Genomic DNA, 55,892 nt, shown 5'->3' on the forward strand with positions numbered 1-55,892 from the left:
CCGTGAAGAGGATCTGATCCTTTTTCTGGAGGCAGCCAAGGTGGAGAGTCCGGACTCTCCTGAAGCCACACCGATGCATGCACTGATTCCAGCCTTTGTTATCAGCGAGTTGCGAACTGCTTTCCAGATCGGATTTTTGATCTATATCCCCTTCGTTGTCCTTGATCTGGTCGTGGCCTCTGTGTTGATGAGTATGGGTATGATGATGCTGCCTCCGGTGATGATCTCACTGCCCCTTAAAATCATCCTCTTTGTGCTTGTAGATGGCTGGCACCTGATCACAGCCTCACTACTGCAAAGCTTCAAGCTTTCCGGTTAAGTGCCTCCAGCCCTTAATCAATTGTTCCTGCACAGGCCAGACGCTTCAGGTTGATTTATTGGCAGCTGTTCACCGGATAGCCCAACGATTTGCACCAGGCGGTGGCTTGTTTCTTGCTGCCTATAACCTGGATGTACATGACATGATTATTGAAGAACCCGCTTACTTTCAGGAGATATTATGGATAGCAGAATAAGACTATTACTCTTATGCAGCCTGCCTTTGTTGCTGAACGCATGCGCCAGCTTGCAGGCATCACAGGATAGTGCAAATGAAGAACTTCTCTGGAAAGAGCAGGTAGAACAACGACTGGACTCAGTGGCAGATAAAAATGAAGAACTGGCCAAACTTCGAGCAAGGGTATCCCTCCTTGAAGCGGAAAATAAGAGGGAGTTTACGCATGCGCAAAATGAACTTGCTGCCATGAACAGCCAGCTGGAGACCCTCAAGCAGGAGCTGGAAAGCCTGAAGTCAAGACGTTCAAAGCCGAAAGGCAAAGCAGTCAAGAAAGCGAAGAATAAAGCTGTAGAGAAAGCAGCCGATGCCGCAAGCATCGAGAACAGCGCGCCAAAGCCCATTGCAAAGCAGGATAACCAAGGGCAAAGCGAAAGAGCCAAAAGGGCATATTATGATGCCTACTTCGCACTAAAGAATGGGGATTATTTTGAGTCCAGCCTCGCCTTTAGAAATTTCCTTCGAGACTTTCCCGGGGATAAACTGGCTGGTGAGGCAAAATATTGGTATGGAGAATCACTGCTGGCACAAGGTGAAGCCGGCAAGGCATTGCTGGTGTTCCAGGATATCATAAATGGGAAGTCATTCACGCCAAGGCATGCGGCAGCCATGCTGAAAGCCGGGTTTATACATGAAAAGCAGCAGCAGCAAGATGCAGCAATATCCCTCTACAGTCAGTTAATCAGGCAGCATCCTGCCAGTTCAGAAGCTGAAACTGCCCGCAGCAGGCTTAAGCAGCAAAACGGACAAGGCTAAGTAGAGGATTAAACAGATGCCATAGGTTGGCATGAAGAAAACTCCGCTAACCCCCTCGTAGCTCACAGAAAGAGGTTGGGGGGCTGACCGGTGGCTGTCCCTGAATTTATTCTCAGACTTAGACTTTCTGGGTGGTTAAACGGGAAGGAAGAGACCTATCCCCTGTTCGACCCTAAATTCCGGATCCCATCTCTTGTTTGCTATTATTCCCGGATAGCGCTTTGCGCGCGTCTTTGGCACGAAGCTTTTCCCGCTGCCGTTTGAAAAGGTACTTCACAATGATTTCCTCGTCCTCTTTACAGCGGTGCAGGAATGAAACGCCGATCCAGGTTTCGCTTCTACTTTTCCCTCTGGATGAAATGGCAACGACCTCGCCAATCAACTCCAGCTTGACCGGTGGAAACATGGGTAGGTTCATCTTGATCTTCAGATGATCCCCTTTTTTGAAGCGTTCCTGTGTCGAAAAGCCAATGCCGGTTGAGCTCAAGCTAACGAGTCGCTGGTCGTGCTCGGCATCATCACTCTTCTCCATTTGCAGGCTGATGAGGAAGTTTAACTTCAGGTCCAGAGCCTCCAGTGCTCCAGCCACTTCAGGGGAAAGATTCTCCTGACTATCGTGGTTTAAAAGCTCTTGTGCCAACCTGCTATTTTGCGAAACAGTTCCGACTTTGTTCATTTCCAGGCTGAACTGCTCAGGGGTTAGAAGCTCCTCCTTAATGGCGAGCACTTCATCCTGACGGAATGTCTCTCGGTGGTTACGCCTCCCATTTTTGGACATGCGATTCTCCTTTGCAACAGGCATTAATGGGGTGGCGGAAAAGCTGGTTTATTTGCTAATCTGTTCCATCTGAGATGTGGCCTGAGTTTCAATCAGGCCCTCTTCAATGGCTTCAATCGCGACCTCTACTACTGCACTATCAAATTGTGTGCCAGAGTTGAGGCGAAGTTGTTCAATACAGAATGAAAGAGGCTGTGCTGTTCGGTATACCCGATGCGATGTCATAGCATCAATAGCGTCTGCTACGCAGACTATTCTTGCGGCAAGTGGAATCTCTTCGCCCTTGAGCTTGTCCGGATACCCGGAGCCATCCATGCGTTCATGGTGATGGCGGACCATTTGACGCTCCCGTCCCAGGCCATCCAGGTTTTTCAAAATCGTATCACCAATCGCCGGATGCGCTTTCATGCGGGCAAATTCCTGATCGGTAAACCTACCTTCTTTCAGCAGGATGCTATCGGGAATCCCTACCTTTCCAAGGTCGTGCAGCAAGCCGCCTGTCTGGATGAGGTCAATAGCCTCCTGGTCCAGCCCCAGTTTCGCGGCAAATATGACACTCATTTTACTCACTCTGGATGAGTGGTCTTTGGTGTAGCGATCCCGGGCTTCCAGCAGGCTAGCCAACGTGATCAGGGTCTCCTTCATGCTGTCTTGCAGGGCGGCATGTACTGCCCGGTTATCCAGCAGTGTGTCCAGGTGAGCCACAAGTAGCCCCAGCGTATTTTTATGCTGTTCACTTAATGAGGCTTCACGATAATCCATCAGGCAAATAACGCCCATTGCCCTTTGCTCAAGTCGAATCGGAATGGCGATGTAACTATGAGCATCTACGCCCGGCCAGCAGCTGTAAGAAAGCCCTGAGTCCACAACCGACTGGATGTAGTCTTCACGCCCCTCCAGCAGTGGTTCAAATGGAGTACTGTCCAGCTTGCAGTTCACAGCGATGTTCCACGGCATGCCCGCTTCTTCCAGTCCGTTGTGTGTGGCCAGAACAAGTTTTTTCGCGTCCCGCTGATATAACGCCAGGAAGCCGCTATGTGCACGCACTATATCCATAGCCAGAGTCAGCGAACTACTGCAAATCTTGGCTACCTCTTTATGCTTGGGGATATCATTTAACAAGCGGAACAGCAGTCCCAGGTGCCTGTCCATCGCAAACAGCTCAGGTAGCAGGTGGCCATGCATAGGATGCGGCGCTTCTACTGTTTCTTCTTGAGTTGGCGATTTAGGCTGGGGCACATGTGGAACAGCACCCGAACTTAGAAAGGCCTTTTCAACACAATCCAGCAGTGCAGCCGGATGGAAGGGTTTGTGCAATATGTGCCCAATCCCAAGTTTTTCTGCCTCCTGCAGTTTCTCAGGCGAGAGAAAGCCGCTGGCCAGGATGATTGGAATGTCGATGTTTCGTTCCCGCAGTTCTGAGATCAGCTCCAGAGACTCTCCATCACCAAGCGTAAGGTCTGCAATCATTCCATCCCAGGGTTGGCTCTCAAAAAGCTCGCGACCAGCCTTGACGCTGTCAGCACATGTAATGTGGATCCGGTCCGAGAAATCATCGATGGTTTCAACTATTACGTTGCGAACCATGGCCTGGTCTTCAAGTAAGATAATATTCTGCATCTCGCCCCCTACCGGCCACTGGCCTGCAGTGAACTGTATATCTTCACTGCTTTGGCTTGTTCAGCTTTATTGTCGGGGTGATCGGATCGATCAGAAGGGCTTGTTCCCTGCGTTTGTCGCAGCAGCCTCTGGTACGCGGCTGCGTTATCCAGCCGAACCCTCATTTCAGGCAACTGGAAAGGCTTGCTAACAAAATCATATGCGCCCTGTTTGACGGCTGACAAGGCATCTTCAATGCCTGAATAGCCAGTCATCAAAACAACAATAATGCGGGCAAAGTCGCCTCCCGCTTTCTTCAAAACCTCAATCCCGCTAGCTCCGGGCAGCATGATGTCGCTTAACACCACGTCAAAGTGTTGACGATCCAGGAGCTCGATGGCTGAACTCCCGTCATTGACTACCTGTATGTCGTAATTGGATGCGCTTAAGTACTCTTCGAGCAAGGCAGCCAAGGCTGTATCATCTTCAACGATCAACAGCCGACATTTATTTTGGCTGCTGTTAGCCACCACGAGGACCATATAATTTAATCAGATCTGGTTCATGTTTGGATGAGGATTCGCCGGCTGCTTCACCGGCAGCTGCGTTTCTGGCCTGCTCAGATATAGAAACTTTTTCCGATGGGCCGGAACCCTCTCTCTGTTGCGGGCTAGCTTTTTGGCTTAAGGAGCTTCCCTGCTGCTGTAACAACCGATGAATCAGCGCGTCTGCTGGGTGAAAGTTGATAGCCATTTTTAACCTCCTTAAACAAAAAACCTCTTGGAATATAAACTATCGGCAGCAGATCAATATACTTTAGGGTCAATATCATAAAACTCTAAAGTGTGACTTCTGATAAGCAGATTTTTGCACAAAGGGCACAATAGAAGGTGCACCTTGTATCAGGGTGATCCTGACCTCTACAAGGAAAAGCCAGGAAGCCTGTCACTCCTTATCAACACAACTTATTCAAACTTAAACTTGGCCACATGCATCTGTAGCTCAGCAGCCATGCGGGAGAGCTCAGCGGACGCCTGCAAAGTATCATTGGCACCTGTTGAAGTGCTCTGTGCGGCCTCTGCCACGCCGGCGATGTTCTGGGTGATCTGGCCGCTTCCCTGAGCTACATCGGCCACGTTTCTGGAGATCTCCCCGGCTGTCGCACTCTGCTCTTCCACTGCGCTGGCAATGGTGCTCTGGAATTCGTTGATCTGTGCAATGACCTCATTGATCTTGCTGATCGCCTCCACAGCCTCTGTGGTATCAGACTGGATCACCTCGATCTTCTTGGCGATGTCATCGGAGGCCTTGCCTGTCTCCATGGCTAAGTCCTTCACCTCGTTGGCTACCACGGCGAAGCCCTTGCCTGCCTCTCCGGCGCGCGCTGCCTCAATGGTAGCATTGAGTGCCAGCAGCTTCGTCTGTTGTGCAATAGAGTTGATTGCATTGATGATTTCACCAATTTCACTGCTGCTTACATTGAGTTTGCTCACGGTCGCATTGGCTGAATCTGCTGTCTCCACAGCAGAGAGTGCAATCTGTGCAGCCTCTGAGGCATTGCTGGCAATCTCTCGCGTTGTCGCACTCAACTCCTCAATGCCACTGGCCACGGTCTGAACATTGCTGCTGATGGTCTCAGAAGCTCCGGCAACCACGCCCGCCTGAGCGGATGTCTCCTCTGCATTGGCTCCCATCTGCTGGCTCACCGATGTCAGCTCTTCAGCTGCGCCACTCAAGGTCTGGGAGTTGCCGGATATAGTTCTGATGGAGTCATTAATTCCTTCTGCGAAGGCATTGAGTGAAAGTCCAAGCTGGCCGATTTCATCTTGACTGGTCACCTCCACGCGCTGAGTCAGATCGCCTTCGGCAATACAACTCAAACTGTCCTTAAACCTTTTGATAGGAGCAATTATGATACGATTCAATATCAGGTTAATAAGGATCAGGCCTATGACCAATAGACTTAGGCTAGTGCCAAGCGCTTTCCACATGCTGTTCTCTATGTGGCTGTCGGTTTCTGCCAGAGAGTAGGAGATTCGAACAGCGCCGATCGTAGTGCCGGAAGGTACCTCATGGCAGCTCAGGCAATTCACCCCCCGTGTATTGTCGGTGGCGATAAAAGGTGAGATGACCGTTATAACGCGACCCTCATCTCCCTCCTCTATCTGTGAGACAGTATCTCCCTTTAGGGCCTGGCGATCCAGATCATCATGAGCCTTCTCAGCATCCAGACCATCCCCGTATTGTTTATTGATTGCCTCTCCACGAATCACCTGGGCATCCAGCACATGGGGCATGTTGCGCACTTTTTCTTGCAGAGTTCCACGTTCATCCATGCCGCCGGTCAACATCAACATATTAATACTGTCAAAATAAGAGGCAGCCATGTTTGTGACATTTTCCTCAACCTGGGCAATGGCCTGCTCTTTCTCACCCGAAATGGTGAGGCTGATCTCCACGCTAATATTTATAAGAATAATAATGGCAATAGTCGCGTTGATCTTCGTTCTGATGGAAAGGTTGTTGCCACCTTTCAATAGGTTATCAAAAAAAGCCATACAAATTCCTCTCTCTCAGTCTGAAGCAATCCATGAGCGGGTGCCAGTTCATCACCGTTATTTTTCTTGCGGCCACCTTGAACCAACGGGCCTATCTAATATTCCCTGCTATTTTTGGACGTTAATAGATAGTGTATCGGCAGTACCTATTAAAACTTTAGGGGCATAGAGCCGCGTTTTTCACTAATCCTGGTTTTTAGAGATCATTTGACTGCCGAGTCAAAGCCTGGGTGATGCCAACTGCTTTTTCCGGCGATAAATAGGAGAGGATTTTACCTACCTTCTTATCATCCATGCGGGCAAACATCTTAACGACAGTCTCAAGTTCCATTCTGGTGACGACCAGTGCTGCTTTTTCCGGTTTCATGCTTGAGTAAACTGCAGCAAGTTTTTTTATTTTCTTGCTCTTGAAGTTCTGTTCCTGCTGTAACTGATCCTGCATCTTGGCTACCAGGCTCTCCAGCTCCTTAATCCGGGCTGCCATCCCCTCCTCTGCTTTCTCAATCGAACTCTGACGTTCATCCAGTGCTTTGGAACGCAAGTCCAGATTCTCCTTGGTGGTGCGCAGATTAAGCAGTACTTCTGCCTCTTCCTGGCTGACATTGCCGGCCATTGAGCCGGAAAATACAGACGCCTCAGCAGCAGGGATGATGACAGAGGCATCGCGCTCGGCTTCAGCCATTTCACCCGGGCTGGCCTGAGACCGGGTTTTAGCGATCTCTCCCGCCTGTGCCACGGGTGTCGATGAGATCTCGCTGATAGCAGTCGAATAATCCTCACTATCCGGCCACCATGTCATACCGATATTAAACAGTGAAAAAGCACTCAAGATCACGAGAAAACTTATTATATTGTAGCGTTTCATTTTATTCCCCCCGTGTGCGGCGGTGCGCCATCAGGTCATCAATAGATTGCTGCTCAACACGCGAAGCATGTTTCTGCTGTAGCTTTTCTTCATTTTCCATCAGTTTTGTATAGGCCTTTGACTTGTTCATGGAGGTAAAGATATCCACCCTTATCGCTTTTTCCTCAGCAGAGAGGGACTCCAGTTCCGCCATTAACCTGTTTTTTCGACCCAGTTCCTCCTGGCGTACGGCCTCTAGCATGGAGAGCTGCAGTGCTGTTGTCATATTCAGACTTGAAGTTTCGCGCTGTTTTCCGATGTCGGCCAACTGTAAATCCACCGCCTCAATCTCCCGGTTAAGCATATCGCGCCTGCTGTGCAGGGCTGCCAGCTTGAGCGTTAACTCATTGCACTTGTGATCCTCAAGCTGTGATAAAACCTTTTGAGGCTGCAGCGCATTGCTCATGAGTTCACCAGCTCCATCAGGGCATCCTGTGATTCTTGCAGCGAGTCTGAGATATCCACATGCTGCCGGCGGAACCTTTCGATCTCTGGCATGCGCTTGATGACCCTGTCGAGGTTCGGGTTGCTGCCCTTTTCATATGCACCCATATTCACCATGTCCTCCATACGTTCGAACAATGCAAGATCTTCACGCAAGGAACGTGCCGCATTCTGTACGGAGGGGGTAGTCAATTTATTGGCAAGGCGACTGACGCTGCCCAGAATGTTGATGGCAGGAAAGAGCCCTTTCTCGGCAAGTTTCCTGTCCAGCAGAATGTGACCATCGAGCATGGATATGGCTGCATCAGCAACTGGATCGGATAGGTCGTCTCCTTCGACCAGTACGGTATACAGAGCACTGATGCTTCCCTGACCACTGGTGCCAGGGCCGGCTCTTTCAAGCAGTTCGGCGAGCATGGAGAAGCAGGAGGGTGTGTAGCCTTTGCTGGTTGGCGGCTCTCCCAGCATTAAGCCGATTTCCCTCTGTGCCTGTAGAAAGCGGGTCAGGCTGTCCGCAAGCAATAAAACTCGCTTGCCCTGATCCCTGAATACCTCGGCAATTGTTGTGGCTGTCAGGGCTGCACGTACCCGTAGAAGGGGAGGAGCATCCGATGTTTCAACCACAACAACACACTTCGACAGTGCCTCCGGGCCCAGTGCATCATCGAGGAACTCTCGCAGTTCCCTGCCACGCTCTCCAACCAGAGCGATTACAATAACATCCGCATCTGAATCTTTGGCCAGCATGCCAAGCAAGGTGCTTTTGCCGACACCCGCTCCGGCGAATAGCCCCATACGTTGTCCCCACCCCATGGTCGTACAGGCATCAATAACACGCACGCCGAGTTGCATCGGAGTGTCAATAACATGACGGAGCATGGGGTTTGGCGGCCTGCGATGGATGGGGAAGACGGTCTTGATTTCCGCCAGCGGCTGACCGTCCAGCGGCTGGGCTCGTGAATCCAGAACGCGCCCAAGCAGAGCCTCAGAAACAGGGATGGTAGGAGGTGTGGACAAAGGCTGCACTACACTGCCAGGGGCAATGCCCCGCGTGGAGCCAACGGGCATGATCAGGCTGCGACCGTTGCGAAAGCCGACGATTTCAGCCTCCAGGCGCACGTTTGCGGCAGTATGCAGATAACATGCCCGGCCAACCTCCGCCTTAATGCCGCTGGCTTCCAGCATCGGCCCCACGACTTTTTGTACCAATCCCCTGGGCGGAAATGCGACCTCTCTTACAACCTTTGAGAGGACCTGCTGCCTGGATTTTTTATGACATAATTTAGGAGATGGCAACGCTCTCTCCAGAGAGGAGCTCTTGCTTCAGTTGTGCCACGGCCTCCGCAATGGGAGCGCGGGGGTCAATTAAAATATCCTGTGCTTCGCTGGCAACACGCATGCAGCCCGGCTTGACTGAATTGTCAGTCAATAAATGGATCTTGAAATCGGAGTCGGTGAGTAGCCTTTCAAACTGGGAAAAGTCATCCTGATGTACAACCAGAACCATTCTGTCTGTTTCAGGGAAACTCCGCGCAGCCTTTTTCGCTATGGTCAGCAAGCGTGCCCGGTCATCGGCAGTAATCTCTCCAACCAGCCATTCAGCAAGCATGCCACCGATGTCGATAACCGCCTCACTCATGGTGTTTCTTATCTCATCAAGCTGCTGCTGCGTTTGCTCCTGGAGCTGCTGCATCTTTTCCAGGATCTGCTCAGCACGCTTTTGTCCCAGAGCCAGCCCCGCCTTCTCTCCCGAGAGGTAGGCTTTGTCGTAGGATTCACGCTCCAGATTTGCATCAAAGGAGTGCTTTTCCGTCAGCATGGCTTCAAGCTGCTTAATCCTACTCTCAGCGGAGATTTCAGGCGCTCTTTCGATGATCTCTTGCGGCTTGGAGGGGGAGAAGTCCTTGTAAGGAAAAGGTGATTTCTCCTCTTTTCTGGAAACCTGTTTTAACGCCAGGGGGTCAAGTGAGTTATTAAACACCTCTAATAAACCATATCTTCCTGAGTCCCGAGGCTGATTACACCCTCGCTATCAAGCGTTCTGGCCACTTCCAGTATGGCACGCTGTGACTTCTCTACATCCGAAAGCTTCAGCCCGCCCATCGCATCAATATCCTCTCGCATAATATCAGCAGCACGCTTGGACATATTGTCGAAGAAATGCTCGCGAAGCTCATCAGACGAGCCCTTAAGTGCACGCATCAAGTCCTCAGTCTGAACGTTCTTTAATACCGCCTGAATATCGCGACCGCTAAGTTCGGTAAAGTCTTCAAATACAAGCAGCTGGCTGTCCACCTGTTCATACAGGCCTTGGTCATGCTCTTTAAGGTAATCGAGGATGTTTTTGGAACTTTTGCTGTCTAGGGTTTTCAGGATTTCCACGACGTGATCCATGCCGTTCATGGCGAGTCCGGACCCGCCGCCTTGAAGGCGGTTGACCTGCTGCTCCAGCGCCTCTTCGATATCCTTGGTTACATCACTCTTGATGCTTTCAATTCTGGCCATGCGCACGACCACGGCCATCTGCTTCTCTTTCGGAAATAGCGCAATCACTGTGCTGGCCAGTTCAGGCTCAAGGCGACCGAGAATCACCGCCGTAGTTTGGGCGTTTTCGTCCTTGATCAGGTTGAAAATCGACGTTGGCCCCATGCGCGCGAGCTTATCCCAAACCGGCATACGGATGGGGCCACCATCCTCAAGGCTCTCCAAAATCCTCTGCAGCCTATCTGGCTCTACTACATCCCTTAGCAACTCATGGATCTCGATTGCAGAGGATGGAACAAATGCATCCCCTGAGCGGTGCATTTGAATAAATTCCGTATAGATCCCCTCTATGTCTTTTGGACTAACTTCCTTTATTTGCGGCATGCGCTTGGCAAGATTTACCAATCCCTGATCGTCCAGAAGCCCCAATACTTGTGAAGCGACCTCAGGGCCTACTGAAAGTAAAAAAATGGCGGCCCTGTCGAGCCCTGTTAGAGTTTTGTTCGCGTTACCTTTATTCATGACTGTTGTGTCCATTGCTGAATGATGCGGGCCGCCATCTTGGCGTCCTTGCTGATCATATCTTTTGCAGCACCTTGCAGGGCCTGCTGTTCCAAATTATCTGCGCCAATGGACTGTAAATTCATGGATTCCAGGGCTGCCTCAACGGCACCTGTTGCCGACGAGTCCTGGATGGCCAGATCTTTTTTTCCGGCACTCTCTTTTCCAGTCGCCTCTGATTCCTGAGAAACAAAGCGCTTACCCAGTGGACGCAGGACAAACCAGGCGAGCAGTATCAGAGCGAGTCCGGCAACGCCGTAACGGGCCAACTCCAAGTAGTAGGCCTTTGCTTCTACCTCTTGCATTGCTGCAGCATCTTCGGTGCTGGAAATATCCAAAAGCGGCATGCTCTGCACTTCCAGAGAGTCGCCACGGTCTTCATTAAAACCCATGGCTCGCTCAACCAGCCCGCGTATTGATTTCAGCTCCTCCGCTGTTCTGGGAACAAAGGTGGAGATGTCGTTTTCTTTACTGACGCTGCCTCCAATCAGAACTGCGACGGAGAGTTTCTCCAGCTCACCGAAGGGGATAATACGTTTTTCATTCGTGGAGCTTATTTCAAAGCTGCTGATATGCTCCTTGCGCCCTGCCTCTTCCCTTGGCTGTGCTGAGCCTGCCTGCATATTGCCGCTCTTGTCAGGGCTGTTGGAGGAAACGCCAGGCACACCCATAGCCCTGCTGTCCGATGCCTTTCTATTCTCCTCGATGACACGCTCACTGCGCAGCACTGCTTCATCAGGGTTGAATCTCTGGTTGTTCTGCTCCACGTGTTCGCGGTTGATCTGCGCCGTAACCCTGACGACAGCCTGTCCGGCGCCAACAATTTGCTCCAGCATCATCGTCAGGCGCTCTTCCAGCCTTCTTTCAAAATTCACCTGATATTCCTGATGTGTCTGCACGGCACTTGTCGTCGAGCTGGATTCACCTTTTGAAGTTAGCAGGTTGCCTGCTGAATCAACCACTGTGACATCTTCCCGATCCAGTTCTGGTACGCCGGCAGCAATCAGGTTTTGAATTGCCAGTATGGACTGCTTGGAGAGCCGGCTTGAGCCGGCCAGCTGCAGCATGACTGATGCGGATGCATCTCGCTTGCGATTAATAAAGGCGGACTCTTTCGGTAGAACAAGATGAACTCTGGCAGAAGATACCTGAGGCAGAATCTCAATCGTCCGGGCCAGCTCGCCCTGCAGAGCCCGCTGAAGATTAATATTCTGGACAAAATCGCTGATGCCGAGCTGGTTTTCGCTATCAAATAACTCATAGCCTGTTTTGTTCCCCGGCAGCATATCCTGCCCTGCAAGCTTCAGTCTCAATGCATAAACCTGATCCGATGGGACCATTACAGTGCCTCTTCCCTCAAGGCGGTAAGGCACCTTCTCTTTCTGAAGCAATTCAATAATTGAAGCTGCTTCTTTTTCATCGATGTTCGCAAACAGAGGCCTGTATGGCGCATCTGCTGACCAGAAAAGAAGACTGATAAAGCCAGCCAGCATCAGCACGCTGGCAATGACCAGCAGCAGGCGACGGTTCTTTAACAGCAAGCCCTGAATATTGGAGACGCCAGCCTGCAGTGACTGTTCATTTTGCGAAAAAGAACCAGTCGCTGATGAATTGGCGGCAACGGCTTGCGTCTGTGAAGGTGCGATTTCATTGGCCATGGTTCAATTCCTTAGCGGGAGCTTTTTATTATTGTAAATCGTTGTTGCAAAAACATTCGGGTCTCCATTGATGCTGTTCCGGCCCTGACGAGCGATAACCCTCAAAGGCCACAATGAACTGTTATATATTTACTAAACCTGCATGCGCATGACTTCCCGGTATGCGTCGACCAGTTTATTTCTGACACCCACCATCAAGTCGAACGAGAGGCTGGCTTTCTGCATGGCCAGCAGGGTTTCAGAAACATTGTTACTTTTACCCATAGCAAGCTCCACGCCCGCCGCATTTGCACTCTTGGTATCCTGATTTGCCTGCTGCACATAATGCTGCATAAGTGCAGCAAAATTATCCGGCTTTTTAGCTACAGGCTGTGATGACGGAATCTGTGCGTTGATACTGCTTACTGAGTTAATGTTCATCGTTGACCTCTTGATCTGCAAATATTGTTATCATTATGTTGGAAAATTGACGGTTGTGATATCCGGCAGGGATACCAGCAATCGCTATCTCAACAGTTCGAGTGTTTTCAGGAACATCCGCTTGGATGCCTGCATCACTGTGACATTTGATTCAAACCCTCTGGATGCAGAGTTCAAATCCACCATCTCTTCAACCGTATTTACATTGGGGAACTTAACCATGCCTGTGCTATCAGCATCGGGGTGAGACGGGTCATACAGCTCCTGTGGTGGCCGGCTGTCCTTGATTACCTCCGCCACTTTCACAGTTTGGGAGTTCTGCCCTTGCAGCGATGATGAAAACACACTGGAAAAGCTGTTCTGTGGTGAAATGGTTTCGAAAATAACCTGGCGACGCTGATACGGGCCGCCATCGTCTGTGCGGGTGGACTCTGCATTGGCAATATTCTCTGCCACAATATCCATGCGCGATCTCTGCGCGGACATACCTGCCGCACTAATGTGCATCGAGCCTACAAGCGAATCAGACATTACCTACCTTCCTTGATGGCATTTCTCAGGCTGCTGATCTTGCCCTTAACCATACGCATCGTAAGTTCATGCATCAGCTGGTTTTCAGCCATTCGGGCCATCTCTTTTTGTGTGTCTACAGTGTTCCCATCCAGGCGATGGGTGGAACTTGCAGAATCAAGACGGGAATCCTTCATGATAGTGCTGTTGGATTCAGAAAAATGACCGCTCTCTAACCGGCTCCGTCTGGCCTGCTCAGTCGCAAACATGTCGGCAAAGGTGCGCGTGTCAGCTTTATAGTGGGGGGTATCGGCATTGGCGATATTGGATGCATGGGTGGTTTGCAGCTTCTCGCGTGCAACCAATGCAGTCTCAAGGTTGAGAAATCCACTGCTGAATAATCCACTCATGACATACCCCTCTTTAACGGCGTTCATCTGCCGTAAAAAAGCGTCAGGCAGATGACACCATGTTTTCAGCAAGTACCATGCCAGCATCCATCTCCTTCAACTTGTTCCTTAATGTACGGATGCTGATGCCGAGCAGTTTTGCTGCCTCAGTACGGTTTCCTTTCACATGCTTGATCGTCTGCTTTATCAGAGCCTGCTCCATATCCCGGATACTGATACCAGCCTTGATTTCACCCTCCCCGGCGACAGGTGGCTTCGAAGCCCCGTCGAGACTCAAGTATTCAACCTGGAGCTGATCTCCCGCACAGGTCAGAAATGCACGGTGCATGCAGTTTTCAATTTCACGCGCATTGCCAGGCCAGTTGTACTGCTGCAAATAATCCATGCAGGCCTCGCTGATGCGTGGTGCGGGTTTGCCATACATTTCACTGAAACGCCCGAGGAAGTGCTCGGCCAGCGGTATGATGTCATCGGGACGGTTGCGCAGGGGAGGCAGTGACACCGTCACCACATTCAGGCGGTAATAGAGATCCTGGCGAAACACGCCTTCACTGATGGCTTCCTCGATATTCCGGTTGCTGGTGGCAATAATGCGCACATCCACCTTGATGGGGCTTCTTCCACCCAGGCGGTCAACCTCCCCCTCCTGAATCACGCGGAGCAATTTCGCCTGCATATGCATCGGCATCTCGGTGATCTCATCGAGCAGCAGCGTGCCGCCATGCGCAAGCTCGAACTTGCCCGGCCGGGAGCCTGTGGCGCCGGTAAATGCCCCCTTTTCATAACCGAACAGTTCAGCCTCAATCATCCCTTCGGGAATAGCCGCACAGTTGACGGCAACAAAGGTGCAGTCATGTCGATTCGAACACTGGTGAACATACTGGGAAAGACGCTCCTTGCCCGTTCCTGATTCGCCAAGCACAAGAATGGAGGCGCGACTGGGCGCAACTAGGGCTACCTGGTCCAGCAAACGCCTGGTTTCAATGTCCCTGGTGACAAATATGTTGGTGCCTTTACGTTGCTTGTTGGCCTGTGATGAGAGGTCCGCCTGATGTTGTGCCTTACGGATATAGATACTGAGAATCTCATCAGCGCACGGCAGTGCACGGTAGTCTGTAGCTCCGGCAATCATGAGCTGCGAGGCGCGATCAGCATTCATCTGATCCGCCAGCACAACCAGGGTGGCCATCGGCGCATGTTGAAAAATCTGTTTCGCCTGCATATTGGCAAGGTGTGAGTCCATCAGGAAAAACAGCGTCTCGGAATCCGCCTGCAAACAGTCGGCCTGAAACTGTTCCTGTGCTTCAACAGGAAGGTCCGGCGCTACGCGCCCAAGCTGAACACACAACTCTGGTGAAATAGCCTCTGGAAAGCCCAATAAATATATCTTCTTCATTGATATTTCCTCTTCGCCTGGTCTGCCTGCTCCTGAGCTAGCAGCAGGCGTGCCCTTAACTGATAGTCCGGGTCAGAATCAGACGTACTTAATGGAATGAGATGTTCCCTGGCCTTGCTCCAGCGCCCTGTATTAAGAGCGCATAGTGCCATCGCATAGTGCCATGCTGCTTTCTGCTCAGATTCCGGCAGTTGCAGTAAAGCTGTCTCTGCCTCTATGTATCCCTTGCTCTGGATCAGGGCATCGGCCTGCTCCAGGAGATACTGCCATCTGTTATCGCCCTCGCTTGCATCAGCCAGCTGTTTCCATGCTTCAGCAGCGGTGTGCCAGCGTTTCAAGTTCAGGTTGATGCGAGCTTTGGTGAGCCAGTATGTTTTACGCAGCTCGGGCGTCAAATCACCCGCATTGATATTTGCCAAGGTCTGGCTGGCTGCCGAAGCATCTTCCTGGCTGTTCTGTATGCTCGCTGCGATCAGCAGAAAGTCCTGGCGATAAAGTGTCTTCTCATGCTTGGCCAGCCATTGCATGATTTTAATGACACCATCGGGATCATTGCGGTCGGCCCAGAGGCGGGCTTTTTCAAGCATAATGCGCTGCGACCAGACTGAATTGGCAGCCTCAGTATATAAACGCTCCAGCATCTCCTCGGCGTGTACGAAGTCCAGTAAACGGATGTAGGCCTGTGCAATCCCGAAAGCCAGTTTTTGCGACTTTTCAGGCCTGATCTGTGGGTATCGTTTCCACAGCACAACAGCCTGAAGCCACTGTTTCTGCTCAAGCGTGCTCTGGATATGCCTGCCCAGCAGCTCCTTTCCCTCGCTACGGGCAGCATCAACAAATCTGGAGGGGGATTCCGAGGATGCCGCAATGGCATAGGATGCGGTGGCCCTGGAGAGGTATGCGGGGTCATTGGCACCAAGGCGTACCAGAGTGCGCGCCTGATATAGCGTTGCCTCGATTTCAATTTCAGAAAGCTGGTTGTTCGCCACTATCCGCGAGAGCTTATCCAGCAGCTCCTTCAGCTTTTCAGTGTCGGTGAGATCCCTGTTCTGCTGCATCAGGTGGCGTATATAGGCTCGTTTGCCGACCGCCGACTCCCTGTAGCGGCTTGCCAAAATGCCGTAAATGGTATCTGCGCCGCGGATATCCCCCTGCTCAGCCAGAATATCAGCTTGCAGCAGACGTACATCCAAAGCCTCTGGTTTAGCAGCATATTTCTTCAGAAAACGAACGATATGAGCAGATTGAACCTGGCGGGTTTCGTACTGGGATAAAAGGCGGATGTATGCAGCATAAAGAAACGGATCCTTCTCAATGACCCCTGGGTGATGGTTGTAGGCATCGGCCATATTCCTGAAGGCCTGTTTACTGTTGCCATCAGCATCATCGATAATGGCCAGCCAGACAAACCCCTCTGCCTCCTCCAGATCAGAGACATCCGTACCCAGGCCGAAATACCTGAACAGGACTCCCCGAGCGTTTTGGAACTTGCTCCGCTGAATGAGGTAGCGCGCATGTAGCAGGGCCGCTTTTTTCGCCTCTGGAGCGTGAGGATACTCCTGTAAAATAGCCTGCAGGGCAGAATCCGCTTGATCATACTTGCGCTGGTTCCAGCTTAGCCATGCCACTTTCCAGTGCATTTTCACAGCTTCGAATCGCTGCGGATACTCTTTATGCAAATCCTGATATGCCCGGATGCTCAGTTCTGCACCGTCATAATTCCTCGCTGTTGTGAGTTTTTCCTCCGACTCAGCCAGCAAAAGCAGCAGTTCATAACGCTGGTTGTTACTCAGGCTGGTGTCGGCCAGAAGCGTGCGGGCCAGGCTGATGGCGCGATGTGTTTCGCCCTGCATCACGAAAGAGCGCACATTATTAACGTCACTCTGATCCGCCGCATGGCAGATGCCCGTGTTGAGGATCAGGATCGTCAAAATAGTCGTAATAAGAACTGAGGCAGAATGCATAATAGTGGGTATAAGCAAAACCCATGCCGCACTCGATTAAATAGCTACTTCCGGCCAAGCCCGGACATTCAAAATTAATGATACCTCAGCTGGCAGTTTTATGGGGGTGTGCTATTAATTTAAAATTAAAGGAGGAGATCATGCCGATTGAGTATTGCATCAATAGTCGACTAAATACGGTCTTCTTGCGCGCATGGGGGCATGTGTCTGTCGAAGAGGTCTTCGATGTTACTGAAACGCTACGGGATGACCCAGACTTCCATCCTGATGGTAAGGGAGTTTACGATCTGTCTGGAGTAACATCGACTAACTATTATTATAAGCAGATGAAAGAAATAATGCTCATTGAGCCTTGGGGAGGAAATTCCAAACGAGCTGTTATTGTCAAAAGCGCTTTGGTTTTCGGCCTGACTAGAACCTTCATCCTTCTGGCCAAAAAGTCTCACGGCAAGATTGCGATTTTTAATGACATGGGACATGCCGCCAAGAACTTGGATATCCAGGCATCGGATGTACCTTGGTGTGCAGAAATACCCCCTCCGATCATTAGTCCCTTTAAGCGTATGGTGGATGTATTTAAGTTCAAAAGAAAAGCGTTATAGTTTAGTTCAATGAACGACTGCTCCTTTAGGGGAGGAGCACCTGATGCCTTTAATCGTTCAGATGGAAGGTGCAGCCAGGCCATCAGGCTCCATATTGCTGATTGCTGCAGAGACACCTTGTTGCACTGCTTCAATCAGGCGCTCTGTATTAGGGGTGATGTTTGCGACCTGTAAACTTTCGCCGCCAGCAAGTGTCTGGGTTCCCAGGCTGCTCTGTTCGAAACCATATCCGAGTTGATGCAGAATCTCGCCGCCGGCAATGATTTCATCGCCACTCCCCAGCAAGGCCAGATGCTCTGCCAGTGATACCGGTGCGCCAACAGCCCTGAACTCCCTATGTTTGCCACTCCCCAGGTAGCCGGTAAGCACCTCGCCCTGAGCAAGGCCGACGTTGAAGGCAACAGCGGTTCCGTCGGATTGCTGCAGCGATAGATTTTTAGAGGCCTCAATGATTTCCAGGGAGGCCATTGCTGCCCGCTCCTGATAGTTCTTCAGGTTTAATGGGTGATTAAATACGGCAACCATGCGGCTGCCTGAAATCGAATCGACATGGCCTCCATTGGCCGAAACGATGTTGTCCAATACGCTGAAAAACCGGTTAAGCCCAGAGAGCCCTCCGGACTCACGAATTGAGGAGGAATAGGCTCCGAAATCGACCATTTCGACGGCCATGACGGCAACCGTTCTAGCCGGCTGGTCTGAATTGACCAATGTTCTGTCGAAGCTGTCAGAGACCTGTTGGGGGTTTTGATAGCGGCCGAACAGTCCAAGGGTCATCTGCCGACTGGAGAGCTGAGAAACCATTTGATTAAAATCACCCACACTCTTCCCCATCTCACCGCTGCCATAACCGGGAATGTGAACGGAGAAGTCGCCTGTCCCAACCTTCCTTGATGCCGCTGAAAGCCTGTGCATCAATTGCGTGATAGCAGCAGAGAAACGATAGGCCAGAGCACCAGCCAGCATGGCAAGCAGCAGCGCTAGCATGGCGAGAAACAGTTTCATTTCGCCGCTATAAATATCATCTTCCGGAGCCGGGAGATGCAGTGCAATTGTCCCCAGATTTGAGTTGTTGAAATCAATGCCCTGGGCATACCAGCGCTCCTGCCTTTCAACAGACGCCCCTTTCACATGAAGGGAGGAGGTTACGTCGCTGGGGATCCTCCCTTCACCAAACGTTTCGCTTTCGCCATTGGCCCAGCGAAGATAAATCATCGCGCCAGGTGAGGTTTCAATAAACTTCTCCAGCAGCCGGTCAACTTCAGCCCTGCTGTCGGCCATCATCGGCATGCTCAGGGCTTCTGACAGTATGGAGGCTGTTAATCGAAGCTGATTTTCCTGCCCGGCTCGCAGCGCATCACGCTCAACAGTAATCATGCTAAGCGCTATGACAGCAGAGCTGACGAGCGTCAGCAAAACTGAAAATAAACTCCAGGACCAACGTAAAGACATCCGATCTCCCTTGTACATTTCAAGCAACTGAGCCGCTGTGTTTGCAAATCAGTGAATCAGCATAAGCAAAATATCAGCCAGCTCGAGGGGGTTGGCAGTAAAATTGCTCAACCTCTCCGCAAACGCTTTATTCAATTCAACATGACCGTTATAAAACAAGGAGAGGGTTAAATGGATTTTTCAACCATTGCCGGCATTTTGGCAGGATTCGGGCTGATCGTGCTCTCCATTTTCCTCTCAGCTGTAGAGCCGGGGATATACGTCAACCTGACAGGTTTGATTATTGTAATTGGCGGCACTATGGCCGCGACACTGGTCAGCTATCCAACCCACGAGCTGAAGAAAATCAGTAGAGCCCTAGCTAATGTTTTCCATCGCACCGAATATTCTATCCGTGATGACATTTATGAGATCGCCCAAGCTGCTCGCTTTCGCAGGCATGGAAACCTGGCGGGAATAGAAGAGCGGCTCGCAAAAATTGAAAATCCATTTCTGCGCACCTCCATCCAACTGGTGGTCGACAACACGCCAGCCGATGAGATTGTAAATATGCTGCAATGGCGCATTAAACGCTTGAGGGAAAAGGAGCGGGCAGAGGCACAGATATTTCACACCATGGCCGCTTATGCACCTGCCTTTGGCATGTTCGGCACGCTCGTAGGCATGGTCAATATGCTCTATGGCGTGAATGGTCCTGACGCATTGAATATGGGTCATAATATGGCGGTGGCGCTGATGACAACGCTCTACGGCGTATTGCTGGCCAATCTTATTTTTAAGCCCGTTGCGATCAAACTTGAACGGCGCACTGAGAAACGCACCATGATCATGCGTATGATTGTCGAGGGTGCGATTATGCTTGCGAGTGACCGAGGCCCTATATTTATCCGGGAAACATTGAAATCATTTTCAGCACAATATGAGGATGAACTGCGGGGCAGTAGTGATTCACACGACGATGAGCTGCGCACATCATCCGGAAAGCGTTCCCTGCGCGCCAGCCCGGATGATAATTTCTAATGCTGGAGACAGTGAACAAAGAACAGTCAGGTGATAGCCCTGCAGCCCTTTCATTGCTTCGCACACATGGGTTGGATGAGCCGGAACCCATCGATGACTCACCTGAGATAACGCAAGATACCTGGATGGTCTCCTATCTGGATTTGGTGACCCTGCTGTTGAGCCTTTTTATTGTCATGGGGACACTTAATGCACCAAAAGCCGGCGTACAAGTGCAGGAGACCTCTGATGGAATGAAAGCAGAGAATCAGAAGACACCAGTCACAATGGATGCGACGATCAAACGGCAGGGCCAGCGCCAGGGGCTGGAGGAGGAACTCAACCGTATCATCGGCAGCAACTCACTGGGCGGGGTCATGGACGTCAAGGTTTCCCCCGGTCAGATACGCCTGCAGATGCATGCCAGCATGCTTTTCGGGGCTGGTGAGGCTACTCTCAACGAATCAGCCGGCACCCCGCTAAAGGATCTGGCAAAGCTCTTACAGGGTTACCCCGGCAGGGTCGAGGTCGCTGGCCATAGTGATAACATCCCTATCTCCGGAGGGCGCTACCGCTCTAACTGGGAGCTCTCTTCAGCGAGGGCCGCTTCAGTGGTTGAGTCACTGATTGAAGTCGGCATCTCCCCCGACAGGCTGCATGCAACAGGTTATGCCGATACGCGACCGATCACCTCCAATGCCACCCCTGAGGGCAGAGCGAAAAATCGCCGCGTTGAATTTATTGTTGAAATGGGCTCAGAACTGCTGCATCAACGCTAACGCACAGATAGGCGGGCAGGCGCGACATGCGTATTACTCTGAAGGCTGGGAGATGCCTTTCTTTTTGATTTTCTCAACCAGTGTTGTCCGGTTCATGGAGAGAAAGTTAGCCGCACGATTTTTGTTCCAGTTGAAGCGCTCCAGCGCAGATTGAATAAGGTGGTTCTCAAACTCATCCACAGTGGCTTTTAGATCGATATGATCCACCTCATTGATATCGATCTGGAAATTCTGAGCCATACGAGCCTGCTCACTAATCATGCGTGATGGCAGGTCACTTGTTTCGACTACGCCCTCGCGCTTCAGTGTGCAGACCCTCTCCACCAGGTTGCGTAATTCGCGGACATTGCCCGGCCACTCATAGGAGAGTAGTGCCTGTTTGGCATCATTGGAGAGTCCTGTGATATTTGAACCTTTTTCGGAATTGAAATAGTTCAGGAAGTGGTTAACCAGCAGCAGGATATCGTCACCTCGCTCCCGCAGCGGAGGCAGATGCAGTGGAATCACATTAAGCCGATAGTAGAGATCTTCCCGGAAGCGTCCAGCTGCAACCTCCTCTTCCAAATCCCGGTGCGTTGCTGCTATGACGCGCACATCCACCTCAATACTCTGCTGGCTGCCGACTGGTTCAAAACTTCTCTCCTGCAAAACGCGCAGGAGTTTCACCTGAAGTTTTGGGCTCATATCTCCGATTTCATCAAGGAATATGGCGCCCCCATTGGCCAGTTCAAAGCGTCCAGGACGCGACTTGATGGCGCCGGTAAAGGCTCCTTTGACGTGGCCAAACAGCTCCGATTCCAGTAGCTCCTCCGGAATCGCGCCGCAATTAATTGAAACCAAAGGTTTGTTTGAGCGGCTGCCTGTGCGGTGCAGCGCCTTGGCCAGCACCTCCTTGCCACTGCCGGATTCGCCAGAGATCAAAATGGTGCTGTCAGAGCTGCCAAGAAGATTCACCGTCTCCTGCAGATGGCGCATCGCGGCACATTGACCAGTGAACCCAGTCAGGTTTTCTGTTGAACGAACCTGCTCCCGTAGTGAGGTATTGTCCTTACGCAGCTGCCGCGTTTTCATCAATTCGGTAACGCGTACCAGCATTTCATCAAGAGCAAACGGCTTCTTCAGGAAGTCGTTGGCACCTAAACGTACAGCGTCGATGGCGGTGTCTATTTCTGCATAGCCAGTCATGATAATGATGCCCATGTCCGGATCACCCTTACGGAATTCACGCATCAGCTCTATGCCATTGCCATCTGGCAGGCGCACATCAAGTATGCACATATCAAACTTTCCCAGGTCGAGTGCTTCACGAGCTCTGGTAGCATTGGGCGCAGCAGTGACATGATATCCTGATGTTTCCAGCAACTCTTTCAGGATTTGACGGAACTCATCATTGTCTTCAACCAGTAAAATAAACGCGGACTGTTCCATTCGGGACTCCTCTGCAGTCTAGGCATCTCTTATGCCAGTCAAAATAATGACGCATGAAATTCAAAAGGCAAGCATATAAATAAACAGATGCTGGTGGAAACGTCAAAATCAAGGCTGTTGTCCATCTGTCTGACGAAAGCCTGCAGCTGTTAATGCAGGCACATGAATGAATATGGCCTCTAATTTGCTCATTGGTCGCATGGGCATTGACGGCGTTATAAATCTGGGCACTGAAGCCCTCTACATGGTACTCAAGCTTTCTCTACCGACACTAGCTGTCGCTCTGATCGTGGGTGTGGCTATTTCCTTGTTTCAGGCGGTTACACAAATACAGGAAATGACACTTACCTTTGTTCCAAAGATTGTTGCCGTCTTTCTCTGTCTCGCCCTGATCTCCCCCTGGCTGGTTGAAGTTTTGGTGGATTATACCAGGCATATTTTTGAATTGATTCCAACCATTACCAATTAGCATGGAACTTCCTCTGCTGAATATTGAAGAAGTCGTCGGTGCTATGCTGGTGCTGTTGCGGGTAAGCGCTCTGCTAATACTACTGCCCGTAATCGGACACCGTCTGGTTCCTAGTCAGGTTAAAATCGGGTTGAGCGCCCTGCTTGCCATTCTTCTGTACCCAGTCGTGGCAACTTCACTGCCTCAGATGCCTGCATCTCCAGTGGCTCTGATGCTCATAGCCATTCAGGAGATATTGATTGCCGCCATGCTAGCCATGGTAGCACAGCTTATATTCGCTGCTGCTCAGCTTGCCGGGCAGCTTATGGGTTACCAGATGGGTCTGGCTATTGCTAATGTATTTGACCCTACTACCAGCTCGTCGATTTCCGTAGTTGGTCAATTTGCAAGTGTGTTGTCCATGCTGGTCTGGGTCTCAGTAGGTGCCCATAACGCCTTTTTATTTGCGCTGACAGATTCATTCCATGTATTGCCCATTGGTCAGCCTCTGGATCTCTCCGGGTTTATGGCACTCAATGATATGGCAAGCAATATGTTTGCCCTTGGCCTCCGCCTAGTTGCACCCATGCTTTTGCTGCTATTTTTCCTTTATGTCGCATTAGGTTTGGTTGCCCGCGCAGTGCCTCAGATTCAGGTGTTTTTTGTCAGCCAGCCGCTGGGCATTGGGCTCGGGTTCTTGGCCTTTGCGCTTGCCCTGCCCGGTATCGTTTCGCTGATGTATGACAGCTATTCCGGGATCTCAAAGAGCCTCCCCTCGCTGTTGCAATCCCTGGCCGGTGTATAATAAGCTATGAAACCAGGCTGGTTTAGCTAATGGCGGAAGATCAGAGCCAAAAAACGGAAGAAGCCACCCCCAAGCGGCTAGAAGATTCCCGAAAAAAAGGTCAGGTCCCATCGAGTAAAGAGCCCTCAACAGCATTTGCTTTTCTGGTGTTGGCATCGATTGGTTTTACTGGCGCGGGCGAGTTTATGATTGAGCGTTTCGCCGCACTGATGCGCGACTGCTTTTCAGGGCGCTTGGTTGTCGATCTCAGTCCGGGCGGCATGCAAGACCTGATAATAAAAATATTCTCTGATGTTGCTGCCATTGTCCTTCCCATCGCTATTCCTATTTTGCTTATAGGCGTGCTTGCTACGGTAATGGTTACCGGCCCGGTATTCTCCTTTGAGACACTCAAGCCCAAGTTTGAAAAAATAAGCCCGATGAAAGGAATCAAGCGGCTATTTTCGACCCGCGCATTGTCAGAATTCGTCAAATCTTTGGTCAAGTTAAGTGTCATTAGTTTGGCGTGCTGGTTTAGCATAGTTGACCTTCTGCCCCTAGCAATTGCCTCAGTGAGGCAAGATGCACTCTCCATTGCCAGGATTGCAGTGGAGGGGAGTTTGACGTTGGTCGGCCTGGTGGCGTTTATCTTTTTCTTTATAGCCTTGATGGATGTGATCTACCAGCGGTGGGAGCATGCCAAATCACAACGTATGGCGCAAAAAGAGATTCGCGACGAGCACAAGGAGTCAGAAGGCGACCCGCACCTTAAAGGAAAAATAAGGCAAATTCAGATGGAGCAGTCCAGAAACCGTATGATGTCAGATGTTCCCAAGGCAGATGTCATCATTACCAACCCTACCCACATCGCCATTGCCCTATCCTACCCTCTTGGCAGCGCAGGCGCCCCCAAGGTTCTGGCAAAAGGCAGGGGCAAGGTTGCTGAAAAAATAAGGGAAATTGCCCGGGAAAATGAGATTCCCATCAGGGAAAACAAACCTTTGGCGCGATCCTTGTTTAAGAGCGTAAAGATCGGAGATGAAATTCCCGAACATCTGTATGAGGCGGTCGCCGTTATCATTGCAGAAATTTATAGAATCAAGGCGGAAGGTAATGCCAGAGCTTAGGGATAACAGGCAAAATACAAGCTTCTCTGTACTGTCGCCTATGGCGCTTCAGCAAACGGAAGGTTTGTTCATGTCTGCGCCATTCTATCACCGTTCCGTAGATGATCAGAAAGCTATGGGGGGGCTGTAACATGCAGGCAATAGCCTCTAGGGCCTTCAAAAGCATGGGCGGTAACTCTGATGTCATGCTGGCAGTCGGTGTCCTTGCTGTCCTGATGATCATGGTCGTGCCTTTGCCGACTGTGCTTATGGATATGTTCCTGGCTATAAATATATCTGTAGGCATATTGATATTGCTGACGTCCCTTTACGTACTCAAGCCGCTTGATTTTTCCATTTTCCCCTCCCTGCTGCTGCTGACCACCCTGTTCCGCCTGGCGCTGAATGTGGCCACTACCCGCCTGATCCTGCTCAATGGGCAGGAGGGGCCTTCTGCTGCCGGGCATGTCATCGAAGGTTTCGGCGAGTTTGTGGTCGGCGGCAACACCGTCGTTGGCTTAATTATCTTCCTTATTCTCGTGCTGATTAACTTTATCGTTATCACCAAGGGCTCCACCCGTATTGCTGAAGTCTCTGCCCGCTTCACACTTGATGCCATGCCCGGTAAACAGATGGCCATTGATGCCGATCTGAATGCAGGTCTGATTGATGATAACCAAGCCAGGCAGCGACGCGAATCCGTTGCCCGTGAAGCGGAATTTTATGGCTCCATGGACGGCGCTTCGAAGTTTGTTCGAGGAGATGCTGTCGCAGGCTTGATTATTACCGCCATCAATATTTTTGCTGGCCTTATTATCGGCACAATGCAGCAGGGAATGCCGCTGGCAGAAGCCATGTCGATATACAGTATTCTGACGGTTGGAGACGGGCTTGTGTCGCAAATCCCTGCGCTCGTTATTTCAACAGCAGCAGGTATTATTATCACCCGAGCGGGAGGCGACAAATCCCTTTCGGTAGAGCTTACTGACCAGTTCACCCAGTTCCCTCGTCTGTTTATCGTGGGTTCCGGCGCAATGTTAATGCTCGGCTTTATGCCAGGCCTTCCCTTTATTCCGTTTGCCGTATTATCTGCCGGAGCGGCTATAGTCTGGTGGTACCTTAAAACGGAGGCTGAAAGCCGTGCTATGCAGGCCGAAGCGATTCAACCAGCACAGCAGGAAGCAGGGGAGCAGCAGGAAGCGCCTCTGACTGACTTGCTGGTGGTGGATCCTATCAGATTGGAAGTGGGTTACGGGCTGATTGACCTGGTTGAATCGAGCAATGATGGCAATCTTCTGGATCGCCTGAAAAGCGTGCGTAAGCAAATCGCACAGGAAATTGGTTTCATCCTGCCATTCGTCCATATCAAGGATAACCTTCAGCTCGGGGTGGGTGAGTATAAAGTATTGATCCGTGGTGCAGAGGTTGGTCGCGGAGAGATGAAGCCCCGCAGTCTGCTGGCACTTGAAAGCCAGGTTACAGGCCCCAGTATCCAAGGCGAACCAACGCTTGAGCCTGCTTTCGGTCTTCCTGCAATCTGGATTTCCAATGAGCAGCGCCAGAAGGCAGAGCTATCAGGTTATACGGTGGTAGAGCCGGCAACTGTAATCGCGACACATGTGACCGAAATTCTGCGTAAATATTCACATGAAATACTCGACCGAGCCCAAGTGCGTAAGATGGTAGACACACTCTCTGAGCAGCATGGCAAAATCATCGATGAGATTATCCCCGCACAGGTCTCTATAGGTCTGCTGCAGAATGTATTGCATCAGCTGCTTGCCGAGTGGGTGCCGATCCGCGACCTGCTCATGATCGTTGAATCACTTGCCGACAACAGCGGGCAGAACCTTAGTGTCGCTGAATTGACGGCAAGGGTTCGGGTTCGACTGGGGCGGAATATTGTTCAGCAGCATCTTAACCCAACAGGTGAGTTAGGCGTGTTTACCATTAAGTCTGACATCGAACAGGAGATGCTGGAGAGGCTTGGAGAGTATACGGAGTGGGCACTGCCTCTGAATATCAACCGTTGGCAGAGCTTCCTGATGCGTTTGAATGATGCTGTTTCAGAACATGATCTGAGCACCACCATTATCCTGACTACACCAGAATTAAGGGCACCACTGTCAGCCTCCCTTAGTAAGGCCATGGCTCGTATTGCGGTACTTTCCATCGCCGAAATACCTTCCTATATAAGGGTTCAAACCTTGGGAAGTATTGGACTACAAGATGCAAATTAAGATATTTTCAGCTCCCAAACTGCATGAAGCACTGGCCAAGGTGCGTCAGGGATATGGCCCGGATGCGATCATTATGGATCGCCACAAAAGCGTTGATGAGAATGGGGATCCCGTTTGGCACGTGCATGCGGCGCGTGACGTTGGCAGCAGCATGCAGGCGACCACGGCACCTGTAGAGAAGCGGCCTGTTGTCCCCCCGAGGATGCACATAAAAAGCTGCTGACTGCCATGAGCCAGTTAGAGCGCATCGTCGATGGACTGGGCAGGCAAGAGCTTGAGGGGCTGCGTGCTTCGCTGCCAAATCCAAGAACCCAACAGGGTTTTGATGCCTTGATTAAGCTGGGTGTAGCTCCGCATTTTGCATCAGATATAGCTGAAGATTTTGTCAATAATGCGCCGGTGGCTGAAGAGCTGCTGACATGGGGCTCGATATTAAACCCGAAGAAAAAGCGGGAAATCATTCTTCTGACCGGCCCAAGCGGTTGCGGCAAGACCACGCTGGCAGCCAAGCTTGCCGCACATTTTTTGCTCAATGACATCAGTGTAGCGTTTCTTAGCACTGATACCGAACGGATCGGCGGCCTGAATGGTCTTCAGACCTACGCCACCAGTCTTGGTGTTCCCCTTATCCCTGTTGCAAGGGAGTCAGATATTGAGCCAGCGCTACGTAAGGTTAAATCGGCACAGTTAGTGCTAGTAGATACTGAGAGTTGCTCAAGGAACCAGCCTGTCAAACTGCAGAAGCAGTTCGCATTGTGGAACGGGATCCCATGCAGCCGGAGGTTTATTGTGCTTCCAGCCAATATGGATGAAGCCGATGGCATGGAGACGCTTCTTAAGGCGCAGGAGATGGGTGTCAATGAAATGGCATTCAGCAAGCTGGATGAAACATCCTATCCCGGAAAGCTGATCAACTGGGCTGCAACGGGGCTTGCCATTTCATACTGCAGTTTTGGCCCGGAGATTCCGGATCAGATGGGATGGCTTTCAGCCAAGGCGATAACAGCACTGCTCGACAGTCATACAAAAACCAAGGAGTCATCATGAACAATCGTCCTGACGAGATTACCTCCCGCCGCTCACCGCAAGTTATTGCTGTCTCCAGTGGCAAGGGTGGTGTTGGCAAAACATTTATATCTGTTCATCTGGCCGCACGGGCTGCACAGCAGGGTAAACGTGTGCTGCTGATTGATGCGGATCTGGGGATGGCCAATGTGGATATCATGCTTGGCCTGACAGCCAAAGGCTCCGTTCTACAGGTCATTGAAGGTCAGTCAGAACTTAATGATATCCTGGTGCAAGGTGGCGAGCGCCTTGATGTGCTGCCGGGCGGCAGCGGCCTGCATGAACTGTCGCATCTATCGGCTGCCCACCAGCACATCCTGCTCGATGCGCTGGATAATCTAACCCAGAATTATGATCTTGTACTGGTTGATACAGGTGCAGGGATAGGGGAGAACGTGATGTTCTACGCCTCCAGCTCCGAAACCGTCCTGATCGTTTTGACGCCTGATCCCACATCGCTGACAGATGCCTATGCGCTTATCAAGGTGCTTTCAACCCAGCACAACACAACCCGTTTCATGGTTGCTGTAAATCAGGCTGATGAAGTGGCAGCACAAACGGTATTCCGCCGCCTGCTCTCTGTATCGGATCGCTATCTGGATGTAGTCCTTGATTATGTGGGGCAGATGTCCGAATGCCCATCGGTCAGAAAAGCTATCCAGTCACAAAAGTTGCTATACTCATGTGGCAGCCAGAAAGATATCGACAACCTGAACAGGCTGGCCGACACCGTACTGGCTCGTCCAAGGCGAGGCTCGGGCGGCGGCCTGCAGTTTTCCTGGCAAAGCACGCTGGCTGAAGGCCTGTATGCCGGCAATGTCCGCGAAGACGAAGTCATATAGCCATGAAAGTACGTGACATTAGCACCTACGGTGGCATCGCAGGCTTTCTTCTTGGAACTGTGATCACGCTCGTTTACGACATGCCGCTTGGCGATGCCGCCTTCCGGCTTCTGGCCTTGAGCGTATGCGGAGCATGGATGGGAGCTATCATCTGCTGGCTGGACCATCTTCTTCCTAAAAGCGAAGAACAAGATTCAGCCGAAACTGAGAATTAACAGTCATGACCACACCGTACGATAAACAGGCATCCCCGCAGTTCCAGAGTCCCGATCAATTGCTCGAGACGCACCTGCCGCTGATTCGCTACCATGCCAACCAGCTGATCCGGCGTGTTCCCGACTCCATTGAAATGGATGACCTGATTGATGCTGGCGTACTCGGCCTTCTCGATGGTGCCGGTCGTTTCGATCCGACAAAGAATGCCCAGTTCAAAACCTTTATCTCCTATCGTATACGAGGCTCCATGATCGACTACCTGCGGGCTTTTGACTGGATGCCGAGAAGCCTGCGTGACTCTTCGAAAGAGCTCCAGCAGGCGATGTCTGTTCTGGAGCAGCAGTATGACCGTCCTGTCGAGGAGGAGGATGTTGCTGTTCACCTCGGCATCAGCTTGGATGAATACCGGAACCGCTTGATGCATGTGCGTAGTCTTTCCATCATCTATTTCGATGACCTGCCTCAATTTGGCAATGATGATGATGTATCAAGTGTTATTGATTCCATTTCCGGGGATTCGGACCAAATGCCCGACTCTCAGTTGGAGTTGTCTGATTTTACTCAAATGCTAGCCAGAGCCATTACGAGCCTGCCGACACGCGAAAAGGTGCTTATTTCCCTCTATTACTATGAAGAGCTGAATATGAAAGAGATCGCGCTGGTTATGGATATAACGGAATCACGGGTGTCTCAGCTGCACAGCCAGATGGTATTGCGACTCAGGACCAGGCTTGGGCTGGACTTCCCCAATGGGTAGTTCAGACAGTATCGCGCCTGTTACCGCCATTCCAGCCGTCGTGCCGGTCACCCCGCGAAACCCCAGGCAGCAGCAAGCTGACAATGAAAATGATGATTCATCAAAAGGCAAGCCGTTGTCTGAAGAGAAACCCCAGGCCACTGACGATAACAAGAAGCCGGGGGGCTTGGACTGCTATGCCTGAAACCCTCCCTTATGGCGTCATGCTGGATCTGCTGATTATCGTAGCGGTTGCAGGTTTATGGATGGCCTGGTGGCGGAACCTGAACCGGTTGAAAAAAACCGAATGCCTTCTTGCCGGCAGCATCCAGCAGTTGGATCAGGCAACTGTGCAGTTAAAGCAGGCGATGGATCACATTCGGGCATTTGAGAAAGAGAGGTGCGTTGAGGAGCGGCCTCGCAAAAAAAACGCGTCAGGAAAACGCCCGCTCCCGGCCGAAAACCTTTCAGATGATACTGTTCTCGTACGCACGCTGCTCCTGCAGCGTAAGGGGAAATCAGATGAAGAGATTGCAGATAGTCTGAGTATCCCGATCAATCAGGTCCGCCTGATGTTGAAAATGCATTCGACAAGAGACAGTTAACAGATGTACTCCATTATCATCCCAAATCTTCTTAGTTTGCCAGAGGCTGGTTCTCCTAAGCAGCAGGCAAGCCAACAGCGACTTCCCTGGTCAAACGGCAGCCTGATGGCTGCAAAATTAACGCCAACAGAGACAGCAGGCGTGGTCCAGTTGATTATCGGCGGCCACCGCCTGAGTGCTAAAGTGCCACCATCCACACCGATGGGTGATATGTGGCTGCAGCTGATCAATCGTGAGATGCCCGCGCAGTTCCGTTTGCTTAGCAGTGCTCAGGCCGAAACATTGCTCGCCAAAATGCTGCAAAAATCAGCGGCCAACTCAACAGAGTCCCAGACAACAAAACAAACCACCGAGCAGGGCTGGGGCAAGCTGGATACAGCTTCGCTACCATTTAATGCCGAAGTCGCAGTCCACGGGCAGCACCTGACAATTCAGGATCGCGAAAGCGGTCATCGCGATGTATTGCTGAGCAGTACCATTGAAGGCGATAAGTTCTGCCTGGTAGGACGCGTTGATCTTGAGCGTCTTGGCCCGGTGGCATTCAACCTTCACGGTGGTGATGACTGCGATTGGTCATTAAGGGTTTTTTCCACCAACCCGCAGCTACTCTCCTACCTTCGAGCCCATTTCAATGTATGGTTGAAAGAGGAGCAGGAGAAACATCAGAATCTGGATGGCGAGGTGCTATACGGCATGCCGGAGAGTATGACGGCACTTGCAGGCGAGGCGAAGGCATGAGTGAGCGAGAAGTCGCCATTGCCTTGGGCTATGATTCCGAGCTTGGTGATGCCCCCAAGGTTCTGGCAGCCGGGTATGGCCATATTGCCAGACAGATTATGGCCATCGCAAGCAAGGAGGGCATCCATATCCACCAGGATGAGAACCTGGCCCAGGTTCTGGCTCAGGTTCCAGTGGGTTATGAAATTCCGGAAACGGCTTATCAACTGGTGGCGGAAATTCTTGCCTTTCTTTACCAGACAGATCGAACACTGCAGGAAAAGATTTCCAGGTAGGCAGGAAAAATATGCCGTCTGTCCACCTTCGTTCTAAAGTGGAGATGAAAAAAACCATTAAACAGTGCGCTTCAGGGAACTTCGAGTTTGGCATGATAGATGCGTAAGGTTTAACAGCCCTCAACGATAAGGAGAGAAGATGCAATCAGGTTTTTATTTATCAGGTGTTGCCAGCCAGATGACCCAGCACAAACTAAACGACATCAACCATAATCTAGCCAACGTCAATACTGTCGGCTTTATGGCCAGCCGTTCGTCATTCTCTTCTACGCTGGCTGAGCAGATGACTGGCCAAACAGATCCGGCCTCAGCTTCATATGCCAGTTATGAAAATTCATTTGTCGACATGAAAGAGGGGGCTATCAAGCCGACAGGCAATGATCTCGACTTTGCTATTCAGGGGGGGGGCTTCTTCAAGGTTCGCCTCGACGATGGCCAGGAAGCGTATACAAGGGCTGGGAACTTCATGCTGGGTGCCAATGGCAGCTTGCTTACCCGAGGTGGCCATCCGGTGCTGAATGCCGGTGGGTCTGAAATTCAGCTGCCACAGGGCAAGGTCAGCGTCAGCCAGGATGGTACCCTTTCGGTAAATAACATTCCGGTTACTGCATTCGGCATGGTAACGATCAAGGATGCATCGCAACTTACCAGGCTTGGCAATGCGCTGATGGCTACTCCCCTAGACAATACCGCCCCAGCAGAAAGTGATGCGATTGTTCGTCAGGGCGCGGTGGCGGGATCGAATGTCAACTCCATACTGGAGATGACGGAAATGGTTTCTACAACACGAAATTTTGAAGCAACAATGAAAGTAATTGAACAATATAGTCAACAGGCAAGCCAGCTCAATGACCGAGTTGGAATGGTCCAAGGTTAACAGGAGAAAATTATGATACGCGCTTTATGGACAGCAGCTACAGGCATGTCGGCACAAAACCTCAACGTAGATGTGATCGCCAACAACCTTGCAAACGTTAACACAACAGGATTCAAACGCGGTCGGGCAAACTTCCAGGATCTGATGTACCAGCAGGTTAAATCTCCAGGTGCCGATGCAAGCTCGGCCGGCACACAGGTTCCGACCGGTATTCAGGTTGGTCTTGGTGTCAAGGCTGCCGGTGTGGAGAACATCTTCCTGGAAGGCAGCCTGAAGCCTACCGGAAACCCACTGGATTTTGCCATTGAAGGACGTGGATTCTTCCAGATTCAGATGCCTGATGGCGAGCTTGCATATTCGCGGTCTGGCTCTTTCAGCCTCGACAGCCAGGGTCAGATTGTTACGTCTGATGGCAACATCCTGCAGCCAGCGATCAATATCCCAGCCGATGCCCTCACTGTCTCAGTGGGAGCGGATGGAACTGTTTCAGTACTGCAGCCGGGCGGCACCAGTTCGGTTATCGGTCAAATTCAGCTTGCTGATTTCAGCAATCCTGCCGGCCTTGAACTTCTCGGAAGCTCCCTGTTCAGGCCAAGCAACGCATCCGGAGAGGCCATTCTGGGCACACCCGGCAGTAACGGAATTGGTAGTATTGGCCAGAACATGCTGGAGATGTCCAACGTCAATATCGTAGAAGAGATGGTGAATCTGATCGCCGGACAGCGTGCTTACGAAATGAACTCAAAGGCCATTAAGGCATCTGATGAGATGCTGCAGACAGCCAACAACATCAGGGCTTAATATGCTGCTGCGTAACTTCCTGTCCGCTCTTGTGCTCCTGTTCATGCTTCCTGCTGTTGCAGGTGCTGGAACGGAGGGTGCTATGCGGGACTCCATCAAGCAGTTTTTTGCTCAGGGTGTCTATTTGCATGGCGCAAGGGCGGAGCTTGTTGAAGTTTTGCGCTGGCCGGATGCGACAGAAAAACTGCGCTGGAGAATGCCTGAGCTTAAAAACCACCCCGGCCAGCTCTCCCTGATTGCGGAAAGGGGGCAGGGGCAGTCACTGAAGCGCTGGTATGTTCCTGTGCGCCTGAACTGGTGGGCGAAAGCCGTTGTTGCCAGAAAAGACCTGCCAGTGCGTTCTCATCTGACGGCAGAGATGCTCAATATCGCCCGCATTAATGTTGCCGGCCATTCGGGATCCTGGTGGAGAAAAACTGAAGGGCTGATGGGTACACGCCTTACCCGCCCACTGAAAGCCGGGGATGCCATATTCGCATCCTATGTACACCGGCCCAAATTGATCAGCCGTGGTGATCAGGTCACAATGATTGCCAGCTATGGCGGTCTCAAGGTGACAGCGGTCGGCAAGGCTCTTCGTTCAGCAGGGCTTGGTGATCGCCTGTCTGTGCGGAACCTTAAAAGCAAACAGGTTGTTCAGGGTGTAGTTGCAAGTGCATCCACAGTCCACATTCTCACCGGAGAAACGCTATGAAACTAATATGGATTCTTGGATTGATCACTCTCCTTTCCGGCTGCATGCCTTCAGCAAAATCGGTCTCCACCGATGTTAACAAGGATAAGGTTGAGGCTGCCCTGCAGGCTCCTCTGCCCGACCCCTCACAAACCGGTTCGCTGTGGACAGGGAACAGCTCACAGCTGTTTACCGATGCCAAGGCGCGCAATGTCGGTGATCTGGTGACCGTGTTGGTTCTTGAGGAGGCCTCTGCAACCCGCAAGCTCGGAACAAAAAAGAGCAAGAAGTCGAGCCGGAAAACAGAGCTGAATGCTGCTTTCGGTGTTTTAGATGGCATTAATGCAGTAATTGCCAAAAATAAGCAGATATCCCCTCTTGATCCAAGAATTGGCATGGATATCAATGATGCATCAAGTTTCGATGGCAACGGCTCTACAAACAATTCGGATACACTGACAGCAAGTGTGACTGCCGTGGTCACCAAGGTCTATCCGAATGGTAATCTGGAGATTACAGGGCGCAGGCAGGTAAGTATTAATCACCAGCCGCAGGCCCTTGTCTTTACCGGAATTATTCGCCCCAGCGACATCAGTTCAGACAATACCATCGCCTCTGCCAAGGTTGCACAGGCCATGGTCAGCTATGGCAGTGGCGGCGAACTTGCTGAGGTAGCACATCAGGGGTGGCTGGCACGCACGCTTAATGAAGTATGGCCATTCTAAAGGAGTATGAGCATGTATCCGGAATATGACGATCAGGCAACAAATGCACTCGGTGGCAAACTCTTTACGGCACTGTTCATGGCTTCACTTCTTCTGGTTGGCTTTTTTGCATCCTCAGCTGCGTATGCAGAACGCATCAAGGATCTGGCTACCATACAGGGCGTCCGCAGTAATGAGCTGATCGGCTACGGCCTTGTTGTTGGTTTGAATGGTACAGGCGACTCCTCCAACTCCTCCCCGTATACCATCAGCAGTATCAATGCCATGCTGGAGCGGTTTGGTATCAACGTACGTTCAAAAATTGCTACCATGAAGCCCAAAAATATTGCGGCAGTTATGATTACGGCAACCCTGCCTCCGTTTGCAAGGCCCGGGCAGAAGCTGGATGTAACCGTCTCAAGCATGGGTGACTCAAAGAGTCTGCGTGGAGGCACGCTTCTGTTAACGCCGCTATTGGCTGGCAATAATCAGGTTTATGCGGTTGCACAGGGTGCTCTATCGGTGGGCGGCTTTACCGCTGGCGGCAATGCCGCATCGAAAACAGTGGGGCACCCGACAGTTGGACGTATACCAAACGGGGCCAATATCGAAAGGGCGGCCCCAACAGGCATGCGCTCAGGCCAGGATAAAGTGACACTGCAGTTGAATAACCCAGACTTCAGCACCATCAAACGCATGCGCGATGCCATCAATGCCAATTTCGGCGCAGACATGGCCAGAACTGTTGATGCAGGCACCATCGAGGTCTGGAATCCTGAGGCAGATGCGATTGAATTGATCGCGCGCCTGGAACAGATTGAGTTAACCACAGACCACCGCGCTGTCGTGGTTATGGATGAACGCACTGGAACCATCGTTATGGGTCAGGAAGTGCGCATCGACACGGTAGCGGTAGCCCATGGCAGCATCAGTGTTACGGTGACTGAATCACCGCAGGTCTCTCAACCCAATGCGTTTGCTGGCGGCGAAACAACGACCGTTGACCGCACTGATGTCCAGATCGAGGAAGAGGCAGCCCAGCTCGTTGTGCTGCCGAGGCAGGTCTCTCTGAGCACACTAGTCACCGCCTTGAATGCAGTTGGTGCAACGCCAAGCGATCTGATTGCAGTGTTACAGGCCATCAAGGCAGCCGGAGCACTGCATGCTGAACTGAGGGTGATATGAGCGAGATGAATCTCACTCCGGCAATATTGGCCATGTCCCAGGGCAGTACGCAGGCACGGGCACAGGAAGCCGGCAATGCCAAATCATCGGTTCAGCAGGATGCTCATACAAAAGACCCTGCCCTGTGGGACGTAAGCTTGAAGTTCGAGGCCATGCTGATGCAGCAGATGATGTCAGCGATGCGTAAGACAGTGCCGCAGGATGGGCTGATGTCTTCAGGGTTTGCCAATGACATGTATTCATCCATGTTTGACCAAGCTATTGCAGAAACCAGCAGTAAAAGTGGGAGCCTTGGTATAGCGGAAAACATCTATCGCCAGATGAGTGCCAACCATCCGATTAAGGAAAATCCAATATCTGCCGATATAAATAGAGATAACCCTTCTACCAGGCCAGAGGAGTAAGCGGATATGGTACGAATTGACAAATCGACAGGTATTAATGCTCCGGCTGCCATGGGGTCAGCAAAGAAAAAGCGTGAGACCAACAAGGGCGGTTCAACAGCTAAAGGCGGACAGATTCATGTTGGCGATGCATCAGCTCTGCGTGAGAAAGCAAAGGTTATGTTATCCGACATATCCGACGTGCGTATGGAGCGAATCGAAGAGATTCGCAATGCACTGGAGGATGGCAGCTATCAGGTCAATGAACAGGATGTTGCAGTGCAGATTGTAACCAACGCCTTGGGAGAAAAACCATGGTAATGCACTCCCAGGCAGCTGAAAACCTGCAATCCCTTCTCAAGGAGATGGACTCCTCTATCGCTGCAATCGAAGAAATCATTCCGCTGGAGCAGGCAGCCATAGGTCAACTTGACGCTAAGGAAATTCTTAGACTGACAGAAAAGAGAAAGCTGCTCTGGCAGGAACTTAAGGGCAGTAAATCTCAGTGCCAGCTGCTGTTTCAGCAGCATGATATGCCGCAGGAGAGCGGCCTCAGTCAGTTTATTGACGCCTATCTGGCAGAAGATGCTGAAGACCTTCACAGGCAGCGGCAGGAGCTCAATGAACGGATTATAACCATCAGCCGGGAGAATGAATTCAATGCCATTCGCCTCAAGGCCGCTGGAGATACTGTTGCCAGTACCCTGCAAGGTCTCGGACTGATGAAAACCAATGCTACTTACGGTCAGGATGGCACGCTGTGATTGTCCGGACCCTTCAAGTCGCATCCAAAAGCCTGACAACTCAGCAGCAGGCCATGGATACAGTTTCGCAGAATATTGCCAACGTAAATACACCGGGTTATTCACGCCAGACGGCTAATCTCACCACCTCCAGGCCAGACAGGATCGGGGTAATGAACTTCGGAAATGGTGTCGAACTGGCAAGTATTACTCGCTCCATGGACCCTTTGGTGGCCAACGCCCAGGTCTCTAATAACTCCCTGTCATCCTTTGCCAATACGATGAGGGATGGGTTGACTAGTGTTGAAGCCACCTTCGGCAGTCTTGGGGCTCCGGGGCTAACCTCCACACTGGATGCATTCTTCACCGCTCAGCAGCAGCTTACCAACTCACCTGGTGACCCGATTACCCGAACAGATATGGTGGCCAAAGCGAACGACTTTACAAACCTGACTACCAGTATGCAGCAGCAGCTGGTTTCAAGGCAGCAAAGCGCCGACGTGGAAGTCGGTGTACAGGTCGATAATGTCAATATAGTGCTTGATAAAATTGCTGAGCTGAACAAGCAGATTGTTCGCAATGAAACCGGAGGTCAGGTTTCTGGTGCAGCTAACGACCTGAGAGACCAGCGAGACCTCGCCATCATGGAGTTGGCAGCAATTATCCCTATTCAGCGGGTGACCACACAAAACGGTGGTCTTATGTTACAAACGCCCGGAGGAGACTTGCTTGTTCAGGATGGATTAGTGCGTCACCTGCAAATGGGGCCGGTTGCGGGTTCCTCTTTTAGTCAGGTTCAGTTTGCTGATAGTGGGCTGCCTGCGACAGGCATTGAAAGCGGGGGGAAAATCGGCGGCCTTGTAACAATCAGGGACTCCCAACTGGCCAGCTATATTGATGCGCTCGACAGCCTAGCTCAGAATATTATTTTCTCTGTCAACCAAATGCATGCGGGTGGCACGGGCACAACAGCCGTAACCAGTTACACATCGGGACTTCCTGCTGCCAATGCTGCAGCTCCAGTAAGCGGTGATGCTGCTATTCCCTTTGCTTCCAAAATAGTAAATGGCTCCTTCACCATACATGTTCTGGATGGCCCTCCGGCAACCAATCCAGGTGGTACAGCCATCAATATCACGGCGGGCACAACTAGTCTCAACCAGATTGCTGCCGACATATCAGCCGTTGCAGGTGTTACGGCTACTGTCGATGCATCAGGCGCTTTGGTCATCAATGGCGGAGCAAACCGCGTTGCTTTCTCTAATGACAGCAGTAATTTTTTAGCTGCCTATGAGATCAATACATTCTTCCATGGCGGCGGAGCTTCAGACATCAGTGTTGATGCAGCAATCGTGGGTGACCCTGGGCGTATTGCTACCGCCACCGCAGACGCCACTACCTCTGCCGTGGCAATCATGGATAACAGCGCTGCCATGAATATCCTTGCTCTGCGCGATCAAGCTATGAATGTGGATGGAGGCACACCTTCAACCCTGATTCAGCGCGCTGCCAATATGGCTGGCCAGTTTGGCCTGGATGTTGCCACCGCCACTCAGGAAAGCGTATTTCGCACAGCTCAGGCGGCCGCCCTTTCAGTCCAGCGTGAGTCTGTTTCCGGAGTAAACCTGGATGAGGAGATGATTAATATGATGGTCTTTCAACGTAGCTATGAGGCTTCTGCCAAGGTTATCCAGACAGCGAACCAAATGCTTACTACTTTGATGGGGATACTGCGATGAGAATCACATCACAAAGCATCTATGATTCGCTACTGGCCGGCATTCGCAATCAGATGCAGGTGCAGCGTGATGGGGCGGATCAGGTCAGTAGTGGCAGGCGCTTCTCCAGTCCGAGCCAGGATGGCGTTGCCTATAAAACATCACTGGATATCCGCCATGTCCAGAGCGGTATTGATTCAAGCCTTAGCGCTATCGGTGTGGCAAAGTTGCGGCTGGGCGTCAGTGAAAATGCTCTGGCGCAATTCATTCCAATCATGCAGAGAGCCCAAGTTCTTGCCGTTCAGCAAGCGAACTCAGGGCTTACTGCCAGCGAGCGCCAGACTGCTGCTGTAGAGGTCGCGGCACTGGAAAACCAGCTGATTTCTCTGGCAAACACTGCCTTTGAAGGCAAGTCCTTGTTTGCCGGCACAGCTACGGACGTACAACCCATTCAGATAGATGCTCTTGGAAATGCTGTCTATCAGGGTAATACCCAGGATAGAACCGTAGCCATTACTCCGACAGAAAGTATGGTCAGTAATGTGCGAGGAGACCACACAGCATTCACACAGGTCTTTTCATCCATCAAGTCGTTGAAAGACTCACTTAGTGGCAATAATGTGCCTGGCATTCAGGCCTCTATCGACCTGCTATCCAGCGCTTCCAGTGCAATGGTAGGCCTTGACGCCGAGGTCGGTGGTAAACTGAACTCTATTAATTTACGCGAAGAGACGCTGCTGAATATGAAGACACAGATGCTGATTAAGCTTAACCAACACGAAGGCGTAGATTTAGCAGCAGTGGCCACAAATCTGAAGCAGTCGGAGTCATCTCTGCAGGCAGCTTATGTTCAAGTATCCAACTTCAACAAACTGAGCCTGGTAAACTTCCTGAGATGATAGTCCTGCGCAGGACGCTTGGGCAGGCAATTCATATAGGCGATGATATCCGGATTGTTGTTACTGAAACCGAAAAAAATGGTCGAGTTCATCTGGGCATAGAAGCACCAGATGCAGTCAGTATTCATCGCCTGGAAATTTACGAGAAGATTCAGGCCGAAAACTTCGCAGCTATCAACGGCAACATTTTGGATTGGCTCAAGGGGATATCAAATGAAGGGTAAAAGCGCAGGCTGGAAAGCAAAAATTGAAGTCGATGATGCAAAGCTTCTAAGTTTTCCTCATGGTATGGTTGGATTCTCTGAAGATAGAGAGTTCGTTGTTCTGAACTCTGGCACTGGCGACATCGTTTGCCTCCAGTCCACTAAACGACCCGAAGCATCTTTCCTGATGACCCTCTGGGATAATGAGCGATTAGGTTCACCACCACCCCTGACCCCGGACCAAAAGGCAACGCTAAAGCATAGTGACGACTCTCAGTTGCTCTGGTTCTTGGTGCTCAATCCGTTTGCTGATAAGGACTGGGTACTGGCCAATCTGAAAGCTCCTGTAGCGATGAACCTGGATCGCGGGATTGGTATGCAATGCATTCAGGCGAATCCAAAGCTTGAGCTTCGCTACCAATGGATGCCACAGCCATCTAAGGCTGATGACAAGAAAGCGGCCTGATGCAGTCGGCAATACTATTAACTCAGGGGCGATAATTTATTTATGCTCATCCTCTCTCGCATGGCTGGTGAAACGATCATGATCGGCAACGACATCCGCATTCAGGTGCTCTCAAGTAAGAACGGCCAGGTACGCATTGGCATCAATGCTCCCAGAAGTATCCCCGTTAAACGTGAAGAGATAATCAATCAGGAAAAAACAGAGGTGTCGGATGACTTACCCGCTATTGAGACGCCTGCTTTATCTAAACAGGGTTCAGAACCGATCTAGCCCATCAAGTTTGGCATGGTCAATGCTTAGTAATAAATGATGAGTCCGCCAACCATAGCCCAACCGATTATTCAAGAAACGCATCTGCGCACAAACAACCGTATGCGCCCGGTTGCAAATGGCCAGGCGGATGCATTTCGTCAATCACTGAGAACCCATGTCAACAACCACAAAGCCGACGAAGCGAACCTGAAGCGAATCATTCACAAGGCAGCGCAATCCAACGGTCTTGATCCGGGCTTGATAAGGGCTGTGATTCAGGCGCAGAGCAATTGTGATCCCAAAGCTATTTCTCCGGCAGGAGCGCAGGGTTTAATGCAGCTGATGCCGGAAACAGCTGCCGAGCTCGGCATCACTGATGCATTTGATCCGGAACAGAATGTCATGGGTGCCAGCCGCTACCTGAAAAGCCTCGTTGATCGCTACGATGGTGATATGGGCCGTGCCCTTAGAGCTTATACATGGGGTATGGGGAATGTGGATAGGAATCCGAATCCACCACCGCTGGAGGTTGAAAGGTTTGTTGCAAAGGTCTCCGCAGCAGCATCTCTGGGTGTCGCAACAGAGCGGACACCCACCAGTACCCTGTTGGCTGAAATGTCAGCTGCTGTCCAAATCAGGCCAGAACAAACGTTCCGGTTGGATGCGGTTCAATACAAAGCGAAGCGAAGTGGTGTGGATGGCATTATTCATCAGGCGGCTCAACACTATAAGCTGAATCCAGACCTGATTGCTGCTGTTATCCATACCGAAAGTAATTTTGACAAAAATGCCGTATCACACGCCGGAGCTCAGGGGCTGATGCAGTTGATGCCAGCTACGGCAGCGGAACTCGGCGTCACAAACCCTTTTGATCCAGAGCAGAACATCATGGGTGCCAGTCGCTACCTGAAGGGGCTTGTTGAGCGCTACGATGGTGACCTGCGCCTTGCTCTTGCCGCTTATAACTGGGGAATGGGGAACCTTGAACGTCACCCCGGCAGGCTGCCTGCAGAGACATCAAACTACATTGCAAAGGTACTGGCCTTGATTCCGACAGAGGTGAAATATACCGTGGCTACAGGTGAAATGACTCCTGCTGCGGAGCAGCGTTCGCGACAGGTGGGGCAAGAAGCAATATCCCCTGACAAAATATCACCAACCATTGGGCAGGCGACACAGGCCTATGCTCCTGATTCTCTTCGGATAAAAACCAGCGTCTGATTCTAAGGGGATGAAAGCCCTCACCATTGAGGAGTCTAAACCCTATGTGGTTCGATTTTTTTAATGATAAGTAGTCTGAAAGTGTGAATTAAACTGCGCATGTGCCCCTATATCTGTCAACTCAGGGTAGAGGCCACCTGACTGGAGCTGTTTAGTCTTTTGCTGGCGCCTTCAACAGCAGAAAGTTTATCAGCTGTTTCTTTTAACTTCTGTGAGACAAGCCTCTGCAGTCGACGATGCTGCTGATCAAGGTGTACCATGGCCTGCAGGGCAGCATTATCCATATCGCCTGCAGTGACCTCCGCTTTCAGCCGCATGAAGGTTTGCTCATATTCAGACTCAAACGTTGAGAGTTTCTGCCACTTGTCTGCCCGTATAAAGCGCAGCATGCTCTCTATTAGGCGCAGACAATGTGAAATATGGTGGTCAATCATTAATAACCATTGACCTGTCTTGACTGGGAGGGTGAATTGCCGTCAGCAAGCCCCTGCCACCCTTCGCGAAGGGTGTTTGCAAGTGCCAACACCTCATCAATAGCTTCTGCAATGTCACCGCCAGCATTAGCTTCTATGAGCCTTCGGTTCATATAGGCATAAAGGCTGCCTAGGCTGCTAGCGATTGTTCCTCCATTTTCTGAATCCAGACTTGTAACAAGCTCGACAAGTGCTTCTATTGCGCGAGAAAGGTTTTGTGCCTCCGCGGCATAGTTTTTCTCCTCACCTGCGAACTTGGCAAGGTTCAATGACTTAATCAAAACATCATAAGTCAAAAGCACCAACTCAAGCGGGTTGGCACCCTCTACCTGAACGCCGCGATATTTTTGATATCCTGTCATCGAATTCTCCTCTATCTCTGGTTCGAACTCATTGCATTGATCTGCTGGCCCAGCCATGCACCTGTAGCATTGGATTGAGACATAAATCGTTCCATCGCCAAGAACTGGCTCATAAGACGCTCCCGCTCCTTACCTAGTTGTAAGGTCAGGCTGTCAATCTGTGACTGTAGGCTGTCATATGTACTAACCGATGAATCAATACTCATCTGAGTTAGACCGGTAACAGGAAACGTATAAGCCTCTAGAGTGCTGCTCATTTGGGCTGCAAGCCCAAGGTTCACGGACATAGTACCAATAGCGCCAGTGGCTGTTCCGGAGTAGGCCAACAATAAGCCATCAATATTGCCGCTGCTTCCGGTAAGTACTTGTCCATTTCCGGTGGCAGCAATTCCTCCAATTGTTCCAGCTACATCCTGACCAGCATATGTCTGGTCTATAATGCCTAGGTTATTGGCGGACTGTGCAACCGTGAAACTCTCCGCGGATCCATAATCATTGCTCTGCAGTTGCAGGAAGTTTCCAGAAGCGGCGGCTGTAAGTTGCATGGCATGACGCCCCTCCTGAACAACCGTATCAGCTCCGAATGCAAGGGATCCGCCGCCCTCATTGTTAGCGGTCATAGAGAGTGTAAGGTTGCTATCCCCTGTCTGGTTGTCGGTAATGGTGACCTGTCCTGATGCATTCAAACTGGCCGTAATATTCTGCCCAAATTCCACCTGAATGGAGGCCAAAAGATCCGCAATAGTGTCAGTTGCCGGGTCCGAAACAGTAAAGGCATAGTTAACTGCAGAGCCGAATCGGCTTGTGCCGCCAATAGTAATGGTATCGCCCGCCACAATTCCAAGGCTGCCACCGGCGCCATCGGTCAAATCCTGCAACAGCGATGCGCTGGTGGCAGGCGTACCAAGCCCGGTGACCAGAGCCGTGCTCATCTGGCGCTGCTCTGTATAGGTTGCAGCAAACTCAGCATTAAGAGCAGAAGCAATACTACTCAAACTCTGGCCATTGGTAAGGTTTACTACAGCCTGGCGAGCTGATCCATCTGTAATGGTCACCTGCTCGGCTCCGGCAAGTCCGGCCGAAAGGTCTGTTGCGCCAGTTGCTGTAGCCTGCAGGGCAGCAGCTGTAATATTCACTGCATAGCTGCCAGCTACTGTGTTCGCTCCATATGTTAGGAATTCCAAGGCAGAATTGTCGCTCGTGCCACTTGCAGCGAAAAGATCCCGTACGGAGTTAGGGTCAGTGGTCAGCAGGTTGTCCAGTCTGGATGAGTTGATGCCAAGATGTCCTTTACTGTCCGGCTCTACGCCGATCATGGCCAAGCTGTTTCTGTCGCTGGCCAAGCCCGAAACAGTGGTAAGCAGGCTTCCAGCTAGCTGAGACTTGACCTGACGTAATAAAGACTCATTGGCAAGAGGGCCACTTGTCTTGGTATCAGGATTGAAAGTCATTTGCGCATTGATGAAGTCCATTACCTCGTTGTAGCTATCTACAACCGCTTGGACCTTCCCCTTTACAGCCGTCGCATCAATAGACGTATTCACTGTGATGGTTGTAGCTGGATCGGCACTTTTCAAATCAAGCGTATAGCCGGCAAGGGCATCGCTGATCGAGTTGCTTTCACGGCTAATTGTAATGTTGTCCACATCGATAGAGGCATCAGCCGCGGCCTGCAGGGTTTGCCTTGCATTACCCTGGGCAGTAGCACCAAGCTGTAGGTTGGCAAGACCTCCAGCCGCATCCAGGTCTGTACCGGCAAGATTTACCACACCATTGGTCAAGCCGGTATCATCGGCGGCCAGAACCAAGCGGAAATCACTGGTTCCAACCTTGAGAATGCTTGCGCTCACGCCAGTGGCATCACTTCCCGTATTCAACTGGTTGATTTTATCCCTTATGTCTCGAAGTGAGTCCGTGCTTGCCACATCGATAGTTTTTGCGCTCGCGGATTTACCCTGAATGGTAAAAGTTCCAGCTGTGTAGCCTAAGCCAGCCGTATCACTAGTGATGGCGGTGCCTGTTGAATCTTTGACGGCTGAACTTGAGCCCAGTTTCTCAGCCGCAGCCAGCTGATTTACCTTAATGGTGTGGCTGCCCGTTGCAGCGCTTGATGATGGTGTTACAGTCAGTAGTGAATCTGCACTCGTAGCGGTGTTGCTTCCAAGCGTTGACTGATTTACCAGGAAGTTAGCTTGATTGGCCAGTTCGAGAAACTTGGAACGCAGTGATGAGAGTGATGAGTCCAGTTGACTAATGAGCCTCTGCTTGATCAACTCATCAGCCTGCTTATCTTGCAAGAGGGTTACCTTTCTACCCTCAATCTTCATTAGCTGATCGACAATGTTTGCCGAATCAATGCCTGACGACAATCCTGATATGCTACTCACCATTTTGAACGCTCCTAGGCATTCCTATCAAGGATCATGCCAATCATCTCACTCATGGCGGCCTGCTGCTCAATCAGCTTCTTGGGCGGAATTTCCCGCACGACTTCGCCTGTTGCGTTATCCTTGATCTGCACATAGAGCCGGTTCAAACGCTCTTCATAACCAAAGCTCAATCGTTCACTTGAAGCTGCTGTCAATCGGGCATTCGCTTGATCAACGGCTTTCTTAATAGCTTCATTGTCAATAGGTGTGTCTTGCTTCTGTAGTGTTTTATCTAAATCTTTCGAGTTGCTTACAACAAGGGGCTTTTGCTGCGCCGCTGTTCCTATGGCACTAGAAGTAGTTGCTGATGAAGATGAAATTGCACTTATTTCATTCATAACAATTTACCTCCTTTTAATTTATTGAGATGAGAGAAGCCGGCAAAGGTATTGCCTCAACCGGCCCCTCTTTCTACTCATGGATTAAGTGTTCTATATCTGTTTCGATTAACGGAACAGTGAAAGAACGTTCTGCGAAGACTGGTTGGCCTGAGCCAGCATTGATGTGCCAGCCTGCACCAGAACCTGAGACTTCGTGAAGTCAGCCATCTCTTTCGCCATGTCGGCATCCTTGATGGTTGAGATCGAGGCACTTACCTGCTCCATCTGAGTCGCCAGATTAGCACTTACGTAGCTCAGCTGGTTCACAGCAGCACCGAATGCAGCACGGTCTGTGGTCAGGCCGTCCAGTGCAGTATTGAGGGTGTCAATAGCTGCAGCAGCGCCAGAGGCAGAAGCAAGGTCAATGGCAGTAATGCCCAAGCCAGTTGAAGCTGTAGTGAAGTCTGCACTGAAATCAACCGCCACCTGGTCATTAGCACTGTTTGCAGCGCCAACCTGGAAGGTGGTAGTGGAAGCTCCGCTACCGTCGAGCAGCTTGGTGCCGTTGTAGTTAACACCGTTGGCGATTTTGTCGATCTGACCAAGAAGGTTAGCAGCCTCGCCAGCCAGCTTGGTGCGCTCATTTGAACCGTTGTTCGCACTTGAAGCCTGAGTTGCCAGAACCTGCAAACGACGAACCATGTTCTCAATCTCATTTACACCAGATTCAGCAGTTTTCACCATGGCGGTTGCCTGAAGTGAATTCTGAGAAGCTGCTTCCAGCTTGCCTTTTTCGCCCTGAAGCTTAGCTGAAATCGCATAACCTGCTGCATCGTCTGATGCAGAGTTAATCCGGAAGCCCGAAGACAAGCGCTCCAGTGACTTGTTCATGTTTGACGAGTTGATGTTCATGTTCTTCAGGGCTGAGATTGAACCCATGTTGGTTTGTACGGACATTGCCATAATATTCTCTCCTTAGTATGTTAAATAGGTTACGTAAACGACATCATGCCCTGTTACGTTCGAGCCTCTGGGCTCTTCCGGTAAGGTTCTTTCTCCCGGCACATATATCTATCGACAGAGAGATCTCCAACTTTAATTTTTTTTCAGATATTTCTGGCTGCTGAAGAGGCAGTCGCGATTGGGCTGTGGGCGGAAGAGGCTAACTACCCCGGTTGCGGCACAAAAGAAGCCGGCCAGAGGTTGCCCCCTGGCCGGCTTCTTTCTTTTTATTGCTGTTTAAGCTGTTCTATATCTGTTTCGATTAACGGAACAGTGAATGGTGTTGATTATCATTAATAACCATTAACCTGTCTTGCTTGGGGGGCTGAGTTAGCGTCGGCCAAGCCCTGCCACCCTTCCCGCAGGGTATTTGCTAGTGATAGCACCTCATCAATGGCAGCAGTTGTGTCGCCGGCGCTACCCTCCATGATTCTGCGACTCATATAGGTGTAGAGGTTGCCTAAGCTGGCGGCTATTGCACCACCATTCTCCATGTCGAGGCTGGTAACAAGCTCAACCAGCGCTGCAATTGCTCGTGAAAGTTGATCCGCTTCGGCTGCATGGTTGTTCTCTTCCCCTGCAAGCTTGGCCAGGCTCAGGGATTTGATCAAAACATCATAGGTCAAAAGGATAAGTTCCAATGGGTTAGCCCCTTCTACCTGTACACCGCGATACTTCTGATATCCTGTCATGCTAATCTCCTATTATCCCTGATAAAGGCGCTGAGTTGATTTTTGACCTGACCATGAAACTGCTGCCAAGCCTGATACACAGGTGGAGCTAATCAAGACGAATGCTGCTACGCACTCCTGTCAAGGATGATGCCAATCATTTCACTCATGGCGGCCTGCTGCTCAATCAGCTTCTTGGGCGGAATTTCCCGCACGACTTCGCCTGTTGCGTTATCCTTGATCTGTACATAGAGCCGATTCAATCGCTCTTCATAACCAAAGCTCAGATGCTGGTTGGATGCTGCTGTCAGCTGGGTGTTCGCCTGCGCGACGAGCTTCTTAACGGTCTCGCTATCAACAGGTTTTTCTTGCTGCTGTAGCGAATTGACTGCTTTTTCTTCAGTTGAAACTGGTTGTTTTTGTTGCTGAATCTTTGGTTGCGTTGCGGCACTAGAAGTAGCTGTTGATGAAGCAATACTATTAATATTGATCGCATTCATAACAATTTACCTCCTTTTAATTTATTGAGATGAGAGAAGCCGGCAAAGGTATTGCCTCAACCGGCCCCTCTTTCTACTCATGGCTTAAGCTGTTCTATATCTGTTTCGATTAACGGAACAGTGAAAGAACGTTCTGCGAAGACTGGTTGGCCTGAGCCAGCATTGATGTGCCAGCCTGTACCAGTACCTGAGACTTCGTGAAGTCAGCCATCTCTTTCGCCATGTCAGCATCCTTGATGGTTGAGATCGAGGCACTTACCTGCTCCATCTGAGTCGCCAGGTTAGCACTTACGTAGCTCAGCTGGTTCACAGCAGCACCGAATGCAGCACGGTCTGTGGTCAGGCCGTCCAGTGCAGTATTGAGGGTGTCAATAGCTGCAGCAGCGCCAGAGGCAGAAGCAAGGTCAATGGCAGTAATGCCCAAGCCAGTTGAAGCTGTAGTGAAGTCTGCACTGAAATCAACCGCCACCTGGTCATTAGCACTGTTTGCAGCGCCAACCTGGAAGGTGGTAGTGGAAGCTCCGCTACCGTCGAGCAGCTTGGTGCCGTTGTAGTTAACACCGTTGGCGATTTTGTCGATCTGACCAAGAAGGTTAGCAGCCTCGCCAGCCAGTTTGGTGCGCTCATTTGCACCGTTGTTCGCACTTGAAGCCTGAGTTGCCAGAACCTGCAAACGACGAACCATGTTCTCAATCTCATTTACACCAGATTCAGCAGTTTTCACCATGGCGGTTGCCTGAAGTGAATTCTGAGAAGCTGCTTCCAGCTTGCCTTTTTCGCCCTGAAGCTTGGCTGAAATCGCATAACCTGCCGCATCGTCTGATGCAGAGTTAATCCGGAAGCCCGAAGACAGGCGCTCCAGTGACTTGTTCATGTTGTTTGAGTTGATGTTCATGTTCTTCAGGGCTGAAATGGAACCCATGTTGGTTTGTACGGACATTGGCATAATAATCTCTCCTTAGTATGTTAAATAGGTTACGTAAACGACATCATGCCCTGTTACGTTCGAGCCTCTGGGCTCTTCCGGTAAGGTTCTTTCTCCCGGCACATATATCTATCGACAGAGAGATCTCCAACTTTAATTTTTTTCAGATATTTCTGGCTGCTGAAGAGGCAGTCGTGATTGGGCTGTGGGCGGAAGAGGCTAACTACCCCGGTTGCGGCACAAAAAAAGCCGGCCAGAGGTTGTCCCCTGGCCGGCTTCTTTCTTTTTACTGCGGTTTAAGCTGTTCTATATCTGTTTCGATTAACGGAACAGTGAAAGAACGTTCTGCGAAGACTGGTTGGCCTGAGCCAGCATTGATGTGCCAGCCTGCACCAGTACCTGAGACTTCGTGAAGTCAGCCATCTCTTTCGCCATGTCGGCATCCTTGATGGTTGAGATCGAGGCACTTACCTGCTCCATCTGAGTCGCCAGATTAGCACTTACGTAGCTCAGCTGGTTCACAGCAGCACCGAATGCAGCACGGTCTGTGGTCAGGCCGTCCAGTGCAGTATTGAGGGTGTCAATAGCTGCAGCAGCGCCAGAGGCAGAAGCAAGGTCAATGGCAGTAATGCCCAAGCCAGTTGAAGCTGTAGTGAAGTCTGCACTGAAATCAACCGCCACCTGGTCATTAGCACTGTTTGCAGCGCCAACCTGGAAGGTGGTAGTGGAAGCTCCGCTACCGTCGAGCAGCTTGGTGCCGTTGTAGTTAACACCGTTGGCGATTTTGTCGATCTGACCAAGAAGGTTAGCAGCCTCGCCAGCCAGCTTGGTGCGCTCATTTGAACCGTTGTTCGCACTTGAAGCCTGAGTTGCCAGAACCTGCAAACGACGAACCATGTTCTCAATCTCATTTACACCAGATTCAGCAGTTTTCACCATGGCGGTTGCCTGAAGTGAATTCTGAGAAGCTGCTTCCAGCTTGCCTTTTTCGCCCTGAAGCTTAGCTGAAATCGCATAACCTGCTGCATCGTCTGATGCAGAGTTAATCCGGAAGCCCGAAGACAAGCGCTCCAGTGACTTGTTCATGTTTGACGAGTTGATGTTCATGTTCTTCAGGGCTGAGATTGAACCCATGTTGGTTTGTACGGACATTGCCATAATATTCTCTCCTTAGTGTTTCTTATATATTTTTCGTAACGACATCATGCCCTGTTACGTACGAGCCTTGGCTCTTCCGGGAAGGTTCTTTCTCCCGGCACAAATATCTATCGCCAGAGAAATTTTTAACTTTAATTTTTTATGGATTCCTGTGGCAACTTGTATCGTGATGCTTATTGATAGAGCTATGAGGACAGCCTGGTGTTTTAGTTGCACATTCAAATGGTAGCCACTGATCGGTAAGGGCACTCGGGCTTCAGTAGCCAATGCCACAAAGGGTGGCCCTTCTCTTGCTTTGTGTTTTCGCAACAGTGCCTAAGGGATTGGGCTGACTGCCACCTGTGGGAGATATACACATGACCAAAGCCAACTCATTGTCCGTGCTCAAGTTGACGAAAAAAATTCGCAAGTACATGGAGAGTGGTGACATCAACAAAGCAGAACTGGCCTGTGATAATGCACTCCCCAAAAACAAAGAAGACCCTGACTTTCTATTCCAAGTTGGATACGTGTACTATGTTCGCAAGCGTTATAGCGATGCTGCAGAGGCTCTCAGAAAAGTGCTACAAGTGCGGCCTCGGGATCCTAGTGCGCGCCTGACATTGTGGGGCGTCTATAGAGATGCAGAGGATTTCGATCAGATGCTAACACTTGCCCATGAGTTTGCCCGTGCTCCCCTGAGTGCCGATGAGCTGCTTCTGGCTTTCAGGAGCTATCTTGCTGTCTTAGATTGGAAGCGTGCGGAAAAAATACAAGCTCAGGTCATCGAGCTTCTTCATCATGGTAAAATGACCCCCACGCTAGCTTCAGCCGTGTTCATTGAATTATGCACTATCCCAAGTCTATCGTCAGAAATAGTATATAATATCCATAGGAACTGGGGAGACAACCTGGTTGGAAGCGTGCAGCCGTTCTACACCTCTAACACCCCTGCACCTTCAGTCAACGAACGCTTAAAAATTGCATACGTATCAGCTGATTTTAATGCACATCCTGTTGGCATGTTTATGCATCAGCTCATTCGCCTGCACGACAAAACAAAGTTTGAGGTCTATTGCTACGCCCATATAGAAAAAGAAGATTCAATGACTAGATATTTCCGTGAACATGCTGAGCATTTCATCGATATCACAGACCTAAACAATGGGCAATTGGCAAAGCATATTCATACTGACGGAGTCCATATTCTTATTGATCTAGGTGGGTTCACGAGCAACTCGAGGGTGGGTGCCCTGGCTTACAAACCGGCCCCGGTACAGATCTCCTATCTTGGTTATCCAAATACAACTGGCCTGCCGACAGTTGACTATCGTATTACAGACAGATTTGCAGAGTGTGATGAGGGAACCCGATATGTGGAAAAACTTCTCTACATGCCACAAAGCTTTCTCTGCTACAGCGCACAACTGGCTCCACCACCAGCCAATGGTGCCCCTGTTGAACGCAATGGTTTTATTACCTTCGGTTCTCTAAATCATTTAAGAAAGTTGACACCTCAGACCATTGAGGCTTGGAGTAGAATCATGAACCGTGTTCCCGGTTCAAAGTTCGTAATGAAAGCAAGAAGTGTCGAGTCCGGAGGTGCTATCATCCAGGACAATATCTTGCGTGAGTTCTCGAGCCATGGCATTGAAGCGGAACGCATTTTGTTCCTTCCATATGTGGATAGCCACAAGGAACACATGCTACAGTACAATGAGATCGACATTGTACTTGATACCTTCCCCTACAACGGCACGACTACGACCTGCGATTCCCTGATTATGGGCGCACCTGTTGTAACAATCGTCGGCAAAACACATGCACAGCGCGTTTCCTACTCTATTCTGAAAAACATCGGCTATGAGGAGACGATTACCGACAGTGTCGATGCCTATGTTGAAAAGGCCGTACAGTTAGCCGAGCAACCGGAAAATCTTTCCATGCTGAGGAAAGTTTTACCTGCCCTGTTCAAGCACTCCAGTCTTCATCAACCAGATCAGTTTACCCGGCAGATGGAAGACCTTTTTCTACAGGCATGGCAGGAGAAAATGGGGGAGGCGGCCTTTACGAAAGCGGTAGCAGCCACCATGAACGAAGATATTTCCATCATGGTGCCTCGGGACCTTAACGAGATAACAACGTATGTACTATCTGAGCAGGGTGATTGGTATGAAGATGAATTGCGCTTTTTGCGCCTGATCACCAGACCGGGTATGCGAGTGCTGGACTTAAGTCCGGAGTATGGCTGTTTCTGCTTAAGTCTGGCGAAACAGGTGGGAGAAACAGGCAAAGTACTGGCGCTGCAGAGCGACGCCAGCAAGCGTAAACTCCTGGAAGAGAGCGCCAGTCTAAATGAATTTGATTGGCTGCAAATCGAAAGTGACAACAACACGGCTGCTTTCTTGCAGGACGGCATCGATATCATTATTCATTTATCAGGAGAAGTTGATTCTATATCTGACAAGTTGGATATTCCGGCTGACAGCTCTCCGGTTGTGATGCTCCATTGCAGAGAGAAGGGAGGCATTAACACCACCCTTATCATGCATATGCAACAGCTGGGGTATATTCCCTATCGCCTGCTGCCAGAGTTGAACACTCTAATAGCTTTAACGGAGGATTTTTCACCTGCTTCGTGGCATCAACAGCTGTTTTTCTGCAAGCCGGAGAGAGCTGATGCGCTTGCCTCGAAAGGGTTCCTGATCCAACAGGAGCTGGAGTCAATTGAGTTGCCTGATAGCCCGTCATACTGGATCAACGCCATCGAACATCGCCCTTTTGCCGAAGAGCTGTTGCCTCACTGGATAGAGCAGGTTAAGGCGCAACAGGTTTCTAACGAGTGGGAGTTGGTGCAAGCTGCATTAAGCGCTTACGCCATGGCAAACCACAACGACACCACTCCAGAGCAACGCTATGCATTTCTTTCAGCATCTCTGAATATACTCTTGAATACGGAAGAGCTTCTATCCAACACAGCCAGATTATCCACCGTTGCACGTATTGCAGCTGAACTCGGAAACTATGATGCCGCCAGGCAGGCATCTGAGATGGTTGTAGAAGGGATAAAAACCCTTCAGGAGTTCACGACCAATGAGCCTTTTCTGCCAATATCGAAGAGGCACGACAATGAGGCTGCGCAAAACAAGCTTGCCGAGTGGATGCTCGCCCAAGCACTCGTGCAAGCAGAGTTGTTAATAAACCCAACATCGTTCTCTTCGAATCTCGAACACCTGATTCAGCTCAATACTGAGCTTTCCAATCTAGGGTGCCCGAACGAAGAGTTGAAATATAGAGAGAAACTTCTGGCCGCCAAGAACGCGGGTGAGTTCAAAAGCTTTGAGACTCTGAGAGCACCGAGATTTTCCATTATCATTCCGACTAGGGAGCGTCATGACACATTGCCATCAGCGATTGAAAGTGCTCTGAATCAACAGGGGTTCGATGATTACGAAGTCGTTGTCATGGATAACTTTAGTTCAGAAGAGACCTATAGCGTCGTTGCATCTTTCAATGACGATAGAATCAAATACTTCAGATCCACGAAAAGATTGCCTATGCATGACAACTGGGAGCTCGCATTAGGCTACAGCCAGGGTGAGTACATATTCTTCCTCGGCGACGATGATGCCATCATGCCCGATGCCCTTGCTATTGCAGATTCGCTTATCAGAAAGCATAAATGTGATCTTCTTGCATGGCAGAAGCCGACCTATTGGTGGTCCAACTCCATTGTCCCTTACCAGAGAGGCAAGCTTTACGCCTCACTCGGTGATAAAGCCGTTCACATAAGGAACTCGAGGGAGATGCTGAAGAAGTTCTGTGCCTCCGAAATTTCTTATGACGAGTTGCCAGGCGTCTACAACTCATTTGTGCACAGGGGTATAATCGATAAGATCAAGTCGATTCATGGCCGCTACTTTATGACTCTGGTTCCGGACGTGTCCTCATCGATTCTTAATGCATATTTTTCAAACCACTACCTCCACACCAGTAGAGGCCTGTCTCTATCAGGAAACTCGGGAAACAGTGGCGGGTGCGCTTATATGTATTCGCACTTGATGGATGAATCCCATAAGGAAAAACAAGCGCAATATGCGTCCGAATATGTCTTACAGATAGAATTTACGCGTGACGGTCACAAGCGAATCATTGATTACAACAACTATGAACATGAGGAGATCACAAAATCCGAAACTTTTGCGATGGCTTTGGCAAAGGAGTTTCTGGTGAATAAAGAGATCTTTTTTCCAGATGATAATGATCTAAAGGTACAGCCCAACAACATATTGTCTTCCATGGCCATGGGGATTAATACCAACCCTCATCGCTATGAACAAACCATCGAAGAGATGAAGGAGATGGCAAATCTGCACAATCTGCATATCGATTTTTCCAAGGTTCCGGAAAAAATCACTGACGATATCTCTCCGATACAGGGATATAATCCCAAATCAATGATGATAGCTATCAACTGCGCACAGGCAGGCATTGAAACCGCCGCACATGCAGCCAAAGCCGTACAAGGCATCTCGCCGGATTGGCGACACTGGCTTGCTCAGCAGATTAGCAAGTCGTGAGCAACTCTCCAGTCTAGCCTGCCCAAAGACTCAAACACCATTAGTACATGTCTGGGTAGTTGAAAGAACACCTTAGAAGCGGCATGGTGCTTGGATAAAGCCTGTTGCGGCCAACATGATTAGCCCTCTTTGGCTTCGGCGTAGCGGAGGAATTGCTCGATATCATTGTGCATGAGCATCGGAGCAGCGGCCCGGATATCTTCATCCCCCCAGTTCCACCATTGAACGGTGAGGAGTCGCTCTATCGTACGGCGGTCAAAACGATACTTGATTAACTGCTGGGGGTTACCAGCCACAATCGCATAGGGGGGCACATCCTTAGCAATTACCGCTCGGGCTCCCACAACTGCGCCATCGCCAATCGTAACTCCGGAGAGAATAAGCGCCCCGGTACCGATCCAGACATCATTACCGATAGCCACATCACCCTTGCTGCGAGGGTGGCCATGCATGGGAACATCCGGCCATAAGCTCCCCAAAGGTGATGTGGTTACCCAGTCTGGCCGGTGCTCACCTCCCAGCAGAATCTGTACATCGGTGGCAATCGAGGTGAAGTTGCCGACTTTCAGCGTCGCGCCATCTTCGCGCGCACGCACTTTGGCAAAGCTATAGCTACCCTTGCCGTAGAGATATTGCGGATAAAGCTCGCGTAAATCCTTTATGTTGTTCATCGCTCAAACTCTGAACTAGAACCGACGACAACCCGCTTTAGATAGCCATCTGGCGAACCTGTGACAGCAATTTTATGCTCGATCTGCGAGTCAATCTCAAGCCTCAGCGGTTTGCTATCGGCCCCTTTGACATCACCCTCGGCGAGTTCGGAAAGATAAGCCCGGATAGCAGACTTCGGACTATTTCCCTTGCCCCAGGGGCGCGCTGAAACCATCGATTCCGGCGCATCCTCAATGACCGTGTCGCCCACCATGCAGTAGCTGCCTTCGCTGACCAGCGGCGCATAAGCCCGAAGCTCAGCCAACACGTGATCGTGAGTATGGTTGCTATCGAGGAACAACATCACCCGCTTATAACCCTTGGCAAAGGCATGCACCCGCTCAACCATCTCCTCAGCAATGCTGGATCCCTCGAACATGGTGATATATTTACTCAACGGGTGGGCAAGGATGTTCGCCTTGTTGTGCTCACGGATATCGATATCGATGCCCAGCACCTGTGGCTTCTCAACCAGGTCGCACGACTCCAGCACCGCAAGCATTGAGGCCGAAAACATTAACGAACCTCCCCATGCGATACCGGTTTCGATGATGAGGTCTGGCTTGGCTTCCCAGATGATCTCCTGCATCGCCTGCACATCCTGCGGTATCTGGATCAGCGGCACTCCCATCCAGAAAAAGTTGTATACGTAGTCGGCCTTTCCTATGCCGATCTCATCAAAGAAATTGCGTGAAGCGTGTTGCAGCCCATCGCGTTCGGGGTAATTGGCAACACGCTCCCTCATCTCCTGCTTATACTGCTCCAATGGCGTTAAACTCATTTGCCTCTCCCGTAATGTGGTTACTTGGTATAACAATAGAGCACGAAATCGCCGAACAGTGGCGCGTGCTGGCGCAATTGGAAACGGTACTCCGGCACCATCGCATGCACCATTTCAGCAATCTCGAAAAGATCGCTCGGATAGTGGTAGGCGCAGAGCGCCATTTTCGGCTTGCAGCGCCTGATTGTCTGCTCCGCTCCTTTCAGTAGATCAACCTCCCAGCCTTCGACATCAGCCTTGATAAAGCTAACCGGTCGCCCATCAAGGTAAGCATCGAGTGAATAGACAGGCACGCTCTGCTGCTCGCCGCGCTCCACTTCAGCGGTAAGGCCATGTCGAAGCGGCGCATCGGCGGTAAATGTGCAGGCCATTGAGCCGTTTTCGGCAGCCAGCCCCGCCCGCTCGAGCGATACACTGGCAGGATCAAAGGCCCACTCATCGGCAAGGCGCTGCATCCGTTTCGTCATAGCCCGATACTGCCGATCACCCGGCTCAAAAGCATAGATGTGCCGGAATGTTCCAAGATTCTCCCAGATAAATCGCTCCACGCTGTCGCCAGCAAACGC

General features: G+C 50.8%; 63 protein-coding genes (2 of these 63 running past the window's edge). 33 read left to right on the top strand and 30 right to left on the bottom strand.

Annotation, left to right across the window (positions count from 1 at the left end; all coding sequences use genetic code 11):
* Positions 1–319, top strand: partial view of a flagellar type III secretion system pore protein FliP gene (gene fliP, locus Ga0123461_RS00590; protein ID WP_198507079.1) — the final stretch only. 434 nt of this gene lie to the left of the window's left edge; only the last 319 of its 753 coding nucleotides appear in the window; the start codon falls outside the window, past its left edge; the stop codon is at positions 317–319.
* Positions 320–544: 225 nt separating this feature from the next.
* Positions 545–1,309: a tetratricopeptide repeat protein gene (locus Ga0123461_RS00595; protein ID WP_232710259.1), complete on the top strand. Its 765-nt coding sequence runs from the start codon at positions 545–547 to the stop codon at positions 1,307–1,309.
* A 172-nt stretch (positions 1,310–1,481) separates the two neighbouring features.
* On the opposite strand, the gene Ga0123461_RS00600 is transcribed toward Ga0123461_RS00595, so the two are convergent.
* The 16 genes from Ga0123461_RS00600 to Ga0123461_RS00675 all read right to left on the bottom strand — a co-directional run bounded on the left by Ga0123461_RS00600 (position 1,482) and on the right by Ga0123461_RS00675 (position 16,995).
* Entirely contained in the window at positions 1,482–2,087 is a 606-nt protein-coding gene (locus Ga0123461_RS00600; RefSeq protein WP_157819184.1) for a PilZ domain-containing protein, read from the bottom strand.
* A 48-nt stretch (positions 2,088–2,135) separates the two neighbouring features.
* Complete coding sequence (locus Ga0123461_RS00605; RefSeq protein WP_100276571.1) at positions 2,136–3,707, bottom strand: HD domain-containing phosphohydrolase; 1,572 nt, start codon at positions 3,705–3,707, stop codon at positions 2,136–2,138.
* 8 nt (positions 3,708–3,715) lie between these two features.
* Positions 3,716–4,183: a response regulator gene (locus tag Ga0123461_RS00610; RefSeq protein WP_157819185.1), complete on the bottom strand. Its 468-nt coding sequence runs from the start codon at positions 4,181–4,183 to the stop codon at positions 3,716–3,718.
* A 25-nt stretch (positions 4,184–4,208) separates the two neighbouring features.
* The gene (locus Ga0123461_RS00615; protein WP_100276573.1) at positions 4,209–4,439 is read right to left on the bottom strand and encodes a hypothetical protein; all 231 of its coding nucleotides are present in this window, start codon (positions 4,437–4,439) and stop codon (positions 4,209–4,211) included.
* Positions 4,440–4,651: 212 nt separating this feature from the next.
* A complete protein-coding gene (locus Ga0123461_RS00620; protein ID WP_100276574.1) occupies positions 4,652–6,244 on the bottom strand; it encodes a methyl-accepting chemotaxis protein in 1,593 nt (530 codons plus the stop codon).
* Positions 6,245–6,440: 196 nt separating this feature from the next.
* Positions 6,441–7,109, bottom strand: coding sequence for a MotE family protein (locus Ga0123461_RS00625; RefSeq protein ID WP_100276575.1), 669 nt, complete (start codon positions 7,107–7,109; stop codon positions 6,441–6,443).
* Position 7,110: 1 nt separating this feature from the next.
* On the bottom strand, positions 7,111–7,554 hold the full coding sequence (locus Ga0123461_RS00630) for a hypothetical protein (RefSeq protein ID WP_100276576.1): 444 nt from the start codon (positions 7,552–7,554) through the stop codon (positions 7,111–7,113).
* Entirely contained in the window at positions 7,551–8,888 is a 1,338-nt protein-coding gene (locus Ga0123461_RS00635) for a FliI/YscN family ATPase (RefSeq protein WP_100276577.1), read from the bottom strand. The genes Ga0123461_RS00630 and Ga0123461_RS00635 overlap by 4 nt, the downstream gene beginning before the upstream one ends.
* Entirely contained in the window at positions 8,875–9,573 is a 699-nt protein-coding gene (locus Ga0123461_RS00640) for a FliH/SctL family protein (RefSeq protein WP_100276578.1), read from the bottom strand. Before Ga0123461_RS00640 ends, Ga0123461_RS00635 begins: the two co-directional genes overlap by 14 nt.
* A gap of 2 nt (positions 9,574–9,575) precedes the next feature.
* The gene (gene fliG / locus Ga0123461_RS00645) at positions 9,576–10,613 is read right to left on the bottom strand and encodes a flagellar motor switch protein FliG (protein WP_100276579.1); all 1,038 of its coding nucleotides are present in this window, start codon (positions 10,611–10,613) and stop codon (positions 9,576–9,578) included.
* Positions 10,595–12,295, bottom strand: a complete 1,701-nt coding sequence (fliF, locus tag Ga0123461_RS00650) for a flagellar basal-body MS-ring/collar protein FliF (protein WP_100276580.1) — start codon at positions 12,293–12,295, stop codon at positions 10,595–10,597. Before fliF ends, fliG begins: the two co-directional genes overlap by 19 nt.
* Positions 12,296–12,427: 132 nt before the next feature.
* The gene (fliE, locus tag Ga0123461_RS00655) at positions 12,428–12,715 is read right to left on the bottom strand and encodes a flagellar hook-basal body complex protein FliE (protein WP_100276581.1); all 288 of its coding nucleotides are present in this window, start codon (positions 12,713–12,715) and stop codon (positions 12,428–12,430) included.
* A gap of 84 nt (positions 12,716–12,799) precedes the next feature.
* Complete coding sequence (gene flgC / locus Ga0123461_RS00660) at positions 12,800–13,246, bottom strand: flagellar basal body rod protein FlgC (RefSeq protein ID WP_100276582.1); 447 nt, start codon at positions 13,244–13,246, stop codon at positions 12,800–12,802.
* Positions 13,246–13,635 carry a flagellar basal body rod protein FlgB gene (gene flgB, locus Ga0123461_RS00665; RefSeq protein ID WP_100276583.1) on the bottom strand — a complete coding sequence of 130 codons (390 nt, stop codon included), beginning with the start codon at positions 13,633–13,635 and terminating at the stop codon, positions 13,246–13,248. Before flgB ends, flgC begins: the two co-directional genes overlap by 1 nt.
* Positions 13,636–13,678: 43 nt before the next feature.
* Entirely contained in the window at positions 13,679–15,037 is a 1,359-nt protein-coding gene (locus Ga0123461_RS00670; protein WP_100276584.1) for a sigma-54 interaction domain-containing protein, read from the bottom strand.
* Entirely contained in the window at positions 15,028–16,995 is a 1,968-nt protein-coding gene (locus tag Ga0123461_RS00675) for a tetratricopeptide repeat protein (protein ID WP_100276585.1), read from the bottom strand. The genes Ga0123461_RS00670 and Ga0123461_RS00675 overlap by 10 nt, the downstream gene beginning before the upstream one ends.
* 140 nt (positions 16,996–17,135) lie before the next feature.
* Between Ga0123461_RS00675 and Ga0123461_RS00680 the strand changes: the two genes are divergently transcribed.
* Positions 17,136–17,597, top strand: coding sequence for a hypothetical protein (locus Ga0123461_RS00680; protein WP_100276586.1), 462 nt, complete (start codon positions 17,136–17,138; stop codon positions 17,595–17,597).
* Positions 17,598–17,654: 57 nt separating this feature from the next.
* Here the strand turns inward: Ga0123461_RS00680 and Ga0123461_RS00685 are convergent, their stop codons facing one another.
* The gene (locus Ga0123461_RS00685; protein ID WP_198507081.1) at positions 17,655–19,049 is read right to left on the bottom strand and encodes an adenylate/guanylate cyclase domain-containing protein; all 1,395 of its coding nucleotides are present in this window, start codon (positions 19,047–19,049) and stop codon (positions 17,655–17,657) included.
* Between the two features lie 171 nt (positions 19,050–19,220).
* Here Ga0123461_RS00685 and Ga0123461_RS00690 point away from each other — a divergent pair, with 171 nt between their 5' ends.
* Positions 19,221–20,069 (top strand): motility protein A, encoded by an 849-nt coding sequence (locus tag Ga0123461_RS00690; RefSeq protein ID WP_100276588.1) that lies wholly within the window; start codon positions 19,221–19,223, stop codon positions 20,067–20,069.
* A gap of 11 nt (positions 20,070–20,080) precedes the next feature.
* Entirely contained in the window at positions 20,081–20,827 is a 747-nt protein-coding gene (locus Ga0123461_RS00695; RefSeq protein ID WP_232710264.1) for an OmpA/MotB family protein, read from the top strand.
* Between the two features lie 33 nt (positions 20,828–20,860).
* On the opposite strand, the gene Ga0123461_RS00700 is transcribed toward Ga0123461_RS00695, so the two are convergent.
* Positions 20,861–22,255: a sigma-54-dependent transcriptional regulator gene (locus Ga0123461_RS00700; RefSeq protein WP_100276590.1), complete on the bottom strand. Its 1,395-nt coding sequence runs from the start codon at positions 22,253–22,255 to the stop codon at positions 20,861–20,863.
* Positions 22,256–22,421: 166 nt separating this feature from the next.
* Between Ga0123461_RS00700 and fliQ the strand changes: the two genes are divergently transcribed.
* The 27 genes from fliQ to Ga0123461_RS00835 all read left to right on the top strand — a co-directional run bounded on the left by fliQ (position 22,422) and on the right by Ga0123461_RS00835 (position 41,435).
* Entirely contained in the window at positions 22,422–22,724 is a 303-nt protein-coding gene (fliQ, locus tag Ga0123461_RS00705) for a flagellar biosynthesis protein FliQ (RefSeq protein WP_335645314.1), read from the top strand.
* Between the two features lies 1 nt (position 22,725).
* Complete coding sequence (gene fliR, locus Ga0123461_RS00710) at positions 22,726–23,508, top strand: flagellar biosynthetic protein FliR (protein WP_100276591.1); 783 nt, start codon at positions 22,726–22,728, stop codon at positions 23,506–23,508.
* Between the two features lie 29 nt (positions 23,509–23,537).
* The gene (gene flhB / locus Ga0123461_RS00715) at positions 23,538–24,614 is read left to right on the top strand and encodes a flagellar biosynthesis protein FlhB (protein ID WP_100276592.1); all 1,077 of its coding nucleotides are present in this window, start codon (positions 23,538–23,540) and stop codon (positions 24,612–24,614) included.
* Between the two features lie 131 nt (positions 24,615–24,745).
* The gene (gene flhA / locus Ga0123461_RS00720) at positions 24,746–26,833 is read left to right on the top strand and encodes a flagellar biosynthesis protein FlhA (RefSeq protein ID WP_100276593.1); all 2,088 of its coding nucleotides are present in this window, start codon (positions 24,746–24,748) and stop codon (positions 26,831–26,833) included.
* A complete protein-coding gene (locus Ga0123461_RS00725) occupies positions 26,823–27,056 on the top strand; it encodes a hypothetical protein (protein ID WP_100276594.1) in 234 nt (77 codons plus the stop codon). Before flhA ends, Ga0123461_RS00725 begins: the two co-directional genes overlap by 11 nt.
* 5 nt (positions 27,057–27,061) lie before the next feature.
* Positions 27,062–27,880, top strand: coding sequence for a flagellar biosynthesis protein FlhF (locus tag Ga0123461_RS00730; RefSeq protein ID WP_100276595.1), 819 nt, complete (start codon positions 27,062–27,064; stop codon positions 27,878–27,880).
* Positions 27,877–28,740 carry a MinD/ParA family protein gene (locus tag Ga0123461_RS00735; RefSeq protein ID WP_157819186.1) on the top strand — a complete coding sequence of 288 codons (864 nt, stop codon included), beginning with the start codon at positions 27,877–27,879 and terminating at the stop codon, positions 28,738–28,740. The genes Ga0123461_RS00730 and Ga0123461_RS00735 overlap by 4 nt, the downstream gene beginning before the upstream one ends.
* Positions 28,741–28,742: 2 nt before the next feature.
* On the top strand, positions 28,743–28,955 hold the full coding sequence (locus tag Ga0123461_RS00740; protein ID WP_100276597.1) for a hypothetical protein: 213 nt from the start codon (positions 28,743–28,745) through the stop codon (positions 28,953–28,955).
* A 5-nt stretch (positions 28,956–28,960) separates the two neighbouring features.
* Positions 28,961–29,713 (top strand): FliA/WhiG family RNA polymerase sigma factor, encoded by a 753-nt coding sequence (locus Ga0123461_RS00745; RefSeq protein ID WP_100276598.1) that lies wholly within the window; start codon positions 28,961–28,963, stop codon positions 29,711–29,713.
* A complete protein-coding gene (locus Ga0123461_RS00750) occupies positions 29,706–29,897 on the top strand; it encodes a hypothetical protein (protein ID WP_100276599.1) in 192 nt (63 codons plus the stop codon). The genes Ga0123461_RS00745 and Ga0123461_RS00750 overlap by 8 nt, the downstream gene beginning before the upstream one ends.
* Positions 29,890–30,297 (top strand): hypothetical protein, encoded by a 408-nt coding sequence (locus tag Ga0123461_RS00755; protein WP_100276600.1) that lies wholly within the window; start codon positions 29,890–29,892, stop codon positions 30,295–30,297. Before Ga0123461_RS00750 ends, Ga0123461_RS00755 begins: the two co-directional genes overlap by 8 nt.
* A 3-nt stretch (positions 30,298–30,300) precedes the next feature.
* Positions 30,301–31,035: a hypothetical protein gene (locus Ga0123461_RS00760; protein WP_100276601.1), complete on the top strand. Its 735-nt coding sequence runs from the start codon at positions 30,301–30,303 to the stop codon at positions 31,033–31,035.
* A complete protein-coding gene (locus Ga0123461_RS00765; RefSeq protein WP_100276602.1) occupies positions 31,032–31,310 on the top strand; it encodes an EscU/YscU/HrcU family type III secretion system export apparatus switch protein in 279 nt (92 codons plus the stop codon). Before Ga0123461_RS00760 ends, Ga0123461_RS00765 begins: the two co-directional genes overlap by 4 nt.
* Before the next feature lie 139 nt (positions 31,311–31,449).
* Positions 31,450–32,187 carry a flagellar hook-basal body protein gene (locus Ga0123461_RS00770; protein WP_100276603.1) on the top strand — a complete coding sequence of 246 codons (738 nt, stop codon included), beginning with the start codon at positions 31,450–31,452 and terminating at the stop codon, positions 32,185–32,187.
* A gap of 12 nt (positions 32,188–32,199) precedes the next feature.
* Positions 32,200–32,988 carry a flagellar basal-body rod protein FlgG gene (flgG, locus tag Ga0123461_RS00775; protein ID WP_100276604.1) on the top strand — a complete coding sequence of 263 codons (789 nt, stop codon included), beginning with the start codon at positions 32,200–32,202 and terminating at the stop codon, positions 32,986–32,988.
* Positions 32,989–33,070: 82 nt separating this feature from the next.
* Positions 33,071–33,682 carry a flagellar basal body P-ring formation chaperone FlgA gene (gene flgA / locus Ga0123461_RS00780; protein WP_157819187.1) on the top strand — a complete coding sequence of 204 codons (612 nt, stop codon included), beginning with the start codon at positions 33,071–33,073 and terminating at the stop codon, positions 33,680–33,682.
* Positions 33,679–34,386: a flagellar basal body L-ring protein FlgH gene (locus Ga0123461_RS00785; protein ID WP_100276606.1), complete on the top strand. Its 708-nt coding sequence runs from the start codon at positions 33,679–33,681 to the stop codon at positions 34,384–34,386. The genes flgA and Ga0123461_RS00785 overlap by 4 nt, the downstream gene beginning before the upstream one ends.
* A gap of 78 nt (positions 34,387–34,464) precedes the next feature.
* Positions 34,465–35,550, top strand: a complete 1,086-nt coding sequence (locus Ga0123461_RS00790; RefSeq protein ID WP_100278609.1) for a flagellar basal body P-ring protein FlgI — start codon at positions 34,465–34,467, stop codon at positions 35,548–35,550.
* A complete protein-coding gene (locus tag Ga0123461_RS00795; protein ID WP_100276607.1) occupies positions 35,547–35,954 on the top strand; it encodes a rod-binding protein in 408 nt (135 codons plus the stop codon). Before Ga0123461_RS00790 ends, Ga0123461_RS00795 begins: the two co-directional genes overlap by 4 nt.
* 6 nt (positions 35,955–35,960) lie before the next feature.
* Positions 35,961–36,254, top strand: coding sequence for a flagellar biosynthesis anti-sigma factor FlgM (gene flgM, locus Ga0123461_RS00800; protein ID WP_100276608.1), 294 nt, complete (start codon positions 35,961–35,963; stop codon positions 36,252–36,254).
* Entirely contained in the window at positions 36,248–36,697 is a 450-nt protein-coding gene (flgN, locus tag Ga0123461_RS00805) for a flagellar export chaperone FlgN (RefSeq protein ID WP_100276609.1), read from the top strand. Before flgM ends, flgN begins: the two co-directional genes overlap by 7 nt.
* Positions 36,694–38,415: a flagellar hook-associated protein FlgK gene (flgK, locus tag Ga0123461_RS00810; RefSeq protein WP_100276610.1), complete on the top strand. Its 1,722-nt coding sequence runs from the start codon at positions 36,694–36,696 to the stop codon at positions 38,413–38,415. Before flgN ends, flgK begins: the two co-directional genes overlap by 4 nt.
* The gene (locus Ga0123461_RS00815) at positions 38,412–39,293 is read left to right on the top strand and encodes a flagellin N-terminal helical domain-containing protein (RefSeq protein ID WP_100276611.1); all 882 of its coding nucleotides are present in this window, start codon (positions 38,412–38,414) and stop codon (positions 39,291–39,293) included. Before flgK ends, Ga0123461_RS00815 begins: the two co-directional genes overlap by 4 nt.
* A complete protein-coding gene (locus Ga0123461_RS00820) occupies positions 39,290–39,517 on the top strand; it encodes a carbon storage regulator (RefSeq protein ID WP_100276612.1) in 228 nt (75 codons plus the stop codon). The genes Ga0123461_RS00815 and Ga0123461_RS00820 overlap by 4 nt, the downstream gene beginning before the upstream one ends.
* Positions 39,507–39,962, top strand: a complete 456-nt coding sequence (fliW, locus tag Ga0123461_RS00825; RefSeq protein ID WP_100276613.1) for a flagellar assembly protein FliW — start codon at positions 39,507–39,509, stop codon at positions 39,960–39,962. The genes Ga0123461_RS00820 and fliW overlap by 11 nt, the downstream gene beginning before the upstream one ends.
* Before the next feature lie 42 nt (positions 39,963–40,004).
* Positions 40,005–40,232, top strand: a complete 228-nt coding sequence (csrA, locus tag Ga0123461_RS00830) for a carbon storage regulator CsrA (protein WP_100276614.1) — start codon at positions 40,005–40,007, stop codon at positions 40,230–40,232.
* A gap of 39 nt (positions 40,233–40,271) precedes the next feature.
* Positions 40,272–41,435 carry a transglycosylase SLT domain-containing protein gene (locus tag Ga0123461_RS00835; RefSeq protein ID WP_198507082.1) on the top strand — a complete coding sequence of 388 codons (1,164 nt, stop codon included), beginning with the start codon at positions 40,272–40,274 and terminating at the stop codon, positions 41,433–41,435.
* Between the two features lie 116 nt (positions 41,436–41,551).
* On the opposite strand, the gene fliT is transcribed toward Ga0123461_RS00835, so the two are convergent.
* From fliT to Ga0123461_RS00880, 9 genes are all read right to left on the bottom strand, one after another.
* A complete protein-coding gene (fliT, locus tag Ga0123461_RS00840; RefSeq protein WP_472436456.1) occupies positions 41,552–41,869 on the bottom strand; it encodes a flagellar protein FliT in 318 nt (105 codons plus the stop codon).
* A complete protein-coding gene (fliS, locus tag Ga0123461_RS00845) occupies positions 41,869–42,270 on the bottom strand; it encodes a flagellar export chaperone FliS (RefSeq protein WP_100276617.1) in 402 nt (133 codons plus the stop codon). The genes fliT and fliS (Ga0123461_RS00845) overlap by 1 nt, the downstream gene beginning before the upstream one ends.
* An 11-nt stretch (positions 42,271–42,281) precedes the next feature.
* Positions 42,282–44,660: a flagellar filament capping protein FliD gene (gene fliD / locus Ga0123461_RS00850; protein ID WP_100276618.1), complete on the bottom strand. Its 2,379-nt coding sequence runs from the start codon at positions 44,658–44,660 to the stop codon at positions 42,282–42,284.
* A gap of 11 nt (positions 44,661–44,671) precedes the next feature.
* Complete coding sequence (locus tag Ga0123461_RS00855) at positions 44,672–45,037, bottom strand: flagellar protein FlaG (RefSeq protein WP_100276619.1); 366 nt, start codon at positions 45,035–45,037, stop codon at positions 44,672–44,674.
* Positions 45,038–45,145: 108 nt separating this feature from the next.
* Positions 45,146–45,976: a flagellin gene (locus Ga0123461_RS00860; RefSeq protein ID WP_198507145.1), complete on the bottom strand. Its 831-nt coding sequence runs from the start codon at positions 45,974–45,976 to the stop codon at positions 45,146–45,148.
* A gap of 338 nt (positions 45,977–46,314) precedes the next feature.
* Positions 46,315–46,713, bottom strand: coding sequence for a flagellar export chaperone FliS (gene fliS / locus Ga0123461_RS00865; RefSeq protein ID WP_100276621.1), 399 nt, complete (start codon positions 46,711–46,713; stop codon positions 46,315–46,317).
* A 107-nt stretch (positions 46,714–46,820) separates the two neighbouring features.
* Entirely contained in the window at positions 46,821–47,192 is a 372-nt protein-coding gene (locus tag Ga0123461_RS00870; RefSeq protein WP_100276622.1) for a flagellar protein FlaG, read from the bottom strand.
* Between the two features lie 109 nt (positions 47,193–47,301).
* Positions 47,302–48,132 (bottom strand): flagellin, encoded by an 831-nt coding sequence (locus tag Ga0123461_RS00875; RefSeq protein ID WP_198507146.1) that lies wholly within the window; start codon positions 48,130–48,132, stop codon positions 47,302–47,304.
* Positions 48,133–48,438: 306 nt separating this feature from the next.
* The gene (locus Ga0123461_RS00880; RefSeq protein WP_198507145.1) at positions 48,439–49,269 is read right to left on the bottom strand and encodes a flagellin; all 831 of its coding nucleotides are present in this window, start codon (positions 49,267–49,269) and stop codon (positions 48,439–48,441) included.
* A gap of 362 nt (positions 49,270–49,631) precedes the next feature.
* On the opposite strand from Ga0123461_RS00880, the gene Ga0123461_RS00885 reads away from it, so the two are divergent.
* Positions 49,632–53,834, top strand: a complete 4,203-nt coding sequence (locus Ga0123461_RS00885) for an O-linked N-acetylglucosamine transferase family protein (protein WP_100276624.1) — start codon at positions 49,632–49,634, stop codon at positions 53,832–53,834.
* 119 nt (positions 53,835–53,953) lie between these two features.
* Here Ga0123461_RS00885 and Ga0123461_RS12715 read toward each other — a convergent pair whose 3' ends face one another.
* The 3 genes in view from Ga0123461_RS12715 to Ga0123461_RS00900 are tightly spaced (at most 20 nt apart) and all read right to left on the bottom strand, a layout consistent with a single transcriptional unit that may run on beyond the window.
* Positions 53,954–54,505, bottom strand: a complete 552-nt coding sequence (locus Ga0123461_RS12715) for a CatB-related O-acetyltransferase (protein WP_100276625.1) — start codon at positions 54,503–54,505, stop codon at positions 53,954–53,956.
* On the bottom strand, positions 54,502–55,326 hold the full coding sequence (locus tag Ga0123461_RS00895) for a cephalosporin hydroxylase family protein (protein WP_100276626.1): 825 nt from the start codon (positions 55,324–55,326) through the stop codon (positions 54,502–54,504). Before Ga0123461_RS00895 ends, Ga0123461_RS12715 begins: the two co-directional genes overlap by 4 nt.
* Positions 55,327–55,346: 20 nt before the next feature.
* Positions 55,347–55,892, bottom strand: the 3' portion of a protein-coding gene (locus Ga0123461_RS00900) for an FkbM family methyltransferase (RefSeq protein WP_100276627.1). 567 nt of this gene lie beyond the right edge of the window; 546 of the gene's 1,113 nt are visible here — the last part of the coding sequence; the start codon falls outside the window, past its right edge; its stop codon occupies positions 55,347–55,349.

This window comes from Mariprofundus aestuarium (assembly GCF_002795805.1).
Lineage (GTDB): Bacteria > Pseudomonadota > Zetaproteobacteria > Mariprofundales > Mariprofundaceae > Mariprofundus > Mariprofundus aestuarium.

Coding starts and splice junctions, on each gene's coding strand:
- Ga0123461_RS00600 (WP_157819184.1), bottom strand. CDS start 2,087: ATGTCCAAAAATGGGAGGCGTAACCACCGAGAGACATTCCGTCAGGAT.
- Ga0123461_RS00605 (WP_100276571.1), bottom strand. CDS start 3,707: ATGCAGAATATTATCTTACTTGAAGACCAGGCCATGGTTCGCAACGTA.
- Ga0123461_RS00615 (WP_100276573.1), bottom strand. CDS start 4,439: ATGGCTATCAACTTTCACCCAGCAGACGCGCTGATTCATCGGTTGTTA.
- Ga0123461_RS00620 (WP_100276574.1), bottom strand. CDS start 6,244: ATGGCTTTTTTTGATAACCTATTGAAAGGTGGCAACAACCTTTCCATC.
- Ga0123461_RS00625 (WP_100276575.1), bottom strand. CDS start 7,109: ATGAAACGCTACAATATAATAAGTTTTCTCGTGATCTTGAGTGCTTTT.
- Ga0123461_RS00630 (WP_100276576.1), bottom strand. CDS start 7,554: ATGAGCAATGCGCTGCAGCCTCAAAAGGTTTTATCACAGCTTGAGGAT.
- fliG (WP_100276579.1), bottom strand. CDS start 10,613: ATGGACACAACAGTCATGAATAAAGGTAACGCGAACAAAACTCTAACA.
- fliF (WP_100276580.1), bottom strand. CDS start 12,295: ATGGCCAATGAAATCGCACCTTCACAGACGCAAGCCGTTGCCGCCAAT.
- fliE (WP_100276581.1), bottom strand. CDS start 12,715: ATGAACATTAACTCAGTAAGCAGTATCAACGCACAGATTCCGTCATCA.
- flgC (WP_100276582.1), bottom strand. CDS start 13,246: ATGTCTGATTCGCTTGTAGGCTCGATGCACATTAGTGCGGCAGGTATG.
- flgB (WP_100276583.1), bottom strand. CDS start 13,635: ATGAGTGGATTATTCAGCAGTGGATTTCTCAACCTTGAGACTGCATTG.
- Ga0123461_RS00675 (WP_100276585.1), bottom strand. CDS start 16,995: ATGCATTCTGCCTCAGTTCTTATTACGACTATTTTGACGATCCTGATC.
- Ga0123461_RS00680 (WP_100276586.1), top strand. CDS start 17,136: ATGCCGATTGAGTATTGCATCAATAGTCGACTAAATACGGTCTTCTTG.
- Ga0123461_RS00685 (WP_198507081.1), bottom strand. CDS start 19,049: ATGTCTTTACGTTGGTCCTGGAGTTTATTTTCAGTTTTGCTGACGCTC.
- Ga0123461_RS00690 (WP_100276588.1), top strand. CDS start 19,221: ATGGATTTTTCAACCATTGCCGGCATTTTGGCAGGATTCGGGCTGATC.
- Ga0123461_RS00700 (WP_100276590.1), bottom strand. CDS start 22,255: ATGGAACAGTCCGCGTTTATTTTACTGGTTGAAGACAATGATGAGTTC.
- fliQ (WP_335645314.1), top strand. CDS start 22,422: ATGAATATGGCCTCTAATTTGCTCATTGGTCGCATGGGCATTGACGGC.
- fliR (WP_100276591.1), top strand. CDS start 22,726: ATGGAACTTCCTCTGCTGAATATTGAAGAAGTCGTCGGTGCTATGCTG.
- flhB (WP_100276592.1), top strand. CDS start 23,538: ATGGCGGAAGATCAGAGCCAAAAAACGGAAGAAGCCACCCCCAAGCGG.
- flhA (WP_100276593.1), top strand. CDS start 24,746: ATGCAGGCAATAGCCTCTAGGGCCTTCAAAAGCATGGGCGGTAACTCT.
- Ga0123461_RS00725 (WP_100276594.1), top strand. CDS start 26,823: ATGCAAATTAAGATATTTTCAGCTCCCAAACTGCATGAAGCACTGGCC.
- Ga0123461_RS00730 (WP_100276595.1), top strand. CDS start 27,062: ATGAGCCAGTTAGAGCGCATCGTCGATGGACTGGGCAGGCAAGAGCTT.
- Ga0123461_RS00735 (WP_157819186.1), top strand. CDS start 27,877: ATGAACAATCGTCCTGACGAGATTACCTCCCGCCGCTCACCGCAAGTT.
- Ga0123461_RS00740 (WP_100276597.1), top strand. CDS start 28,743: ATGAAAGTACGTGACATTAGCACCTACGGTGGCATCGCAGGCTTTCTT.
- Ga0123461_RS00745 (WP_100276598.1), top strand. CDS start 28,961: ATGACCACACCGTACGATAAACAGGCATCCCCGCAGTTCCAGAGTCCC.
- Ga0123461_RS00750 (WP_100276599.1), top strand. CDS start 29,706: ATGGGTAGTTCAGACAGTATCGCGCCTGTTACCGCCATTCCAGCCGTC.
- Ga0123461_RS00755 (WP_100276600.1), top strand. CDS start 29,890: ATGCCTGAAACCCTCCCTTATGGCGTCATGCTGGATCTGCTGATTATC.
- Ga0123461_RS00760 (WP_100276601.1), top strand. CDS start 30,301: ATGTACTCCATTATCATCCCAAATCTTCTTAGTTTGCCAGAGGCTGGT.
- Ga0123461_RS00765 (WP_100276602.1), top strand. CDS start 31,032: ATGAGTGAGCGAGAAGTCGCCATTGCCTTGGGCTATGATTCCGAGCTT.
- Ga0123461_RS00770 (WP_100276603.1), top strand. CDS start 31,450: ATGCAATCAGGTTTTTATTTATCAGGTGTTGCCAGCCAGATGACCCAG.
- flgG (WP_100276604.1), top strand. CDS start 32,200: ATGATACGCGCTTTATGGACAGCAGCTACAGGCATGTCGGCACAAAAC.
- flgA (WP_157819187.1), top strand. CDS start 33,071: ATGCGGGACTCCATCAAGCAGTTTTTTGCTCAGGGTGTCTATTTGCAT.
- Ga0123461_RS00785 (WP_100276606.1), top strand. CDS start 33,679: ATGAAACTAATATGGATTCTTGGATTGATCACTCTCCTTTCCGGCTGC.
- Ga0123461_RS00790 (WP_100278609.1), top strand. CDS start 34,465: ATGGCTTCACTTCTTCTGGTTGGCTTTTTTGCATCCTCAGCTGCGTAT.
- Ga0123461_RS00795 (WP_100276607.1), top strand. CDS start 35,547: ATGAGCGAGATGAATCTCACTCCGGCAATATTGGCCATGTCCCAGGGC.
- flgM (WP_100276608.1), top strand. CDS start 35,961: ATGGTACGAATTGACAAATCGACAGGTATTAATGCTCCGGCTGCCATG.
- flgN (WP_100276609.1), top strand. CDS start 36,248: ATGGTAATGCACTCCCAGGCAGCTGAAAACCTGCAATCCCTTCTCAAG.
- Ga0123461_RS00815 (WP_100276611.1), top strand. CDS start 38,412: ATGAGAATCACATCACAAAGCATCTATGATTCGCTACTGGCCGGCATT.
- Ga0123461_RS00820 (WP_100276612.1), top strand. CDS start 39,290: ATGATAGTCCTGCGCAGGACGCTTGGGCAGGCAATTCATATAGGCGAT.
- fliW (WP_100276613.1), top strand. CDS start 39,507: ATGAAGGGTAAAAGCGCAGGCTGGAAAGCAAAAATTGAAGTCGATGAT.
- csrA (WP_100276614.1), top strand. CDS start 40,005: ATGCTCATCCTCTCTCGCATGGCTGGTGAAACGATCATGATCGGCAAC.
- Ga0123461_RS00835 (WP_198507082.1), top strand. CDS start 40,272: ATGAGTCCGCCAACCATAGCCCAACCGATTATTCAAGAAACGCATCTG.
- fliT (WP_472436456.1), bottom strand. CDS start 41,869: ATGATTGACCACCATATTTCACATTGTCTGCGCCTAATAGAGAGCATG.
- fliS (WP_100276617.1), bottom strand. CDS start 42,270: ATGACAGGATATCAAAAATATCGCGGCGTTCAGGTAGAGGGTGCCAAC.
- fliD (WP_100276618.1), bottom strand. CDS start 44,660: ATGGTGAGTAGCATATCAGGATTGTCGTCAGGCATTGATTCGGCAAAC.
- Ga0123461_RS00855 (WP_100276619.1), bottom strand. CDS start 45,037: ATGAATGAAATAAGTGCAATTTCATCTTCATCAGCAACTACTTCTAGT.
- Ga0123461_RS00860 (WP_198507145.1), bottom strand. CDS start 45,976: ATGTCCGTACAAACCAACATGGGTTCAATCTCAGCCCTGAAGAACATG.
- fliS (WP_100276621.1), bottom strand. CDS start 46,713: ATGACAGGATATCAGAAGTATCGCGGTGTACAGGTAGAAGGGGCTAAC.
- Ga0123461_RS00870 (WP_100276622.1), bottom strand. CDS start 47,192: ATGAATGCGATCAATATTAATAGTATTGCTTCATCAACAGCTACTTCT.
- Ga0123461_RS00875 (WP_198507146.1), bottom strand. CDS start 48,132: ATGTCCGTACAAACCAACATGGGTTCCATTTCAGCCCTGAAGAACATG.
- Ga0123461_RS00880 (WP_198507145.1), bottom strand. CDS start 49,269: ATGTCCGTACAAACCAACATGGGTTCAATCTCAGCCCTGAAGAACATG.
- Ga0123461_RS00885 (WP_100276624.1), top strand. CDS start 49,632: ATGACCAAAGCCAACTCATTGTCCGTGCTCAAGTTGACGAAAAAAATT.
- Ga0123461_RS12715 (WP_100276625.1), bottom strand. CDS start 54,505: ATGAACAACATAAAGGATTTACGCGAGCTTTATCCGCAATATCTCTAC.
- Ga0123461_RS00895 (WP_100276626.1), bottom strand. CDS start 55,326: ATGAGTTTAACGCCATTGGAGCAGTATAAGCAGGAGATGAGGGAGCGT.